The following is a 57671-nucleotide window of genomic DNA, read 5'->3' as shown; positions in this document are numbered from 1 at the left end:
AGGCGATCGGAGTGACCGGGCTCGTCGGGATCGAAAAGCGGAACGGCAATGGAACCGGCCTGAATGGCCGCGAAGAACGAAACTACATAGTCCAGGCCCTGGGGCGCCAGAATCGCCACTCGGTCGCCGCGCTTGGTGACCTGCTGCAGACGCGCAGCAACAGCGCGCAGACGTACACCGAACTGGTGCCACGTCAACTCCTGCGCTTCGCCGTCACGCTCACGTGAGTAATCGATGTAGCGGTACGCAAGCTCGTCCGCGTTGACACGCGAGTGTTGCTCGACATAATCGACCAGAGTAAAGCCTTCTTTAAGGCGAATCCGGCCCTTCTCGTCGAGAAAACCATCGAACAGCGCGTTCATTCCATCTCCTCCGAAGCGATCACACAAGCATATTTGGTCATGCTTGCGCCCCAGACTTCCTTCGCTCTCTCGGGTATATCTTCGATCAATCCAATCGCACTACGTGCGCAACTCACCTGAATCACTTCATCGATCCCAAACCATCGATATGTTACAGATCCGCATCGTCCGCATCGCCGGTGCACTCGATCCACCTCGGCGAAGCGTGAAAACCCCGATCGCGAGCCGTGATCATGACCACCTCGTAGCCGGCTGTGAACCGGGGTACGCGGCGCGCCGGGCGGCCGTCGGTGAACTCATGTATCGCTTCTCCTGTGTCGAACGGATCGCGTCTGTCGGACAGACGTGCGTGGTCGAGTGACTCCGGCGTATCGAACCTACTCGTGAGTCACCTACGTGACAGCACTTTAGAGGACAAGTCGGATCATTTCTGCATTTCACCTGCGACCAATCCAGCGGCATCAACTGTGCGGTGGAGTCGGTGCAGCATTTATCTTGTCAGCCGCCCACTGTGCCATCCATTGGGTGGCCGTCGTGCCATCCGGATCGACTTGGAATGAGTTGTACAGGGCATGCACAGGATTGTTGTAGTACTCCAACAGGCGAGGCAGGGAAGTCAGCAGGTTTCCCGGGTTCAATGCCGCCGGCGGAGCGTCACAGATTCCGTCGCTGGGCGCGCAGATCTGATAAGTCCGATCGTCGAGTTTCCCGAACCCACCTTCGCGGGCACCGGTCATCGTGAGACCCGGCAGCTTCAGCCCGTTCAAGGACAGTTCTGCACCTACTCCGGCAACGCTGGGGCCAACGGTGATTCCATGGGCCGGATCACGACGCCCGTCGGCAATCAGCCCGACTCCCAGAACCAGATCTGCCGGCACTGCGCCCGTCCCGTTGCCGATATCGGCGGCAACATCTCCGGCAATGACAGCACCCTGCGAAAAGCCGGTCAGCAGATAGCTCGTCAGCGGACATTCAGCGTGACGCTTTACCAGAAAATCGTTGGTAGCAGCAGTTCCCGCAGCCCGGCTGTTGTTGTACGACTGCTGTCCGTCCGGAGGAAACGCAACCGGATTGGAGAACTGCGCGACGTACGGAACGGTGTAGACGTCAGCGCGTGACGGATCGAACTGACCCTGCAACGGCCTGGTGACGTTGAGCATCAACGACGCCGGATTAGCCGTCGGGTTGTACGGATCATCCGTGGCGCTGGATTCCCATGTTCCCGGGATGGCAACTACCTGGACATCGGTACAGTTGGCCGGCTGCGTCGTCGGCTTTTCCGGACCCGGCGGCAACGGCACCGGGGACGGAACGCGACCGGCAAGGATGTACCAACCGCCGATCACGACGGCAGCAACCACCAGAATGATCAGCAGCGGGATCAGACAACCCCGCCGCTTTCCGCCTCGCGCCATCATCTACTTGCAGAAAGTGGCGTTGGCGACGTCGATGTAGATCTGCGCGTTCGCTGTGGCCTGCTCGGGTGTGATCGCGGTGCCGTCCGGAGCCGCGGAGCCCACAACAGCGGTGACCAGTGCCAAGACCTCGGCGTCGGAGGTGCCCTGAACGTTGGCAGCGCAGATGTAGTTGGCGGTGTTGACGGCAATGCTGCCGTCACCCTCCGGAGTAATACCCTTTGCCTTCAGACCGTCGAGGAACGCCTGCGCTTTGGGGCTGACCTCCACGTTTGTCGGACCCGGGAAACCTTCGATGCTCTGGGGCTGCTCCGGCGGTGCCGTAGCTGCCGCTCCGGGGCTGGTGGGCGGCGCTGAGACCGTCGTAGTCGTGGACGCCGAAGCTGAACTGCTCGGGGCGGCCGAAGAAGAAGACGCCACGACGGACGATGTCACCGGAGTGGATGTGACGGTCGAATCGTCACTGCCACAGGCGACCAGTAGGCCACCGGTGGCGAGCGCCAGAGATCCCACCGCGATCGCGCGCGCAAACGTGTTTCGGTTACCCGAGAAAAGCGACATCAATGTCCATCCTTGCCTTCAGTCGAAAGTCCATCATCAGGTTACGCAACGCACGACGGGCGAGCACCGATCAGTGATCGGGCCCGCCCGTCGTGCGGTACGTGTCGTACGTATCGAGCAGTTCTACTGGTGAACTTCGGTCTTGTCGCCGATCACCGTGATCCAGCCGAACTGGAAGTTCTGCTGAACTCCGCCGGGGATGTCGAACTTGTCACTGATCGGGAATCCGATCTTGCCGGCTTCGTAGCCGACGCTCTTCCAGCCGTCGAAAATCGGTCCGTTGGCGACGGTCCAGGCACCAGATGCGGGGCTCCAGTAGATGTTGCCGCCGTCGAACTCGGTGAAGCGGCCGTTGTCCTTGACCACACCTTCATTGGACTTGGGGAAGCCGAGCCATCCGCCTTCCCAGCCCTGTTCGCCGTACTTGGCCATGATCATGCCCATGACCGCGTAGGTGCCGTTGTCGCTGTTGTACATCGCTCCGATTTCGAAGCCCTGCACGTTGCCGGCCTTGCCGGGAGTCGCGATCGCGGCAGCAACCGGGTAGCCGAGCGGGCCACCTTCCCATCCCTGCCGGGACCATTCGTCCAAGATCGGTCCGCTCACTGCATGCGCGCCGGTCTGCGGGGTCCAGTAGATGGAACCCTTCTGGAAGTGGTTGTAGCGTCCACGTCCGTCGGGCGTTCCCAGTTCCGGGGTGGTCGGGAAGCCGAGCGGGCCGGCTGCTGCACCGTTGTTCATGTATTCGCCGGCAATGCGGCCGGCAACAGGATTGGCACCGGTACCCGAGGTCCAGTAGATGCGGCCGTTACGGAAGTCCTGAGCAAGGCCACCGGCGACGCTGTACTCGGACGTGACACAGTCACCGATCCAGGTGTTTGCCGCTGCTGTTGCACCGATCGCACCGGAAGCGCCGCAGAGAGGCTTCTCTACATCGGTACCGATTGCGTTGGCGAGCTGCGGCCACAGCTGATGAAGCTCGAACTGCCAGTACGGCCACGAGTGCGTGCCGGACGGACGGTAGTTGATCTGGGCGGGAATGCCGAGGGTGTTGAGCTTGGTCGCAAATGTCTGCGACGTCAGTCGAGCCAGAATTTCGAGGCCCATGCCGGCGTAATTGGTGCTGACGCCGGGAACCAGAGACGGCTGGTCGTACGGACCGGTGGTACCGCTACCACTGGAGACGTACAGGCTGACGCCCTTGAGCTTGTCTGCGATCGAGTACGGATCGTGAGCAGCCCACGCGGGGTTGGACGGCGGGCCCCACATAGCGGTGGAGTCGAATTGTCCGGCGTCGTTCATCGCGTAGCCGATTGCCTGGGGCATACCGAGCGAAGTCGTCGTCAGGATTCCGGACAGCGACGCTGCGAACTTGAAGAAGCCTGGGTTACGTGCGGTGAGGGCCATCGCAGCCGTGCCACCCATGGAGAGTCCGACGACGCCACGAGTCTGCGTGGTTCGCCAGTCGTTCTCGAGAATGGACGGCAGTTCCTTCGTCAGGAATGTTTCCCACTGGTAGAAGACGCCGTTGTCGGGCTTGAGCCAGTCGGCGTAGAAGCTGGACTGACCGCCCACGGGAAGAATCACGTTGACGTTCTTGTCCGCGTAGAACGATTCTGCGTCGGTTTCGGCGGTCCAACCGTTCTCGATGTCGGTGGCGCGAAGGCCGTCGAGCATCCAGACGGAGGGGAAGGACGCCGTCGGAGTCACATTCCAGTCACGGGCCAGGAGAACCTGAACCTGAATCGGAATGCCCATCGACGGAGAGTTGATCCACAGTGCGACGCGACGCTCGCTGAGCCACTCGACCTTGCCGACAGTCGCGCCGCCCTGGTTCTGGGTCGCGACCGGTGCGGTGAGCGCCGGGACGGGGGCAGCGGTGGCGGTGCCTGCAGTCGTCAGACCTGCCGCGATCGGCAGGACCAGCAGAGCTGCCAGCGTTCCGACGACCTTCGATCGATAAGTCCCGTGGGACCGACGACGGTCCGCCCTGGCAAGGCCTACTCGCATGAGTTCACTCTCTTTCCTTACGTCCGGTCTTGATCGTCGGGCTTGATCATCGAGGCAAATAAGCATCGGTGCGCCAGTTCAGCGGCCGGACCCCAGTCGAAACTCTTTCTACACGCAAAGGAGTCACGCGCGGGGTCGGCGCGCTGTTACTGATGGTGCAATTGTTACCGAAGTCTAGGTTTACGTCATTCCTTGAACGCACAAGTGCCGCTCCGATCTCCTTTTCAGGAGTCCGAAACGGCACTGGTGAAGTGACTAAGTCACGATTACCGAGCGTTCATGGTGTCGAGAATCTGATTGCGGGCATTGAACAGTTCCGCAGACCAGTAGGCCCACATGTGGGTTCCGTTGGACGGGAAATTGTAGGTGGCCGGAATGCCGAGCGTGTTCATCCGGACCTGGAATGCGCGGGTGTTGGCCAGTGCAATTGCCTCGAGGCCCATCGCGTTGGCGGTGTTGTAGTAGCCGATAACGCCCTTGGGCTGATCGTACTGTCCGGGCAGACCGCTGGATGCCGAGATGTACATCGACAGGCCCTTCAGGCGCGGAGCGAAGACGAACGGGTCGTTACGCAGCCAAGCCGGGCTCCACGGGGGTCCCCACATGGAGTCGACGTTGAAACGGCCCGAGTCGAGCATTGCGACGCGGATGGCTTCACGCATTCCGGGAGCCGAGATGTTCAGGTAGCCCGACAGCGAGCCTGCGAACTTGAACTGATCGCGGTGGTAAGCGGCGAGAGTCAGTGCAGCACTGCCACCCATCGACAGGCCGAGAACGGCGTTGTTGTTGGGCGAGACACCGTAGTTCGCGAGGAAGTTCGGGAGCTCTTCCGTGAGGAAGGTTTCCCACTTGTAGGTCATCTCTTGACCGTTGAAGTTCGAGGGCGCGTACCAGTCGCTGTAGAAGCTGGACTGTCCGCCGACGGGCATCACCAGGGTGATGTTGTCGCCGCGGTACTGCTCGAGCGCGTTGGTCTCGAAGCTCCACGCGTTGGCGTCGTCACGAGCACGAAGGCCGTCGAGCAAGTAGAGAGCTGCGTTTCCGCCGCGTGCGGCCCACTGGACCTGCACCTTGATGTTGCCCATGGTGGAGGGAACCCAGAGTTCCTCGAATCCACCCCACGGGGCGGAGTGCGCGGGAGCGGGAGCAGCGGTAGCAACAGCGCTACCGGCGACGCCTGCGGCGAGGGGAAGCACAAGTGCTGCGGCACCGATTGCAAGTGCTCGGTGCTTGAGGCGCTGCGATAGCCCCGTTCTGGCAAAACGCATGAATACTGCTCTCTCTCTTCGTCTGCGGCACCACTCCGGGAGGAGAGATACCGACGGATTCCGTCGGGGAACAGGCTTTTCCGTCAGCCCCGACAATCTGGGCTGACGGCGGACCTCGTTCCAAGTCACACTGCGCTCGGTGGACCTTATGTCACAGGTTCCTGTGTGACAAATGGATCTCGGCAACCGAGCCGTTCTTCCCTAGCACTCACCGGAGTATTTCGGGTAGGTGAATCGTCTTCGAATACATCGACGCCGATCAGCGCGGTGTTACAGGATCGCAACACTCGCACCGAAGTTGCACAGTGATACGCATCACTTTGCCGGCTCCGGCGGCACTAAACCACACCGCTGCAATTCATAGGCCGGCACCCGATCGAAGCGATATTTCGCGAGATCGAATGCCTGCCGGAAGTTCTGCTTGAACCTCGGCCAGGTGAGCTCACTACGATACGACGTGAGCAATTCCTGGGTTTCGGGACAGGTCAGCGCAAGTTTTGCATCCGCAACCCAATCCTCGTCGAGGAAGTACGGCAGCCACGGACGGACGTCCACCATTCCCGTATCGACTACTACCCAGTCCGCGTACAGGTTCTTGTCGTGACCGATTCGACCGTCTTCGAGTCTTTCGGTGTGTGCGGCGAGCGGGTACGCCAACCCCATCTGATCGAGGACTCGAACATCGAGTCCGACGTTCATGCTCGTCATACCGAGGTTGAGGAAGAAGACGACGTGCTCGGCAGGTTCATCGATCGGCCCGGGCGGGGGGACAACGAACCACGAGTCGTAACTCGGGCCGGAGATGAGCAGCCCACCCTCGGGCGTCGCTGCGATGGTTTCGACCATCGCTCGCATCCGCGGGTAGTCGAGGTAGTCCTCGGCCCGGATCGGATGCGCGTGGCCGGTATTGAGGGCGTAGAACGCGCGCTCGTCGACGATGCCCGAGCGTCCGACGACGGATCCTTCGGGCATGCCCGTCGTATTGGCCGCGAAGAATGCCCACACGACCGTCCCGACCCACAGCAGGGCCGAGATACCGAACACTGCACTGTCCCGGTTGCGTCCGAATGCCGCGCGAGCCGGAACCCGCAGCGGTATGACGGCCACCGGAACAAGCAGGCAGAACAGCACGGGAAGCAGAACGCGTCCGTGCATGAAGTCGCCGCCGACGCGGAGCGAGTAAAGGCCCAGGATCAGGCCGCTGCCGAGCATGAAAGCGACGACGGCGCGTGGAGTGCGCAACCACGCCTGCAACCGAAGCCAACGCGACCTCGCAGGCCCGTCAGCGGCTTCAGGTGCTTCAGGCTTGCGCCGGGTTCGGCCCGACATGAGAAAGAACAGCGCGCCGACCAACAGGAACAGCAGCGGCAGCCACAGAAGATACGGTCCGACGAGGTTCCACAGGTACGCGAAGCCCTGTGACCACTTGGCGCCGCCGGCATCTTTCGATACCGCGGTGTTGGGGTAGGGAAGCCCGTAGTAGCCCATCCGCCAGATTTGATACGCAACCGGAGTCAATCCCGCGACAACCACGATCATCGCGCGAACTTTCCACGTCAGAGACGCGGAGGCGACGATCATCATCAGCGCGAGCGCCCCGGGAATCGCCATCTCCGGGCGCACGAGGGGTCCGAGTCCGGCGACAAACGAAAGAACCAGAATCGACGACGTCGACGGAACAGATGCTGTTGCCCACCGCACCAGGAGCAGCCACAGCAGGGCGATCCAGAAAATCACCAGGCAGGTCTCGAGTCCGGACGTCGCAAAATCTCGGGCGGGCGGGACTGCGATGTAGACGAGCACTCCGGCCGGAACCAGCAGAATAGTTCCACCGGTGGTGGGTCGAATTCCGCGATAGAGGCGGCCGGTTCCGAGCATCGCCAGAACGACGGCGGCGGTCGAGAGCACCAATGCGATTGTCAGAACAACATATTCGAGGCGGATCTGCGTCAGCCAACCGAACGCGTAGACGATGTACGTCCACGCGGTACTCGTGTTCGCTTCGACTCGCTCCCCCGCATTGAAGACGGGACCGTTGCCCGCGAGCAGGTTGCGCACCGTTCGCAGGACGATGAGTCCGTCGTCGGCGATCCAGCGACGCTCCCACGCTCCCCAGAACATGAGGACAGCAGCAAGCACCACCCCGCCGAGGAATACTCCCCGACTCGAGGTGGTGCGCGGTGCCGCGTTGTCGGCGACCGGGTCGGCGTTGGTTGCCGACTCAGACGAGGTAAACAGCGACACCCACTACTCCGATCCACGCAATTGCGAGGAATTGCAGCACCCGGTCTCCGAGCGCGATTTCCTCAGGCTCACCGGCTTCGCCGCCGTCGACGTCCACCGCGTAACGAAGCACGGCGACAACAAACGGGACCATCGAGATGGCGTACCAGTTGGTGCCCTTGAACGCGTCCTGTTGGAAGGCCCACAAGCCGTAGCAGAGCACCAACGCCGTTGCGGCCATCGTCCACACGAACCGCAGGTAGGTCATGGTGTAGCTCTCGAGCGACTTGCGGATCTTGGCGCCCGTACGTTCAGCCAGTTTCAGTTCGGCGTACCGCTTTCCGGCTGCCATGAAGAGCGAACCGAATGCCATCATCAGCAGGAACCACTGTGAAAGTTCGATCCCGGCTGCCACGCCGCCGGCGATAGCCCGCAGCAGGAATCCGGACGACACGATGCAGATGTCGATGACGGCCTGATGCTTCAAGCCGAAGCAGTAGGCGAGCTGAACGGCAATGTAGATGCCCATGACCACAGCGAGCTGCCAATTGGCCACGAATGACAGCGCAATCGAACCGGTCAGCAGCACCAGTGCCATCGCGTAGGCGATGTTGACGGGCAGAACTCCGGCCGCGATGGGACGGAAACGCTTGGTCGGGTGCGCGCGATCGGCTTCGACGTCCATCGCGTCGTTCACCAGGTAGATGCCCGATGCCGCCATGCAGAACACGACGAATGCCAAGGCGACGGGCAGCAGCACGTCGGTCTCGGTGGCTGTACCGGCCGCGATGGGCGCTGCCAGTACAAGAACGTTCTTGACCCACTGACGTGGGCGGAGCGCCTTGACGATGCCGGCGGGCAGGGACTTAGGGGGTCCGCTGACCGTGGTCGCTTCCTCGCTCATTTTTCTCCAAATTTCTGTTCGACCTTGCGCACTACCGCCGCGGATGCGGCGCCCAGTGCCGCACCGGCGAGCACGTCGGTCGGGTAATGAACTCCCAGAACCAGACGCGAGAGCATCATCGGGGGCACCAGCAACGCCGGTAAGGGTAGCCCGGTGAGGCGACCGATCAGGACAGCCGCCGCCGCCGTCGAGGTTGCGTGCGAGGACGGGAAGCTCAGCTTGCTCGGCGTCGTGACGTTGACCTGCACCGACGGATCGGACGGTCGTTTGCGTCGTACGACACGCTTGATCACGACGGAAGCAGCGTGCGCGCCGAATGCGCCGACGGCTGCGCCGGCCCATTCGCGTCGACGGGGCTTGTCCACGGCAGCGCCGACGGCTGCGATCGCGATCCAACCGAGGGAGTGCTCACCGAAGTGCGACATCCCGCGCGCAACCTTGACGGCTCCCGGTATCTGTCCGACTGTCGATTGAATTCCGGCCAGGATCTTGACTTCAGGAGATACCGAAGACACGTTCCCACCTTTCCGTGCTGGTCAGAGCAGGAACGGCGTCCTGGTACTGCTTCTTGAGTTCGGGGAACCGAGCGGCGAGTTCACGGCGCAACCGGGTGGCTTCCTTCAACAGTTCGAGTGCCTGCTTCGGGTTGCGCTTGCGGTAGACGACTCCGCGGCCGTCCGCTGTGGTGACGGTAACGCCGTCGACCTGCGAGAGCAGGAACCAGCGGGCGTCGATGGTCGGCACGTTGAGCTGCGGCCGCTCGAGGTGTTCGGGCTTGGCCGGCTTCACGTTGTGGACAGCGGCCCGCAGAACTCGGGTCACCTTCGCGACGGTGGTGAGGGGCAAGCTCACATCTCCGACATCGGCACCCGACGGCAGTGGCAGCGAGGTCGACGACGGCAGTACGACGGCGTCGGAGAATTCCTTGCGCTGAGCGTGGACCTCTCCGAGTGCGGTCGGCAGCATGTTCGCGACGTGTTCCGGGCCGGCGAGGAAGTCCTCGATTGCCTTATTCTGGATCGCGACGGTGGAGTACTCGAGGCACAGCAGGTGCTTGAGAGTTGCCTTCACCGTGTTGATCACGAGACCACGACCGTTGCCGGGCATGTGCAGTGCGGCAACGACGAGACGGTTGCGGAGGTGGAAGTACGCCTGCCAGTCGATGGCGTCGTCCTTGTCGCTCCAGGCCATATGCCAGATTGCGGCGCCCGGAAGCGTGACGGTCGGGTAGCCGGCTTTCTTTGCGCGCAAACCGTATTCGCAGTCGTCCCACTTGATGAAGAGCGGGAGGGGCTGCTTGATTTCTTCGGCGACCTGGCGCGGGATCATGCACATCCACCAGCCGTTGAAGTCGACGTCGATGCGGCGGTGCAGGAGCTTCGATTCGCGCAGCGGCTTCTTCGAGAAGTCGTGGTCGTATTCGACGTTCGGCGCGGCCGTCCACATGAAGATGCCGCGGTTGACCACTTCACCCATCACGTGAAGGTGGCTACGTTCCTGCAGGTTGAGCATCTGTCCACCGACGAGCATCGGCGATTTCGCGAAGCGCGAGAAGGACAGGGCACGCAGGATCGAGTCGGGTTCGATCTCGATGTCGTCGTCCATGAACAGGATGTGCTGGCACGAAGTGTTCTTGAGCGCTTCGTACATGATGCGGCTGTATCCGCCGGATCCGCCGAGGTTGGGCTGATCATGGATGGCAAGCCGATCACCAAGCGCAGCAGCAGCTTCCGCGAAGCCGGGTTCATCACGAACCTTGCGAGTGCCTTGATCCGGCATGATGACGGCCTTGATCACACTGGATACCAGTGGATCGGACGCCAGTGCGGCAAGCGCCTTCACGGCGTCCGTCGGGCGGTTGAACGTCGGAATGCCAACGGCGACAGTCGCTTCGCCGGGAGCTTCGATAGGCGCAAACCAGCCGCCACTTTCGAGGACGACGGCCGAGTCGGTGGTGATATCGAACCAGATCCAGCCACCGTCTTCGAAGGGGGCGAGATCGACATCGAATTCCAGAGCGGAATCACCGTCGGCAAATTCCTTGCCCTCCACGTGAATTCGCGAGGAATCGGCCTTGGAGCGGTAGATGTCGACGCGTCCGTGACCGGACAGTTCGAGACGCAGGACCACCGATTTCAGGATGGACCAGCGTCGCCAATAGCTGGCGGGGAATGCGTTGAAGTAGGTGGCAAACGAAACCTCGGTCTCGGCGCCGAGGGCGACCGAGGTGCGTGAGGTGGAGTGCGCCCGGCGACTGTTGCTCCAGGACTCTTCCAAGTACAGGGTGCGGACGTCGAGAGGTTCGCCGGCTCGCGGCAGGATGATCCGCTGAAGCAGGGACTTGCCGAGGTAGCTCACCTCGTCGCCGTTGACGGCTTCTTCGCCGTCGAGTAGATGACGCGCGTTCATTCGCTCTCCCCTGCCAATTCCGCACCCGATTCCAGATGCGGACGCAGGGTGTTCTCGAACATGGTCAGCGCACTGGCGATGGCCATGTGCATGTCCAGGTACTGGTAGGTGCCCAGGCGGCCGCCGAACAGCACCTTGTTGTCGGCGGTTTCCTTCTTGGCGCGCGAGCGGTACGCGGTGACCTTGTCGCGATCCTCGGGCGTGTTGATCGGGTAGTACGGCTCGTCCGTGGACTCCGCGAAGCGGGAGAACTCGCGCATGATCACGGTCTTGTCCGCCGGGTACTCGCGTTCCGGGTGGAAGTGACGGAACTCGTGGATGCGGGTGAACGGAACGTCTGCGTCGTTGTAGTTCATGACCGGGGTGCCCTGGAAGTCGCCGACGGGCAGAACTTCGGTCTCGAAGTCGAGGGTGCGCCAGCCCAGTTCACCTTCGGAGTAGTCGAAGTAGCGATCCAACGGACCGGTGTAGATGACGGGCGCGTCGGGGTTTGCGCTGCGCAGTTCGTCACGGACGTCGAAGTAGTCGGTGTCGAGGCGGATCTCGATCTTCGGGTCGGTGACCATGTTCTCGAGCCACGCGGTGTAACCGTCGACCGGCAGACCCTCGTAGGTGTCGCTGAAGTAACGGTTGTCGAAGTTGTAGCGAACCGGCAGGCGACTGATGTTGGCTGCGGGCAGTTCGGTGGGATCCGTCTGCCACTGCTTGGCCGTGTAGTCGCGTACAAACGCCTCGTAGAGGGGGCGCCCGATCAGGGAGATCGCCTTTTCCTCGAGGTTGGATGCGTCCTTGCCGTCGATCTCGCTGGACTGCTCGGCGATGAGCGCACGCGCCTCTTCGGGCGTGAAGTAGCGGCCGAAGAACTGCGAGACCAGACCGAGGCCCATGGGGAACTGGTACGCCTGGCCCTTGTGCAGCGCGAAGACGCGGTGCTGGTAGCTCGTGAACTCCGTGAACTGGGTGACGTAGTCCCAGACCTTCTTGTTGGAGGTATGGAACAGGTGAGCACCGTACTTGTGGATCTCGATGCCCGTCTCCGGTTCCGCCTCGGAGTACGCATTACCCCCCAGGTGGTGACGGCGGTCCAGCACCAGCACGCGTTTACCCAGTTGGGTAGCGGCACGCTCGGCGATGGTCAGCCCGAAGAATCCCGAACCGACGACGATGAGGTCGTACTGGGCAGGGGTGGTCTCAGAATTAGCAGCGGTCACGATGAACCAGGGTATCGGACCTGCGAGGCGGGGGGTGTATTAGCAGTAGTGATCACACCTGTCACGGACCCAACCCGCCGGCACACACCGTCTCAGGTATGTACCGGCTCGGGTGTTTTACAGGCTCTTCGCGATGATGCCCTTCATCACTTCGTTGGCACCGGCGTAGATCTTCTGCACGCGGGAGTCCTCGTACATGCGCGCGATCGGGTATTCACGCATGTAGCCGTACCCGCCGTAGAGCTGAACGCACCGGTCGACGATGGCGCACTGCTGCTCGGTGAGCCAGTACTTGACCATCGCGGCGTCGGAGCCGTCCAGTTCGCCCTTGAGGTGATCCTCGATGCAACTGTCGAGGAAAACACGGCAGGTGCGGGTGATGGTCTGGCATTCAGCCAACTCGAAGGCGGTGTTCTGGAACTCGAAGAGGCTGTGCCCGAACGCTTGACGCGCTTTTGTGTAAGCCACGGTCTCTTCGACTGCGCGTTCCATGGTGCCGATGGCCTGCGCGCCGATGATGAGACGTTCCTGCACCAACTGCGCCATCAACTGCCCGAAGCCGAGACCCTCGGACTCGCCCAGGAGATTCGAGACGGGAACGCGTACGTCGGTGAAGGAGAGCTCCGACGTGTCGGCTCCGTGTTGTCCGACCTTGTCCAGGACTCGGCCGACCGCAAAGCCTTCGCAGTCACGCAGGTCGACGATCAGGAGTGAGACGCCCTTGGCACCGGCCTTGGGATCGGTCTTCACGGCGAGGACGATCATGTCGGCACTGCCACCGTTGGTGATGAAGGTCTTGGACCCGTTCACCACGTAGTGGTCGCCGTCCCGGATAGCCGAGGTCGTAATGGCTTTGAGGTCGGACCCGGTGCCGGGTTCGGTCATGCCGATGGCGCCCAGGATCTCGCCCGTCGCCATGCCCGGCAGCCACGCCTGCTTCTGCTCCTCGTTGCCGTATTCGAGCACGTAGTGCGCGACGATTCCGCTGTGTACGGAGTTACCAAGCGCGTAGTCGCCGCAGTATCCCTGCGCCTCGAAGATCGCCAGGTCGTGCGCGAATGTTCCACCGCCCCCGCCGTATTCCTCGGGGATGGAGCAGCACAGGAGTCCGAGCTTGCCGGCTTCGAGCCACACGGAGCGGTCGACGCGATGCTGGCTGTCCCACTGCTCGCGCTTGGCGATCAGTTCACGATCGAAGAATCCGCGGGCCAGTTCGGCTACTGCGGTGATCTCGTCGTCGTACCACGACGGCTTGCGCTTGGTAGCCATGATCAGACTCGCTTCAGCAGTGCTGCGAGTGCCTGGCCGCCGCCGATGCACATGGTGACGATGCCGTATTCGAGGTCGTTGCGAACCATGTCGCGGGCCGCGCGCAGGGTGAGGATGGCTCCGGTGGCTCCGACGGGGTGGCCGAGCGCGATGGCTCCGCCGTACGGGTTGGTCTTCTCGGGGTCGAGGCCGGCGTCACGGATGACGGCGATGGCCTGCGAGGCGAAGGCTTCGTTGACCTCGGCGATTCCGATATCGGCCGGGCTGAGTCCGGTCTGCTCGAACAGCTTCTTCAGGGCCAGGACGGGCGCGTAACCCATCAGAGCCGGGTCCATGGCTGCCGTCGTGACGGCTTCGAGGGTGACCAGTCCGGTCAGTCCGCGCTCGGCAGCGGCGGTGCCGGTGGCGAGTACCAATACGCCGGCGCCATCGTTGATTCCCGACGCGTTGCCGGCGGTGACGGATCCGCCTTCTTCGAAGGCGGGGCGCAGTTTCGCGAGGGTTTCCATCGTGGTGCCAGGCTTGGGGTGCTCGTCTTCGGTGACGGTGACGGAGCGTCGGCCACCGGTTTCGACGGGAGTGATTTCTTCGGCGAAAGCAGCCTTCGCGGCGGCAGTGGATGCGCGACGCTGGGATTCGACGGCAAATTCGTCCTGCTGCTCGCGGCTGACACCGTACTTGCGGGCGACGGCTTCGGCGGTGCGGCCCATGTGGGCGTTACTGAAGGGGTCGGTGAGCATCGCGACGGTGCCGTCGACGAGGCTGCGGTCGCCCAGCTTGTAGCCGGAGCGGGCCGCGAAATCGTAGAACGGCATGCGGGACATGCTCTCGTCGCCGCCCGCGAGGGTGATGGCGGCGCTGCCCCAGCGCATCTGCTGAGCGGCAGACCAGACGGCCTGCAGGCCACTGCCGCAGAGGCGGTTGACGGTGTAGGCGGGAACGTTCTCGGGCAGGCCGGCAGCGATACCGACGCGGCGTGCGTTGTAGGCGTCGGGGCCGACCTGGCCGATGCAGCCCATGACAACCTCGTCGATGTCCTCGGCGGCAACTCCGGCGCGGCTCAGCGCGGCTTTCGCTGCGGTGGCGCCCAGCTCGTGTGCGGGGACGTCTTTGAAGACGCCGCCGAAGCTACCTACCGGGGTACGAGCCCCGTCGACGATGACGATCGGTTCGGGAGTAGTCATGGGTTGTCCTCATCTGCTGTGCGCACGCGCGAAGATTCTTCTGTCCGAGGCCGATACTAGGACATCGAAGTATCTCGCAGATGAGGACGTTCGGTCAGGACGTGGCCGCGGACTCACCTTCGAGTTCGACAGTCTTCTTGTCGTCGTTCCGATAGCGGTAGAGGCCGATTCCCACCAGGATCGCTGCGAGAGCAAGCGAAACCACCATCTGGCTACGGGTGGATTCGAGCACCACCATGCCGACGCAGAGACCCAGAATCGCGACGATCGTGGCGTAGGTCAGGTACGGGAAGAGCCACATCTTCAGTTCCAGTTTCACGCCGGCAGCTTCGAGCTTGCGACGGGTCCGGAGCTGGGAAACAGCAATCACGAGCCAGACGAAGAGCGCGATCGCGCCGGACGAGTTGACCAGGAAGAGGAAAACCTTGTCCGGGGACAGGTAGTTCATGCCGACGGTCAGGAAGCCGACGATGGTCGAGACGAAGACTGCGCGCATGGGGACGCCGGTCTTTTCGATGCGCCTGAGCGACTTGGGAGCGTCGCCACGGCCGGCGAGCGAGAAGATCATGCGGCTCGCGGTGTACAGGCCGGAGTTGAGGCAGGACAGCACGGATGTCAGGACGACGACGTCCATGATGTTGCCGGCGCCGGGGATACCGAACGAGTCCATGACGGCGACGTACGGGCTGAGTGCGACGGAAGCGCTGTCCCAGGGAAGAAGCGTGACGACGACGGCGATGGAGCCGATGTAGAAGATGAGGATTCGCCAGACGACAGACTTGACGGCGGCGCGAACGGCGTGCACCGGGTTGGCCGATTCGCCGGCGGCGATAGTGGCGATCTCGGCTCCGAAGAAGGAGAACACCACCACAAGGACCGCGGCTAACATTGCTCCCGCGCCGTTGGGCAGGAATCCGCCGTGTCCGGTCAGGTTGCTCATTCCGGGCGCTTCGACGCCAGGCATGAGGCCGAGGATCGCAAGGATGCCCATTGCGAGGAACGCGATGATGGCGACGACCTTGATGGACGCGAACCAGAATTCGAACTCACCGAAGGCCTTGACCGAGATGATGTTGGTCAGGGTCAGCACGATCATCAGGATCAGTGCCCAGGTCCATTGCGGAACGCCTGGCACCCAACGGTTCATGATGAGCGCGCCGGCGGTTGCCTCGATGCCGAGGACGATAATCCAGAACCAGGCGTACAGCCAGCCGATGGAGAATCCTGCCCAACGGCCGATGGCCTTGTCCGCGTAGGACGAGAACGATCCGGTTTCCGGCGATGCCGACGCCATCTCGCCGAGCATGCGCATCACGAGGATGACGACCAATCCGGCGAGGGCGTACGAGATGAGGACGCCGGGGCCGGTTTCACGGATTGCGACACCGGAGCCGACGAACAGTCCGGCACCGATGACACCTGCAATGGCGATCATCGACAGATGCCGCTGCTTCAGCGTGTGCTGAAGTGCGGGCTGGTCGGTGCTGGACATCAGGGCTCCTTCTGGATCTGGATCAGTACTTCGAGGTGAATCGGTACTTTGCGGTAGCCAGTGTCGAACCTCGAGCCCCTTCCAGGAAGGCTCCACTTTGTACAAACGTGATCGCAGGCACTACAAAGCGGCGAATTTGGGTGGCAGACTGTACACATGCCGATCACCATCCGTCAGCTTTGCGACACCGAGCTGTTCAGTCTACGCGTGCTGACCGGAAACGATCAACTAAATCGCCCGCTGACCTGGGCACATGCTTCCGAATTGCAAGATCCGACGCCCTTCCTGGACGGCGGTGAACTACTGCTTCTCACGGGGGTGTCACTGCCCACGACAGCGGCAGAAACTACCCGATTCGTCCGGACTCTGGTCGCAGCCGGAATTGCCGGAATTGGATTCGGAACTGGCCTGCACTACGACGAAGTACCGCGAAATCTGATCGACGCGACCTCGCATTTCGACATCCCGTTGATCGAAGTCCCACTGCAAACTCCGTTCATCGCCATCACCAAGGCCGTGTCGCGGGCCCAATCCGACGACGACATGAAGCAACTCCGAAACAACTACCAAAGCCTGCGCCGGCTACTGCAAGCTGCGCTGACGGTCAACGGGACGCGCGCCGTGGTACGCCGCGTCGCGGAACTGATCGGCGGCTGGGCCGGGTTGCTCGACAGCGCGGGCCATATGGTCGAGGTATCGCACGGTCCGGCGATCAGCGGAGTGGAACGCACGGCGTCCGAACGCCAGGCTCGGCCGATGGAGGTCAGCTTTCTCACGAGCGACAACGAAGACGTGATTTCGCATCCACTGTTGACGTCGACCGGCAAGTTGATGGGTTATCTCGTCGCGGGATGTCCGGGTGCGGTCGGGTCCTTGAACCAGGGCATCGTCATCGCCGCGTCTTCACTGCTGACTCTGATGACGACCCGGGCACGTGACGCCCAGTTGACGATGAACCAACTGCGTTCGGTTGCGATGTATCAACTCTTCGAAGGGCAGAACACCCTGGCCCGCGATATTTCCGGGGAACTGTGGGGAGGTTTTCCGGTCGAGCCGTTCCAGGTCTTTCATGTTGCCGGGAGCAGCGGGCTGCTGGAAAGCGTGTCCGTCTCATTGCTCGACGGCCTCAGCCGCGATCTCGCTTTCGGGATTACCGACGATGCGCTGACCGTGGTCGTGTCGGCTACGGACAGTGGACGAATCCTCGCGCGCATCGAAGAGGTCGACGTAACCGTCGGCGTTTCGGACGTTCTGTGGTGGGAAGATCTGTCCCGGGCCAGACGGCAGGCGGCGCAGGCTGCGGCCGAAGCAAGTTCACGTGACCTCCGCTCGATGCGGTTCGCGGAACTTTCGGAGAGCGGCTTGTCGGCGTTCCTCGACCAAGATCGGTCGACGGCCTTCGCGGCAGCCCACTTGCGCCCCCTTCTCGAAGCGAAGGGTGGTAGCGAGCTGTATCGGACCTTGGCAATGTGGCTGGCCCACAACGGAGTCAATGACACTACGGCGACGGCCTTGAACGTCCATCGGCATACGTTGCGCAGCAGACTTTCTCGAATCGAGGTTCTTCTCGGGCTCGACCTCGGCTCGCCCACCGAGCGGGCAGAACTGTGGCTCGAGTATCGCCTTCTCGGTGATGCCCCCACTGCCTGAGCCGGGTGCTGAACGACCTGAAGGGCCCCACCGGATTGCGGTGGAACCCTTCAGAGCCGTTTCGTGCGAGGTGCTACCGACCGACCTTCCCCTAGCTTTCGCCCGTCGGTATCCACTCGCGGAGCACGTTGGCATCTACTACCTGCGCACCCAAAACCTTTGTCCAGATGATGGTCCCGTTCTCGTAAACGCGGAAGGTGCCGGCCTCGGACGGTAACTGCATCTCCGGTCCGGCCGGAGCACCGAGGGAACCGGAGGGACCCCCGAATTCGCGATACTTCGCATCGATCTGCGTCTCGCCAACCGTACCGGACGCTTGCGAAATTGACGAATTTAGTTCCGACACTGAGGATTCCGGCACCGGAGGCGCTACCACATCAACGTCATTACCGATAGTGAACCAGTCGGATTTCAGCCCCAGTTTCACCCTTGCCTGTGCTCCCGTCACACCGACGGTGGCATTCGTGCCCACAACCTCGAGCGCAGTCACGCGGCCGCCGCCATTCCCCAGCCCGTTACGGGAGACAACCTTCAACGACTGCAGTTCACCGACTCCGAATGCTTCCGCGATCTCTCCCGCAGTCAATGTCTGAGTCCAGTCATGGGTGGGAGCAATGGTGTCACCTTCGTCGGCAACTGCGGGGAACTCACCGCCGGAACTGTAACCACCTGTGGATGAAGAGAATTCGGTTGCCACAATCTGTCCGTCACGCGAAAGTACAGCTCCGCTGGTGGTGCGCACGGCTTCCGTAGTGCGAGGATCCTCCTTGCCCGCACCGCCGTACACCTGGCAATCCTGCGTGTCGCAGGTATCCGCGTAAGAGCTTCGATGTTCGACGGCAGCGTACGAACGTGCTGCTACAGCCTGCGCCCGCAATGCCTCCGCTCCGCCACTGTCAGCCCAGTCAGCCTTGGCCTCGACCGGAACAACACCAAGAAGGTAATCCTCCATGTCGACCAGATTGACGGTCCGCGCGGACCCGTCGTCGAGCACAACTCCGAGCGCACCCCGATACGGAGAGTTGTTGTCGCACAACGTCAAGAACTGATCGGCAGGCCGATCCGGAGACAAGTCGATCGGATCCACCCACGGATGATCCGTGACCGCTTCCCAGACCACTCCGCCGCCGCACCCGCTGGTGACAACCACATTTGCGCCGCCGCCCGGCAAAGCCGTCAGGTGCGCAGCTTCCCCCGGAGCAGTGCGCTGCCCGTTCACGACCATCCCGGCGGCGGAATAGACGTCGAGCGTCGCGTTGTCCTGAGCGGTGAGTCGCACACTCATCTGAGCGGGCGGCATGGTGTCGAGCAGAGTGCCGCCGTAATAGTGGCTGAGAATTCGCTCGCCGGACCATCCTTGGTTTTTGGCGTAACCGTAGGCACCCCACTGCCCCATTCCGCGGCCGTGTCCGTTGCCGTGACCGGACAGGGTGAATTGAGTGTCGGCGGAGACTGCGGGCACGATCGACGGTTCGTCGACTTGGAACGCCCCGATTCCGCCGACGGCGATTCCCAGAGCGAGGGCGGGAACCAGTCCCAGCACCGAGATACGCATCACGGAGCGTCGTCGGCCGGGCCCGCCCACCAAAAAGTAGCGCCCACCAGGCGTCTTACCTGCAGTTCCGCTTCTTCTACTCTTCGCCATCGACGCTCTCCTGATCACCGCTGGACTCACGGGGTTGCGAAGTCGGGTCTCCGCACGTGGTCCAGTCCACAACGATTGAGTAAAGTCTCACCCTAAGGTTGAGCGTTATGGACTTGTGTGACTAGTGTTGCAAGAGTGCCCGGACTTAGCAACACCAGTCACATGAGTCACACCAGCATCACGAGTTGCAGACATATGCGTCCGAAAGACGGCGTTGATCCGCGAAACACGGCCTCCGACCTGCTCGGATCCGGTTCGGGTCAATTCCACTCGAGGCCGTAACCGGCCCTGAAATTCGCTCGTAAGTAACTACAACCGAGGAGTATCCCCTTGCCACACCGTCGACCTAAGACCTCATTCGTACTTGGGGCCGTAGCCGTACTGGCTGTCGCAAGTCCGTTTGCGGTATACGGCCTCACCGAATCCACGCCCGATGTCCGTTCGGCAAACGAATCGTCATCCGTGGTGGCCCCCACCCAGATCTCGGAAATACTCCTCGCGTCGGTTCCGGACATCATCATTCCGATCAAGGAGCTGACCGGCCTCGATCTGCCCGACATCAACCTGAGCGATCTCAAGAGCCTGATCCCCAAGGATCTCCAGCTTCCGGCCGGAATCACGATTCCGACGGAACTGCTCCCGGCTCCCGCAGCCCCCGGCGCCGTCACCGAAACCCCGGTTCAGAGCGAAGAAGTACCCGGAGCCGTCGTCAAGCAACTGACCCGCGACACTCCTTTCAGCATGGTTGCATTGACCTCCGACACCGTCGACTCGGCGAAGTCCAAGATCCGCGCCCTGTCCGAAGACGGCATCTGGGGCCCGTGGTTCACACCCGACGCCATTGATTCCGCAAGCTCTGACCAGGCCACGAACAGCGGCAGCGCGACTGAACCCGTGTATGTCGGCCTTACCAAGGCCATCCAGATCCTGACGCCGCCGAGCGCACCGGCACCGGTCGCAGAACTGGCACCCGCAGCCGCACCGGTGGCTGAAGCGCCAGTTGCCGAAGCTCCTGTTGCTGAAGCTCCTGTTGCCGAGGGCGAACTCGGTTACACCCCGGCATCGGTATCCAAGCCGCTCCATCAGGTCGAGACCACCGCCGACGCCGTCACCGCTGTGCTGATCGATCCGAGCGCTCGTGGGGCTGACGCCAATCTGCAGACAGTTGCCGCGCCGATCGCCACTGGCGGGCCGGCAGTGATTACTCGCGCGCAGTGGGGTGCCGACGAGTCCAAGCGGTGCCAGAATCCGACGTACGACGACGGCCTGGGCGGCGCGACCGTGCACCACACCGCCGGTAACAACAACTACTCCAAGGCCGAATCAGCCGAGATCGTCCGCGGCATCTACGCCTACCACGCGCAGACTCTGGGCTGGTGCGACGTCGGATACAACGCCCTCGTCGACAAGTACGGTCAGATTTTCGAAGGCCGCGCAGGCGGACTCGACAGGCCGGTTCAGGGCGCTCACGCCGGCGGCTTCAACGAGAACACCACCGGCATCGCGATGATGGGTGACTACTCCACCGTGCAGCCTTCGCAGGCAATGCTGAACTCGGTTGGCCAGTTCCTCGGATGGAAGCTCAAGAAGGCCGGACTCAATCCGCTGGGCACCACCGTCATGTACTCCGAAGGCACCGAGTTCACGCAGTACCCGCAAGGAGCTGCTGTCACGCTGCCGATCATCTTCGCGCACCGCGACGTCGGATACACCGAGTGCCCGGGCAATGCGGCGTACTCCCACATGGGCGAAATTCGTCAGATCGCAGCCGCAGCCGCAAACGGGGCCGGCCCGAGCAACCCCAGCCCGAACGTACCGAACCCCAAGCCGAACCCCAAGCCTCAGACACCTGCCGACACGGTCGCGGGTGGCACCGGTTCCGTCAATGACCTGGTCAACCAGGTCATCAAGATGACCGACAGTTCACCGCTGGTTCAGAAGTGGATCGCCGAAGGTGGCGACCTGGGCCGTCTTGGTGAGGCGATCACGGGCGAACTGCAGGCGAAGTTCGGCAACCTGGGAGCGTTGTTCCAGAACGGCGCTATCTACACCTCCCCCAACGGCGGCGTGTACACCGTCCTCGGTGAGATCTTCAAGGCTTGGCAGAGCTTCGGATCCGACTCCGGTGTTCTCGGACTCCCCATTTCGGACGAGTACTTGATTCCGGACGGATTCCGTAGTGACTTCGAGAACGGTTCCCTGATCTTCAACCAGGTCACGGGCATCGTCACCCAGATCATGAAGGCTGTCGGCTAACAGTTTCAGAGCTAGATTCACCCTCGGGCGCTGGTGTGTATTACAACCACCAGCGCCCGAGGACTTTTGCTACCCCGTCACGAGAATTGGTGTCGGTGACCTCGTCGGCGGCGGCCTTGGCATCGGCGTGCGCGTTGCCCATTGCGACGCCGAGATCTGCCAGTGCAAGCATCGGGATGTCGTTGGGCATGTCACCGAACGCAACCAGCCCGGAGAGATCGAACCCGAACTGCTCGGCCGCACTCACCAGGCCCGATGCCTTCGTGACACCCGGCGCCGAGAGCTCGATCAGACCGTTTTCCGTGGAAAACGTCATGTCGGCGAGAGTCCCGACGTGCGGGGCCAAGGCGTCGTACATCGCGGTGCTGGTCATGCCGGGCCGACGGATCAGCAGTTTGACGGCCGGCGCGGCCAGCACGTCGTCCTCCGACATCTCGGTGTTGTCGGGGTTGAGCCAGGCATGTTCGTAGTCGGGTGAGCTTACGAACTGCGGTGTTGCGGCGTCGTGGGCACTGGCGCCCACTCGTTCAGCCGCCAGGCCGGCACCGGGAAGTGCGTGGAGCGCCAACTCCGAGAGTTCGACAAGCGCCTCGACCGAGAGTGTTGCGGCACTGAGCACGCGGTCCGTGTAACTGTCGTAGACAACCGCGCCGTTGGCGCAGATGGACAACGGCGCGTAGCCCAAACTTTCGACTACCGGCGAAATCCAGCGCGGTGGGCGCCCGGTCGCCAGCACGAACGGTGTTCCCGATTCCACGACGGCGTGAATGACCTCGCGAGTACGGGCACTGACCAGCTCGTCGTCGTTGATAAGGGTGCCGTCGACATCGGTCGCGACCATGGTTGGACGGTCTGGGCTGATCTGACGGTCTGGGCTCACTCCGCCATTGTGCCTGTCAGGTACGACAGCGGTGCGCTCAGCTGGCTCTCTTCGCAGGCTCAGCGGGCTCTCTTCGCGCGTTCCTGCGCATCGATCGCGGCGGCTTCCTCGGGCGTCGGCGCCCCTCCCCCGAGTCGACGCGGCACCCAATACGCACCCGGTTCGTGAACGAAACCGTCCTGGACGTGGTGCAAAATTGCGTCCATCTCGATGCGCAGAATCTCGCTGAGGGCGTCGGCCGGCTCGACGGGTTCGATCGCGGAGCCAACTTCGACGGATATCGGAAACTTGTTGCGGCCCAAGTTCTTCGGACCACCTTTGGTGACGAGCCGCTGGGCGCCCCAGACAATCACCGGAATGATCGGAACGCCCGCTTCGATGGCCATGCGGGCGGCACCGGACTTGAATTCCTTGATCTCGAAGCTCCGGCTGATCGTCGCCTCCGGGTACACACCCACCAACTCGCCACGACGTAGGGCGTCGACGCCGACCCGGAAGGCCTCGGCACCGGCGGACCGATCCACTTCGATGACGCCGCAGCCGCGCATGAGGAAACCGAGAATCTTGTTGTCGGCCAGTTCCGTTTTTGCCATCAACCGAAGCTTGCGCTTCGTTTCACCCACCGCGAGAGCTGCCTGGACAAAATCGAGGTAGCTCGTGTGATTGATCGCCAGTACCGCGCCGCCCGTAGGCGGAATGTTCTCGAGTCCCGTGCGGGTGACCGCCAAACCCTGAAGGCGGCAGAGGACACGCGCGATGCCCTCAACTGCGCTGTAGACGGGTTCGACGGTCATCAGCTCATCCTTCCGACTTACGTGCCTCGCGCGCTTTCGCTTTTGCCTCGGCTTCTTCGGCGTCCATCTTGTCGGCTTGTTCGAGGGTGGGTGCGCTGCCGCCGAATCGCGCCGGTACCCAGTATTCACCGGCCGGGTGCTGGTAGCCCTTCTGCGCTTCGAGCAGCAGTTCCTGCATCGTCGAGCGCAGCTTCGCGGTCAATTCACTGGCCGGTTCGAACGGGGCGATCGGCTCACCGACCACGATCGAGATCGGAGTGTTGGTGCGTCCCAATCGCTTCGGGAACCCCTTGGTCCAGACGCGCTGCGCACCCCAGATCGCGACGGGGATGATCGGAACACCGGCCTCGATTGCCATGCGAGCGGCACCGGACTTGAATTCCTTGATCTCGAAGCTTCGGCTGATCGTCGCCTCCGGGTACACACCCACCAGTTCGCCACTCTTCAAGAAGTCGACGGCAGCCTGGTAGGAATCGGCGCCGGCGCCGCGATCCACCGGGATGTGCTTGAGCGCGCGCATGATCGGCCCGGAAATCTTGTTGTCGAAAACTTCCTTCTTGGCCATGAACCGGATGTAGCGCTTAGGCGTGCGCGCCGGCAGACCCGCATACGTGAAGTCCATGTATCCGGTGTGGTTGATGGCGATCACCGCACCACCGGATGCTGGCATGTTTCGATCACCCTGGACCGAGAACTTCAGGCCTTCGAATGCGAAGACGGTACGGGCGATGCCGATGACTGTTCTGTATACGGGGTCCACGGGTCCCCAGCCTAGCCGCCAACCCGTGATCTGACCCACCGTGCGGGCGGGCGTTTTCAGCGGTGACGTCGGCCTATTGGCAGTGCTCCGGGGTTGCTTGATCGAGGACCATCCGCGGAGGGCCTACGCTGGTAGCGTCGCTCAGCTCTTTCAGGAGGCATACCAGTGCAGGTCACCAGCGTCGGTCACGCCGGATTTCACATCTCGACCACTGCAGGATCAATCCTGTGCGATCCGTGGGTCAACCCCGCCTATTTCGCGTCGTGGTTCCCGTTCCCCGACAACACGGAGTTGGACTGGGATGCCATCGGCAATTGCGATTACCTCTACGTGTCGCACCTCCACAAGGATCATTTCGATCCGGAGACCCTGAGCAAGCACGTCAACAAGGACGCCACCGTCCTGTTGCCGGACTATCCGGTGCCGGATCTCAAGCGTGAGCTCGAGAAACTCGGCTTCCACAAGTTCTTCGAAACCGAAGACTCCGTCAAGCACACCGTTTCAGGCCCCAAGGGTGACCTGGAGATCATGATCATCGCGTTGCGCGCCCCGGCCGACGGTCCGATCGGCGACTCCGGCATCGTGATTTCCGACGGCGAGACCACCTGCTTCAACATGAACGACGCTCGTCCCGTCGACATGGATGTGCTCGGCGAGCAGTTCGGCAAGATCGACATCCATCTTCTGCAGTACTCGGGCGCCATCTGGTACCCGATGGTTTACGACATCCCCACCGGCACCAAGCGCAACTTCGGTAAGCAGAAGCGTCAGCGTGGCATGGACCGCTGCCGTAGCTACATCGAGCAGGTCGACGCCACCTGGGTGGTTCCGTCGGCTGGCCCGCCGGTCTTCCTTGACGACGCTTTGCGCAGCCTCAACGACGATCACGGCGACGAAGGCAACATCTTCCCCGACCAGATCGTGTTCCTCGAGCAGATGCGGATCCACGGAAACAACGGCGGGCTCTTGATGATCCCCGGCTCGGCCGTGGAAATTCACGGTTCGGAAGCTGTTCTGTCCCATCCGATTCCGGATGCCGATGTAGACGCTATCTTCTCGAACAAGGCCGAGTACATCGAGAACATGGCCAAGAAGATGGCGCCTGTCCTCGCAGCCGAGAAAGCTACGTGGGCGTCAGCCGAAGGCGAGCCTCTCCTCGAGCCTCTGAAGGCGAAGTTCGAGCCGATCATGGCGCAGTCCGACGTCATCTGCGACGGCATCGGCTACCCGGTCGGCCTCGTAATGGGCGACGAGACCGTGGTTCTCGACTTCCCGAAGCGAATCGTCCGTGCACCCATCGAGGGTGAAGGCAAGTACCGCTACGGATTCCGCATCGCACCCGAGTTGGTTCGTACAGTCCTGCGCGACGACGAGCCCGACTGGGTCAACACCATCTTCCTCTCCACCCGCTTCGAGGCGTGGCGAGTGGGCGGCTACAACGAGTTCCTGTACACGTTCTTCAAGTGCCTCACCGACGAGCGCATCGCCTACGCCGACGGTTGGTTCTCCGAAGCTCACGACGACACCGCATCCATCGAGATGGGTGGCTACGAAATTCAGCGTCGTTGCCCGCACCTCAAGGCCGATCTCACCAAATTCGGTGTGGTGGAGGGCAATAACCTCACGTGCAACCTGCACGGCTGGCAGTGGGATCTCGAGACCGGGCGTTGCAAGACCTCCAAGGGTCACGAGTTGAGGACACAAAAACTCAGCTGAATGTTCTGACAAACAAAAGTAGGGGTGCCGGTCTCGCGACCGGCACCCCTACTTTTGTGTGAGAGCTTAGGAGCCGAACAGGCCTCCCAGGCCGGACAAGCTACCCGTTCCAGCGTTGCCGCCACCGTTGCCGTCGTCCACGGCGCTGATGTCGATAACCGACACCGCCGAGGTCGACGTCTTCAGTCCGGGGCCACCACTGAACACCGCGGTGATCGAATGCTTCCCCGTAGTGGTGAAGTTGTAATTGGCAACAGCCGCACCGTTCTTCACGTCAACAGCAGCACCCAAGGCAACATCACCCTCGAAGAACTGCACCGTGCCAACGCTGCCCAAAGGCGAAACATTCGCCTTCAACTGCACAGCAGTTCCCACAACACCGGACGCCGGAACCGTCAACGTCGTTGTCGTCTCCACCTCAACCGGCGTCACCTCAGTGACATTGACCGGAGCGTCGTTCGACGTTGAACCAGCCAACGTACCCAAGCCGCTGTACACAGCAGTTACAGTCGCCGAACCGGCAGTGTTGAACGTGTGCGAGTACGTCGCTGCACCGTTGACTACGGGAGCCGACCCGACCTTGGAACCGTTGACCTTGAAGTCCACCGTGCCACCGGACGGCACGGGCTCACCTGAAGGCTGACCGGCAACAGCAGCAGAAAGATCCAGTGCTACACCGACCTTCGCCTCACCGGCAACGCTGAGCACCGTCGTCGAGGTCGAATCAACAACCGGAACCGCAGTCACCGTCACCGACACCGCAGCCGAAACAGGACCGGCACCAACAGCATTAGCCGCAACCGCAGTCACAGTCAACGTACCGGCCACACTGGTCACGATGTCGCAACTGAACGCACCCGCAGCATCAGCAGTAGCAATGCAAGTCTTGTCACCAGCAGAAACAGTCACCGTCGAACCAGCCTCAGCCTTACCCGACACAGTCACAGCCCCACCGGCAACAACAGAAGCCGGAGCAGCAACCAACTCGGTCGGCGCAGCCGGCACCGTCGGAACCGCAGTAACAGTCACCGACACCGGAGACGAAACAGGACCGACACCAACAGCATTGGCAGCAACCGCAGTAACCGTCAACGTACCGGCCACACTGGTCACGATGTCGCAACTGAACGCACCCGCAGCATCAGCCGTAGCAGTGCACGTCTCCTCACCCGCAGAAACAGTCACCGTGGAGTTGGCTTCAGCCTTACCCGAAACAGTCACAGCCCCACCGGCAACAACCGAAGCCGGAGTAGCAACCACGTCGGTCGGCGCAGCCGGCACCGTCGGAACCGCGGTAACAGTCACCGACACCGGAGACGAAACAGGACCGACACCAACAGCATTGGCAGCAACCGCAGTAACAGTCAACGTACCGGCCACACTGGTCACGATGTCACAACTGAACGCACCCGCAGCATCAGCCGTAGCCGTGCACGTCACGTCACCCGCAGAAACAGTCACAGAAGAACCAGCCTCAGCCTTACCCGACACAGTCACAGCCCCACCGGCAACAACAGAAGCCGGAGCAGCAACCAACTCGGTCGGCGCAGCCGGCACCGTCGGAACCGCGGTAACAGTCACCGACACTGGAACCGAAACAGCGCTTACACCAACAGCATTGGCAGCAACCGCAGTAACCGTCAACGTACCGGCCACACTGGTGGCAATGTCGCAACTGAAAGTACCGGCAGCATCAGCCGTAGCCGTGCACGTCATGTCACCCGCAGAAACAGTCACAGAAGAACCAGCCTCAGCCTTACCCGACACAGTCACAGCCCCACCGGCAACAACAGAAGCCGGAGCAGCAACCACGTCGGTCGGCGCGGCCGGTGCAGTCGGGGCGGCGGTGACGGTTCCGGTCTGCGGTGCCGACGTCGACTCCGCATGAGTGGCGTCACCCAGGTACTTCGCGGTCAGCGAGAACGGCTGACCAGCGTCGGCGGCGGACGGGGTCCACGCGTAGGTCGCGGTGCCGTTGGCGATCGTGCCGGTGCCCAGGAGGGTGTTGTTGTTGGAGAACTCGACGGTGCCGGTAGCTCCGGCGGTGACGGTGGCCGTCAGCGTCGAGGCGGCATCGGACTGCGGGGCTGGGGAGACCGCGAGGCCGGTGGTCGAGGCGTGCTTGGTGACGTCGAAGGTGACCGGGGCGGAGGCGGGACCGGTACCAATAGCGTTGGTAGCTGCTGCGGTGACAGTCAATGGACCGGCCGCGCTGGTGACGATGTCGCAGCTGAAGGCGCCCGCATTGTCGGCAGTTGCGGTGCAGGTCTTGTCACCGGCGGTGACCTTGACCGTGGACTTAGCCTCGGCCTTGCCGGAGACAGTCACGGTGCCACCAATGGTGACAGAGGCCGGGTTGACGACCAGAGCGGTCGGCGCGGCGGGTGCGGTCGGGGCCGCGGCCACGGTGCCGGTCTGCGGAACCGAGGTCGACGTTGCATTGAGGGCATCGCTGAGGTATTTCGCCGTGATCGAGAACGGCTTGCCGGCGTCGGCGGCGACCGGGGTCCACGCGTACGCGGCGACGCCGTTGGCGATCGTGCCGGTGCCCAGGAGGGTGCCGTTGTTGGAGAACTCCACGTTGCCGGTAGCTCCGGCGGTGACGGTGGCCGTCAGTGCGGATACGGACGTGGCCTGCGGGGCGGGAGCCACGACGAGGGTGGTCACTGTCGCAATCTTGGCGGTGATAGACGGACCCGTGTCGGCGGTCTCGGTGCCCAAAAACAGGGTCGAACTGAGGCCGGCCCCTGTTGTCTGGACTGCGCCGAGGACACAGCTCGTGCCGACGGTGTAGCTGAGCGTGTAGCTGATGTCCCTCTTCCCAGTGTTGAGGCTCCACGAGCCCGTCATGTTCACGCCGGTGCCAGAATTGCTGGCAGTGACGGTGCTTCCGTTGACTTTTGCCGAACCTCCGACGTAGGTGAGGCAGGCCGGGTGGATGTCCTTGAAGGCGCTGATGATCGGAGCGTTGCCGCTGTTCATATGGACGTTGTTGGTGACTGTGATCACCTCGCCATGGGCGGGGGTTCCGTTGCTGATCGTTCGGTTGAACGTCCAACCGCCGGATGTTGTCGACTTGCTCACGGGATCAGCAGATGCAGTGGATGCAGCCATGACACCGAACGATGTGGCAAAACCCACCGCTATCGCTGCGGTACTAGCGCCGGCTAACAGCCGACGCAGGTTCTTGTTCTTCAAGTTCTTCGAGCCTCTCATTGCGGTGCAGTAGCTGAAACTTAAATCTGTATCCATCGGAGGTCCGACGGAAATCGAAACTGCTCGGGCAAGTTGTACCAAAAATGCCGTGCGCCCTCATTGCCTGATCTCAGTCAATGAAGGCGCACGGCAAGGTCGATCAGGATCCGAAGGGAAGGCCACCCAGTGAGCCGGTTCCGCCGGTGCCACCGTTATCGGTGGGCGCATCGTTCACCTGAACGATCCGAACATCTGACGTCGACGCCTTGAAGCCCTCGGCGCCACTGAACACGGCCGTCACCGAATGAACTCCGGACGACGTGAAAGTGTGGTTCAGGGTTGCGGTGCCGTTGACTACGGCAACGGCTTCACCGAGCGGAGCGTCGCCGTCCATGAACTGCACGGTGCCACCGTTGGACACTGCGGTAACCGATGCCGACAGTACGACGGACTGATTGATCGTTACCGATCCCGGAGCGCTGAGCCCGGTTGCGGTGGCGATATCGGTGGAGGCCGGAACCGTGACGTTCACCGAACGAGCCTGCGCCGAGGAATCGACGTAACCGGCGCCGCCGGTGTATTTGGCGGTGATGTTGTGCGTACCGGCAGTGCTGAACGTGTGACTACGTCCTGCCGAACCATTGGTCACAGCCTCGGGATCACCGATGGCAACACCGCCGTCGAAGAACTGAACGGTGCCGACTCCGGTAACTGCATCACCGGCGGTGGTTCGCACACTTGCCCAAAGGTCGGTTGCGACACCGGTCTTCGCTTCGCCGGGGACACTGAGCAGGGTCACTGTTCCGAAGTCGGCGACGCTCACATTGACGGACTGTGCCGTCGAGGTGGAGCCACTGATATTCGCGGCACCCGAGTACACGGCGGTGACGTTGCGCGTTCCGGCAGTGCTGAACGTGTATTTCAGTGTTGCAGAACCGTTTACCACGTTCACCGGCGCACCGATGTAGGCGTCACCGTCCTTGAACTGCACCGTTCCGCCGGTCGATGCCGGTGCGACAGCCGCAGTCAGATCCACGGCCCCACCCGTCGTAGCCGTTGCGGGCGCCGTCAGTGTGGTGTTCGAGGAAACGACGGCTGTGGACGCAGTGATGTTCTTGGGTGCCGCGATCGAGCTGCGGAATCCGGCAACTCCGGAGTACACGGCCGAAATGCTGTGTACGCCATTGGTGGTGAAGGCATGTGACAGTGTTGCCTTGCCGTTGGCTACGGCAATTTCGCCACCGATATTGGTTGCGCCGTCCTTGAACTGAACGGTGCCGCCTTCCGGAGTCGGAGCAACGGTTGCTGTCAGATCAACAGCAGTACCGGTAGCAGCCGTAGCGGGTGCCACCAAGGTCGTCGCGGTGGACACTGTCGAATCAGTAACCGCTACAGACGAAGCCGTCGATACGGAGCTCGCAAAGTCCGCATTGCCCGAGTACATCGCAGTAATGCTGTGGTCACCGTCGGCTTCGAAGGTATGGGACAACGTTGCGCCACCGCCAACCACTGCTACCGGGCCGCCGATGGGGATGCCGCCGTCCTTGAACTGCACGGTGCCGCCGGCATCTGCGGGCGTCACTGCTGCCGTCAGGTCAACTGCCTTACCGGTAGCGGCTGTTGCGGGAGCCGTCAGAGTGGTCGTGGTGTTCACCAGCGACTTGACGACCGAAACCGACTGAGCATCCGAGGTTGAGCTGGCAAAACCGCTGACTCCGGAGAAAATCGCAGTTACAGAATGCTCACCGGCTGAGGGGAAGGCATACGACAGCGTCGCAGCGCCATCCGTAACGTTGACCGGGCTGCCGATCAACGTTGTGCCGTCCTTGAACTGCACGGTTCCGCCAGTCGGAGTAGGGCTGACGTACGCAGTCAGATCTACGGCATTATCCGTCGACGCGTTGGCCGGCACGTTGAGCGTGGTGCCGGTCGTAACTGCCGGAATGTCGACGTTCACGGTCTGCGGCGCGGAAGTGGAACCGGCAAACTCGAGGACTCCGTCGTACACGGCGGTAATCGCATGTGCACCTACGGCATTGAAGGTATGTGGCAGTGTTGCAACACCGTTCGTCACCGTCACCGCGGAACCGATATTGGTTCCGCCGTCCTTGAACTGCACCGAACCACCGTTCGGAGCCGGCGCGACAGTCGCCTTCAGATCCACCGACACACCGGTCGTCGCCGCTGCCGGCGCCGCAACTGTTGTCGAAGTCTGATTCAGGGCAACAACATTGATCGTCTTCAACGCGGAAGCACCGGCACCGGCTGCGTTGCAGTTGAACCGTTCCCAATACGCGATATTGACAAAGTCCTTCTCACGCTGCAAGAACGTCAGCGGATTCTTCGCCGAATTCGAAGCTCCGCCGTCGCTGATACGTAGCGCGGGCTTGATGGTCGTACCGGCAGCACCGGCAGTCACCGTCACCTCGACCGCCGGCAAGGTGAAGCTGCCACCCGCGGTGACCTCCATGCCGCCCGCACCGTTCTTGCTCACGCTCGGACCGTTTCCGCCTCCGTTGTTGGAATCAGCGGTCTCGTTGTTGCCCGAAATCCGCAGGTGCGTACCTGTCGCGTCGGGTGAACCGTCGTTGTTGATACGGATCACCGAGGGCGCGACACCGGACAGCCCGGAAGAAGTTCCGGCCACCAGCTTGTAATCGGTCACCGTGACCCCGGCGGGCAGGTCGATGTCGTACTTCATCCTCGTCCACGACACACCGGAACGGCCTGCATGGCCGCCGGAGTTCGCCTTCATTGAGCCCGGCTGCAACGTGTAGGTGAACGACGTTTTCTCGACGACCTTGTCGGGTGCGTTCACCTTCACACTGGTCGCGAAAGTCTCGTCGCCCTGGCTGATGGCGGGGAACTCGTACACGCTGCAAGCGAAGTTGAAATTCGCGTTCGTATCCACCGAAGGTGACGTCAACGGCGCAGCCGAGACCACCCCCGCAAACACCAATCCGCTACCCACAATTGCCGACGCCAGAACGACGCCCGCGCCACGACGTATCGAGTTAGACGACATCGACACTCCTCCAACTTGATTCACGGATGCACATGGGACTCCTACTGAGACTGACGGCCGTTGGCCTGATCGAAATTTCATGTTGTTCACGAACCGAACGGCAGGAAGTCGGCGCTTCCGCCGCCGGTGCCGCCACCGGTGGTTGCAGCAGTGATCGTCAACGTCGAAGCCGAAGACGTCGACGTTGTGAATCCCTGGGCGCCGCTGTAGACGGCGGTGATGGCATGTGTACCGGCGCTCGGGAACGTATGAGTCAGTGTTGCAACACCGTTCACCAATGCAACCGACTCACCGAGAGGGGTTTCTCCGTCCATGAACTGCACGGTTCCGTTGGCGACGGCGGAGGCAACGACGTTGGCACTCACGGTGACCTGATCGCCGACGGTAGCCGAGTCGGGAGCCGTCAGAATCGTTGCGGTGGAGATGTCACTGACCAAAGTCGCGGTGACGTTGACCGTGCGTCCGTCAGCTGTGGAACCGGTACGTCCAGAGCCACCGGAGAACACTGCGGAGATCTGATGCGCGCCCACGCTCGAGAAGGTCTGGTTCAGAGTGGCAACTCCGTTGACCACTGCAATCGGTGCACCCAGCGCGGTATCGCCGTCCTTGAACTGAACAGTTCCGCCCGTGGAAACCAGCTCGCCACCCGGAAGCTCGAATACCGAGGCCCACATCGGTGTTGCGACACCGGTCTTGGCTTCTCCGGGAACGCTGAGAAGCGTCACGGTGCCCTGATCGGCGACAGAGACGTCGACGTTCACAGCCGGCGCGGTGGATCCGTCGAAGCCGACGCCCCCACTGAAGACTGCTGTGATCGAATGCGGGCCCGCATCAGCGAACACATGCGAGATGGATGCCGTGCCGTTCACTGACTTGGTCGGTGCGCCGATCAGCACGCCGCCGTCCTTGAACTGCACCGTTCCACCGGCGGGAGCCGGCGTCGTGGTTGCCGTCAGCTGCACTGCCTTTCCGGTCGACGCGGTGGCCGGGGCCGTAACGGTGGTAGCCGTGCCGATATCGGAAGAGGTCACCGAAATGGTCTGAGCAGCTGAGGTCGAACCGGCGAAGGTCGGATCCCCCGAGTAAGTTGCCGTCACGGAATGCGTTCCGGCGCTGTGGAAGCCGTAGGACAGAACGGCGTGGCCGGCATCGAGCCCAACCGGATCACCGATCGGGATACCGTCAGCCGCAAACTGCACGGTTCCGCCGGCGGGCACGGGTACAACGTCGGCGCGCAGGTCAACTGCTGCGCCCTTGGCAGCGCTACCCGGAACTGTTGCCGTCGTGACGGTTCCCTTGACGGTGTCGTCGATCGTGATGTTCTTGGCCGGCGAGGTGGAAGTTCCGAAGCCCGGGGCACCCGAGAACACGGCGGTGATCGAATGTGAACCCGGCGTAGCAAAGGACTGCGTCATGGATGCAAATCCGTTGACCAAAACGACTGGCGCACCGAGGTTGTCGTTGCTGTCCTTGAACTGCACCGTTCCGGCAGTGGGGGCCGGCGAGACCGAAGCGGACACGTTGAACGTACTACCGGTCGCGGCCGTACCCGGAAGGTTGAGCACCGTAGTGGTAGCCGAGTCCGGAACACTGACCGTCACGGTTGCAGGCGCGGAGGTTGATGTCGCAAAACCCGTGGCACCGCTGTAGACAGCGGTGACCTGATGCGCACCCGGGGTCGAGAACGCCTGCGAGAGTGCGGCATTGCCGCCGATTACGGGACGCGGTCCGCCGATGTTGTTGGCACCGTCCTTGAACTGCACGGTTCCACCGGCGGGGGCAGGCGAGACGTTTGCCTTCAGGTCGATCGAAGCACCCGTTGCGACCTCGGCCGGCGCAGTCAGCGTCGTCGTGGTCGGCGCGCTGGCGATGGCCACGTTGACTACCGTCGCGGCTGAAGTCGATCCACCGAAACCGTCGACGCCACTGAACACTGCGGTGACGCTATGGGCACCGGTAGTGGTGAAGGTGTACGGCATCGACGCCGTACCGCCGCTCACCGCGATCGGCGCGCCTAGATCGGTTTCACCGTCCTTGAACTGCACGGTTCCACCGGCAGGGCTGGGCGCTACCGAAGCGGACAGCGTGATCTCGGCGCCGACACTCGAGATGGTCGGTGCGTCCAAGGTGGTGGTGGTAGTCGCGTCAGCGGGAGTCACATCGATGGTGGCGAGCACACCGGCGCCTTTGTTCAATCCCGCACTGGAAGAATCTCGAGGCGTGCAACGGGTGGGCGCCCACTGCGTACCTCCCAGAAACGTTGCCTGCGCCAACTGAGTACTGAAGTTCTGGTCGTCGTTGTAATTGGCGGCGTTGCCACCGGTACGAACCTTCGGGGTAATTGCAGTACCGGCGACGCCGGCTTTCACCGTGACATCGACGGCCGGCATCTGGAACCAACTGTCACCGTTGCCATTGCTGCTGCCGTCCAGGTTCTTCTTCAGCTTGGGGGCGACGATTCCACCCTCACCGCCTGTGCTGTTCGAGGTGCCGTTGGCGATCACCTGATTGTTTCCGGACAATCGCAGCACCGTACCGGTTGCGTCCGGCACACCTCCGGTGTTGACCTGCAGCAGGTTGGCTGCAACACCGCCGAGGTTGATTCCGGTACCCGGTACAACAGTGGCCTTCACGAAGGTCGTGTTGTTGGGGACATCGAAGTCGAATTTGAGCCGTGAAAGGTTGGTCGTGGTGGCGCCTGAATCGCTGTTCGGATACGAGGCGGAACCGGGCTGGATCCGGAAGGTGAAGTTGTCGCCGGATTTCACCGACACCGGAGCGTCGATGATGACCGAGTCGTCCTTGGTTTTGTGGACCGTGATCGCAGCCGAAGCTTGGCACGAACTCTTGAAGCTGGTGGTGGTGACCTGCGCCGAAGCTTGAGCGCTTCCGACGAGGAGCATCCCGGCCACGAGCGCAGCACCGGTGACCGGTGCTGCGCAGCGCCGGATGAGAGAAGTTGACATTGACTCTCTTTCAGAGCAGACGGACGAGTTGGTAAAGAGTTGTTAATAACAGTTGAATAACAGAGTAGCGGGCAAAACTAGTACCTGTGCCAATTTCAGTCACTTTAATGCCCGGTAAGTGTAAAAACACGGAAAATGCATTCCATTTATGGCCATTCCGCTGTTAACGCCACGGATACCGGCAGTTCGGTTTACGAATCTGCACATAGTTCCTGGTAAGAGCGGTGGCACGCACATGAAAGAGTGAAGCCCTTCCGCAAGAGAATTGCGTGGAACCTCGCCGGTTAATGCAAAATTACCGAGATTTACCCGCTACGAACCGGACGGTTCGGATCAAATCATAAAAGTGAAACCTGTTTCACTACTATTCTCGATTGGCGCACTTCACGTCTACTGCGGACACAGTTAAGGCCGCAGCGAAAACGCTGCGGCCTCAACCTTTTTCAGTTCTCAGTGCGTCAGCGCAAGACATCCGTGCCGACGAAGGGCACCAACGCCGCAGGCACTCGAACGGTGCCGTCAGCCTGCTGGTGATTTTCGAGGATCGACACGATCCAACGCGTCGTAGCCAAAGTGCCGTTGAGAGTTGCGGCCGTCTGAGGCTTGCCGTTCTCGTCGCGGTACCGAACTCCGAGCCGCCGGGCCTGGAAAGTGGTGCAGTTGGACGTCGAAGTCAGCTCACGGTAAGCCTGCTGCGTCGGAACCCACGCTTCGCAGTCGAACTTACGGGCAGCCGAGGAACCGAGATCTCCGCCGGCGACGTCGATGACGCGGTACGGAATTTCCATGGCGTCCAACATGTCCCGCTCCCAACCGAGGAGACGCTGATGCTCGGCGTCGGCATCCTCCGGTCGGCAGTAGGTGAACATTTCGACCTTGTCGAACTGGTGGACGCGAATGATGCCACGCGTGTCCTTGCCGTAGCTTCCGGCTTCGCGGCGGAAGCACGAGGACCAACCGGCGTAACGCTTCGGGCCTTCGTTCAGTTCGAGAATCTCACCCGAGTGGTAGCCGGCCATCGGCACCTCAGAGGTGCCGACGAGGTAGAGGTCGTCTTCCTCCAGGTGGTAAATCTCGTCCGCGTGAGCGCCGAGGAAGCCGGTACCGGCCATGATCTCGGGGCGCACGAGCACCGGCGGAATCATCATCGTGAAACCGTTGGCGACGGCCTTCTGCGCAGCGAGCTGCAGCAATCCGAGTTGGAGGAGAGCTCCGTAGCCGGTCATGAAGTAGAAACGCGAACCGGAAACCTTCGCGCCTCGCTCCATGTCGATGAGCTTCAGCGATTCACCGAGTTCGAGATGATCTTTCGGTTCGAAGTCGAACGTCGGGATCTCACCGACATGTTCGAGAACTATGTAATCGTCTTCTCCACCGGCCGGGGCACCGTCCTGGACGATGTTCGAGATCGCGCGATGCGCGGCGTCGAGTGCAGCCTGCGCGGCATGTTGCGAGGCTTCGGCTTCCTTGACCTTGGCGGCGAGCTCTTTGGAACCCTCGAGCAGCGCCGGACGCTCCTCCGGAGTTGCCTGCCCGACCTTCTTGCCGAAGGCCTTCTGCTCGGCGCGGAGATTGTCTCCGGTCAACACAGCGGCGCGTCGGGACGCGTCGGCTTCCAGGAGGGCATCGACCAGTCCGGGATCTTCTCCACGGGTGCGCTGCGACTCGCGGACGATTTCGGGATTCTCGCGGAGGAACTTGAGGTCAATCACGACTCGGAACTTTACCCACTCTCCCCAGGTCGCCGACGGTCACGTCCACGCCGGCGCCGGGGAAAGTCAGGATTCCAGCAGGCTCAGATAGTCCTCACGGCCGAACATGCGCGCTGCATCGATCGCCGTCGGATGTCCACCGCGTGGGTCCGCTCCCCCGCTCACCAGCGCTTTCACCACGGCGTCCTCGCCTTTGAAGACGGCCCCGGCGAGTGGTGTCTGGTTCTTGTCGTTGGCGCGATTCACGTCGGCGCCGCGCTCGATGAGAGCGACGACGGCGTCGGCGTGTCCGTGATATGCGGCCAACATCACCAGCGTGTCGCCACTCTCGTTGGTCAAATCGACCGGAATTCCGGCATCGACGTACGACGCCAAGGTGGCTGCGTCGCCGGTGCGGGCCATGTCGAAAACTCGTCCGGCGAGTTCGATTGCGTCGGGATCCAGCGGGGTGTTGTCGTCCATGACTACGAAAGTACAGATCACCGACACGAGCGTTTTGCGATGAAGGTTCGGAATCGCCGTGGAAGCAGGCATGATGGAATCGATGTCTGAAGACAAGATCGAGATGCCGTCCGATCCCGCAGGCCCTTCGGGCTTGCCGGAGAAGAAAACTGTCTCCGCCAACCGAACCAGGCGCGTTCTGGCTGCGGTCGCTGTGGGTGCGGTTGTTGCTGCCATTGCGACAATCGCCATTTCCGGCGGGATGAGCCAGAACGACAAGCCTGCCGTCACCATCGGCGGGGGTGGCACTCCGGCGACGGGTTCGGCCAACGAAAACGCCTTCACCTCGGCGGGAGCAGGCGATTGCCTGAATTGGACTCCCGCGACGGAGTCAGGCGGCGACCGCACCGACATGGCCAAGGTCGCCTGCGACAGTGTGCACCGTTTCGAAGTTGCCGGCCCCCTCGATCTGTCGGTCTTCCCGGGTGCCGAGTTCGGTCCCGGATCGCGTTACCCCGGAGCATTGCGGTTCGCGGAACTACGAGACGAGCACTGCACACCGATCGTCAACTCGTACCTCGGCTCGCGGTTCGACCCCAAGGGCAAGTTCAGCGTCGGCCTGATGTTCCCGAGCGAATCCGCATGGTCATCGGGTGACCGTTCACTACGTTGTGGTCTGCAGTTCTCGACGACGACGGGTGAGCTGCTGCCGTTCGCGGGCCGTGTTGCCGACCAGGACCAGTCGAATGTCTGGGACGTCGGCACCTGCATCGGAATCAATCAGAATCTGCCGACTGATCCCGTCGACTGCGCGAGCCCGCACGCCTACGAGGTCATCTCGGTCATCGACCTCGGCACGCAGTTTCCCGGCGCCATGCCGTCAGTCGAGGATCAAGACCGGTACCTCGAAGGTGTCTGCACTCAGGCCGCCAACGAGTACTTGGGCTCGGCCGAAGCGTTGCGCAACAAGACACTGACCTTGTTCTGGGACAACATCGCGTTGGAAAGCTGGCTTGCCGGCAGCCGACGCGTCAACTGCTCCATCGGCAAGGAAGTCGAAACCGGTGGGTTCGCTGCCATCACCGGTAGCGCCAAGGGCGAGATTCTCATCAACGGCGTGGCTCCGGTCCCGCCTCCCGCAGCACCGGAAGGTCGGTCCTTGCCGACGCCGTTGCCCGGCGCAGCTCCTCCGTCGTAAACCATGACGGTAACCATGACAGCCGACCGGTTCGAGGACTTGGTCGGCGAAGCTCTCGATCTCATTCCGCCGGAATTGACGAAGGCCATCGACAACGTCGTTGTGCTGGTCGAACCGCGTGACGAAGAGGAACCGGGACTCCTCGGGCTGTACCAGGGCATTGCTCTCACCGAGCGCGATTCTCAGTACGGCGGCTACCTGCCCGACACGGTCACCATCTATCGCGACGCGATTCTCGACATGTGTGAGTCCGAAGAAGAAGTCGTGCACGAGGTGGCGGTGACGGTCATTCACGAGATCGCCCACTATTTCGGAATCGAAGAGGACCGTCTGCACGAACTCGGCTGGGGCTAGAAAAACTCGTCCGTTTTCCGGGGAACCAATGCGCGCCCGTACGCATCTAATCTGATGCGGGGTCTTGTCTCGCACATTATTGGCCCCGTCAACTAGGAGTTCGGCACTATGCACGTCGATCCTCATGCCCTCTTGGCAGCTGCCGCAGAACTCGAAGCGGCATCCGAACGCTTGCGCGGAGTCGTTTCTTCGACGCGTCCTGCCCGTCAAGTTCTGCCTGCCGGCTCTGAAGAGGTGTCCACCAACGCCGCCGACTACTTCAATTCGACGTCCGACAGCCTCACGTCGTCCGCGAACCGTGCTGTCATCGAACTCGAGAATGCGGCCGCAACTCTTCGTAGACATGCCGCCGCCTACCAGCTCGAGGACCAGCGGGCACAAGCGGATCTGGCTTCGGCACCAGTCTGAGCGCACAGCACTTCGGCACTAATTTTGCACTTGCAGTCAACTTCCTGGGGGGAAGAAAAATGGTCGGCATCACCGGTGTCATCTGGTATCCACGCGGCGCAGCGCCCAATTCGGCTGCCCTGATCGCCGGTGCTGGTCCGGTACCACTGACAGTTGCCGGCGACGCCTGGTCTGCGGTGGCAGCTGGACTCGGAGACACGGCGTCGACGGTCACGCGGGTGATGGCGAATCTACGAACCGGCTGGTCCGGTGATGCCGCTGACGCCGCGTTGACCAAGTTCGGGCCTTTCCAGGAGTGGGCCGCACAATCTGCAGCGCTCGCCCTGACAACTGGCGGTAAAGCGCAGGTTCAGGCGACGGCGTACACCGTCGCGGCCGTCATGATGCCGCCATTGCCGGAAATTGTTGCAGTAGACACGGCCAAAATAGCCGCGTATTCCCTGGGTGGCGCGTTGACCGGTGCAGCTGCGGCTGCGGAGACTGCCGCGGAACTACTCAAGATACAAGCTGCGACGGCGATGGAAATCTACGATTCCGCGTCAGCGCATCTTGCGGTTCGGCAAGAATTCAACCCGCCGCCGTCCATCGCCACCTCCGATATCGCCGCGCAAGACACCCGGCAGGTTGCCATGGTGGGTCCGCCACCGATCAGTGCCTTCATCGAGCCGGTTCGCACCGCTGCGGCGGCAATCGCGTCAGTTGTGTCCAACCCGGTATTCGGCGCTGCCGTTTCTCAGGTCGGTACTGCTCTCGGTGGCACTGCTCTCGGTGGCGCAGCAGCTGCCACCAACGCTGCCGCAGCCGCTGGGACTGCCGCCGTTACCGCCGCCGGCGCCGTATCAGCCGGCGCAGGGCTCGGAGGCGGGCTGGGCACCGCCGCGGCCGCTCCGCTGAGTTCACCACTGACTGCCCTCACCGGACTAGCCGGCGGCACCACCGGCCGGCATGCAGCCGCTACTACCGCCGCCGCCGCAACCAGCCCCTTCGGTACAAGCTCCGCTGCCAACAGCGGAGTCGGCGCCGGCAGCTCCCTACGAGTCGACAGCAGCGCGAGCCAGATCACGCCGCGTGCCGCGTCAGCAGCTCCTTCAGGCGCAGTCATGAACGCGGGCTCTGCCGAGGCTCTCCGTACCGATACCGTCCGCGCTGATCCCGCACGTGCCCTGCCGGGATCCGGGTCCGCCCCGATGGGCGGCGGCCGTCATGCTGCAAAAACAGACGACGATGCCGAAGATCACGACACCCCTGATTACCTCAAACACTTCGAACATTTTGCCGACGGCCGGACGGTCATTCCGTCGGTGATCGGCGCTGTCGATGACGACGTTCAGCCATGATCGACCTCGGGATATCAACCAGCACTGACGCTTTACCGCCTATCAGTGTGACGGGAGCCGAGATCGAATACACCCGCGAACGACTCGGACTCGATGTGCTTCCGATCGCGCTCGGCGGGACCGCCCGCGCGCGCTCCACGGCCGAGCGTGATGCATCAATGCGCAGGGCTGCTATGTCATTGAGCGAACGCGGTCTGCTTCCCGACGGAGAGATCCATCATGACCTCGGCTCCAGGCTGCAGGTCTTGACGCGACCGTCGTGGGAACTCGCAGTACGCAGTCAGGGCCCCGGAGCAATCACCCGAGCATGCATCGCAGCAGATGAATCATTGTGCGTAGAAGTAACTTACAACGCAGTAGAAGGAATGTTTACGCTCGGCAGCATCGACTCCGGCCCCGTCGATTCGATCGCGCGGACGGTGGGCCCGTCGAATGCCATGCCAATCGCCGTCATCAACGCACCGACACAGGCCCTGGCCGGCGCATTCGATGCCGCTCCCGACACAGAATCAGTCGTTTCAGCACTTCTTCAGGGCGGTGTTCCGGCGACCGAGGCCGGTCAGCTCGGCCGCGCCATCACCACCTGCACGGCATTTTACGAGATTGCCGGCATTCCACATGTACTCGATTCCGCGCACAGCCCGGTAGGAATTGTGACGGTCTACGACACCGCCTTTGGCCGCCTGGTCTCGTCATTGAGCACTTCGGCCGACGGCACGGACTGGAGTTCGATCAGTTCCGGAACGCCAACTCGACTTCGCCAGGCAGTAAACATGCTGGTAGCCAATCTGGAAAGCTGCTTAGCGACCTCCCCCAGGTAACCTCGGGCGGTCCCCTCAACGCCCGGAGTTCTACCGCAGCATGCTTTCACCCAACCTCACCAGCAGTACCGTCGAGCCCCCGCACAACGCACGAACAACCCAATACCGTCAGGACCTGAACGGCCTGCGGGGCCTCGCCATCGCTTTGGTGGTCATCTTCCACGTGTGGTTCGGCAAGGTGTCCGGCGGAGTCGACGTCTTCTTGGTGCTGTCCGGCTACTTCTTTGTCAGTTCGCTGGTACGCCGGGCAGAGCGCAGTTCCCAACCGCCCAATCCCCTGCCAGCACTGCGCCGAGTCTTCGTGAGACTGTTCCCGCCGATCGCGGCCGTTGCGCTACTGACGGCAATTGCCGGCCTGTTGCTTTTGCCGCGCACTCGATGGGCAGATCTCGCTGACCAACTGACAGCGGTACTGGGCTTCTTCCAGAACTGGCAGCTTGCACTCACCGCAAGTGACTATCTTGCCGCCGACGGTTCGGTATCGCCTCTCCAGCATTTGTGGTCGATGGCCGTTCAAGGTCAGTTCTATCTGCTTGCCATCGCCGTAGTTCTCACTACCGCTTCAGTTGTTTCGCGCACCAGGCCGGAACTTCTACGCGCCACTCTCACGCTTGTCTTCGCCACATTTGCAGTCGGTTCGTTTTTCTACGCCATGGCGATGTCGTCACACGATCAAGCCTGGAACTACTACGATTCCGCGGCCCGCCTGTGGGAACCATCGGTGGGCGCTCTCGCCGCATTGATGCTTACGCGCTGGAACGTCACAAGGGTCGGGGCGTGGCCTCCGGTTCTGCGAACAATTCTCGGCGCTGCCGGCCTCTTCTCCATCCTTCTGAGCGGATTCTTCCTCGATGGCGCACAACAATTCCCCGGCCCGTGGGCGCTCGTTCCCACGTTTGCGGCCATCGCACTGATCGTCAGCGGGGCTGGCGAGGGTGACAAGCCTTGGACCGCAGAGGCTCTCGCACACCCCGTCTTGGCCTGGCTGGGCTCGTTCGCCTTTGCGCTGTATCTGGTCCATTGGCCGATCCTGATCTTCACCCTGGCCGTTACCGGGCGCCCCGAGGCAGGCTTCTTCCGCGGGGCATTGATCATCGCGGCATCGATTGCCGCAGCTTATGCACTGCGCCAGGCGGTCGAGGTGCCTATTGAACGCAATTATCGGGCGCGTCGACCAATTCTCCTCACTTCGGTGATCAGCGGACTCGTCATCGTCGTCGGAATGTTCGTGTGGCAGGGGTACGTGGGCAGTCACAGCACCGGACAACGAGCAGCCGATACCCTCGACATCCCCACTCACCCGGGCGCATTGGCTCTGACCGACGGCGCCGCGTTTCCGCAGGCGCCCATGGTTCCGTCCATTTTTGATGCACCCCTGGATCTTCCGGCTACCACACTCGACGGATGCATCGCAGATTTTCAGCAGAACAACATCGTTCATTGCACGTACGGCGACAACACTGCAGCCCGCACTATCGCCTTGGCGGGCGGATCCCATTCCGAGCATTGGATCACCGCACTCGACGAACTGGGACAGAGCCACGGATTTCGTGTCGACACCTACTTGAAGATGGGGTGTCCCTTAACCTCCGGCGATGGACCGAGCGACTATCCGGATTGTGTCGACTGGTCGAACAGCGTCATCGACGAACTGGCAGCAGCAACACCGGACTTCGTATTCACCACAGCCACCAGGCCCAGTCCGGACGGCCCGGGCGATGTGACGCCCGAAAACTACGTCAACGTGTGGCGGAAACTGGAGCAGAACGGAACCCAGGTTCTTGCGATTCGTGACACGCCCTGGCTGCACCACGACGGAGTTCCGTACCGGGCGGTGGACTGCCTAGCCACAGCTACGTCGTCGGATCATTGCGCACTTGTGCGGCCGGACATGCTCAGCGCCGTCAATCCCGCGTCGGCGGCAATTTCAGACCTCTCGAACGTGCGCCTACTCGACGTCAGTGATGGTGTCTGCGGCCCGGAACTATGCCGCGTGCTCGAGGGAAATGTGTTGGTGTACCACGATTCCCATCACCTCACGGCGAGTTACGTCCGAACCTTGGTGCCGGAACTGGAACGGCAGTTGGGGTCGGCTACCGACTGGTGGTGAACCGGTTCAGCCCATCACGTCGTCGGCGCCCGGTATCAGCCGGTGCTCGAAGGGCGGGTTCACCGTTCCCCACCGCAAGCAATCCCAGCCGCCGTCGGCGCGCGGAATCAGTTCGACGCTTTCAGTGTTCGCCAGGTGATTGTTGGCCGCAAACAGTCCGGGGATGCCCGAAAGCTGTGCAGCAACCAGCCGGATGGCGGCGCCGTGGCTGACTACGACGATGTCGCCGTTGCCGGATGGATCTTCCAGGAACTCCTCGCGCAGCGAGTTGATCACGGGGACATACCGTTCCAGCACGTCGTAGGCGGTCTCGCCGCCGGGGATACGTTCCCCGAGGTTGCCGGTATGCCAATGATGAAAGGTCTCGACAAACAGACGGTGCGCCTCTTCGTCGGTGCGATCTTCGAGGTCCCCGGCTTGCACTTCATGCAGACCGTCACGCACGTCCAGCGAAACACCGGCTGCTTGTTCCACGAATCCTGCTGTCTGCCTTGCCCGCAACGCCAACGATGACACCAAAGCCAGCGGCGGCGTAGCAGCCAGGCCGACGCCCAGGGCCTCGGCCTGAGCCAACCCCTCCGGAGTCAGTTTGGCACCGGGCAATGCAGTATCGAGACGCTTGGCGACGTTGGCTTCCGTCTGGCCGTGCCGAACGAGGATGAGCCTGCCGGTCATCGCTCCCCCTCTCCGCGCTTGAGGTCTTCGATCCACGAAATAGCTTCTTCGTCCGAGGGAGGTTGCGGGCCTGTCGAATCCGCGGTTGCCCAGGACCCGAGGAAACGGACGCCGGATTTTCGGTGCAAGGCGCGCATCGCCTCGGCGACCAGCGAGTCCTCGACGTGCCCGACGCAGTCGACGAAGAATCGGTAGGTCCCCAGCTCTGTACGCATCGGCCGGGATTCAATTCGTGTCAGATCGATTCCGCGGGCGGCAAATTCGGAAAGTGCCGTAACCAGCGATCCGGGAGCGTTGTCGAGATGCAAGACCAGCGCTGTGCGGTCCGCCCCGGTCCGGGCGGGCACGGGGGCAGCCTTGGTGACCAGAACGAAGCGCGTCACGGCGCCGCCCACGTCGGCGACGTTGTCGGCCAGACTTGCCAGATCAAGCATCCGGCCGGCCAGCGCGGTGGAGACCCCGGCGTCGACGGTTCCGGCCTGTACATCCAGGGCTGCACCGGCATTGGAAGACGCGAGCACTACCTCCGCGTTCGGGAGATTAGCTGCGATCCAACCACGGACCTGGGCGCTCGCATGAGGGTAGGCGCCGATGGTGCGCACCTGATCTGCGGTAACACCGGGCCGAGTCAGGATCGAGAAGCTCACCTCGATCTCGGTCTCCGCGACAATCTGCAGGGGCGAACCCAGCGCGAGGGAATCGAGCGTCGGCGCGACTCCGCCTTCCACCGAATTCTCGAACGGAACGACGGCGCCGTCGACAACACCGTCGCGAACCAGATCAAGCGTTGCCGGTGGACTGCCGGCGGGTACTCGTTCGACGGGTCCGTCGAACGTGCCCTCGGCCTCGAACTGGGCGAGCGCTATCTCCGTGAAGGTTCCCGACGGACCGAAATACGCGATTTTTGGCACGTCTCAAAGATTACGCACCCGGGTGCCTCTGCTCAGCTCAAACCCGCCGCCCGAAGTTCATTTTCGACGGACTCCGGATCGACAACTTCGATCGTGAGCAGAACCTCACGCAGTGCCGTTGCTGCTTCCGGGATCAATCCGGCCAATTTTTCCGGCTTCGGATCGAGGATCGCGGCGCGGGCGTCGTCGCCGCGCAGGGCTGCCATGGTTCCGCACAGCAGAGCGATGACCTCGGCCGTATCCGCTGCTCGGGATACAAATCCCACTGATTCGTGGGCCACTACCGCAAGGAAATCGGCGATCTCGGCCGGCGAGCGTCCCGACGCGAGACCCGGAATCCGTCCGCCGACGCACAGGACCGCCGCTGATTCGGCTGGGGACAATATCTCGTCTCCGCCGTCGACATATACCGCGAGCGGCGCGGGCAGGTTCAGGGCGATGGCGTCGTCGATCTGATCGGCGGTGCATTCCAGATCGAACCGAACAGCTTCAGGCTCGGCCGGCAGTTGCGCGGGATCGATGTCGAGAAGCACGACGACGCGTCCGACGGATTCGGCCTCGAGAAGCGTCGACGCCGGTACGACGCGTGACGCGCCGAGCAGGAGTCCGTCGAGGAGTCCGCGGGATTGTTTCGGGGGCAACCCGAGAGTGAGAGGTATGGCCACCCCCCAACCGTAGTTCAGGCGAATTTTGCCGAAGTCTTGCGATTCACCTCACCGCAGCTTAGGTTAGGTTTACCTCATCAACTGATGGGTTCCGGAGATTCACCCGCCGAGGGGGCAGCATGGATACACGAACCAAAACCGGTCCGTCCACCGCCGAACGTGTGCGTAGTGCCTGCGTACGAGCACAGGACGCGGTTCTTGCGATCGAAGGCAGCGAGCCGACAGTCACGTCGGTGCACCACCTCCGGTCCAACGGCGACATCGTTGTTGCAGTGCCCGCGACGTCCACCGCCACCGCTCTGGCGTGGAGCGCCGGCAACGGCGGCCTTCCCGCGGTACTCGAACTCACCGACCACGCACCATTAGCTCTGCGGGAACCCGTCCGCTCACTCGTCTGGTTGCGCGGCACGTTGCACGCCGTGCCCGACTACGAATCGCGAGTTCTCGCCGACGACGTCGCCTCCGAGCATCCGCACCCCGCGCTCCTCGACCTCGGCCACACGTCGGTTCTCCTTCGCCTCACCCTCGAGTCGGCAGTCGTCGCGGATTCCGCGGGCGCCGAGCCTGTCGCCGTGGACGATCTTCTCGGCGCCCAGCCGGATCCGTTCTGCGAGATGGAAACAGCCTGGCTGCAGCACCTTGATGACGATCACAGTGACCTTGTAGACCTGCTCACACGAAAACTGCCCGCGTACCTGCGCACCGGACGGGTCCGTCCGCTGAGCGTCGATCGCTACGGACTGCGACTGCGCGTCGAAGACCACACGGGTGATCGTGATTTCGCGATGCCTTTCGCCCAACCCGTCGACGATGAAATCTCGTTGAGTCGCGCGATCCGCATCCTCGTCGGCTGCCCGTTTCTGAACGGTCTGCGCAACGGCTAGCGTTGCGCGGGTGAATGCCCGCGAAACTGTCCGCTCGTGGTTGGCTCCGCCCGCTCCCGCCGGGCCGACGCTCGATGCGTCGGCGCGCCGCGGTGTCTGGATCGAAATCACGATCGTCCTGCTGGTCACGTTCGGTCTCAGCGGCCTGTCCGGCATCTTGTCGCTACTCGAATCCTTGGCGACGCCGGTGGCAATGTCCGATCAGACGGTGGCTCTCAATCCGTCGCGGGCGGCCATCGACTGGATCGACCTGGCACGCCAATTACTGAGCGTTGCACGACTTTTCGCCTGGGCGGCCCTTGGCCTCTACTTACTGTGGCGCGCGGGAATCGGCCCCACCGCAGCGGGCCTCACGCCCAAACCGAAACTACGACGCGACATCGCTCCCGGCTTCGGGCTGGCCGCGCTGATCGGGCTCCCCGGCCTCGTCTTCTACCTCGTCGCACAAGCGCTGAACATCAATCTCACCGTTCAAGCGAGTGCACTCGACGACCACTGGTGGCGCGTCCCGATCCTGATTCTGTCGGCGATCGCGAATTCCAGCGCCGAGGAAGTTCTTGTGGTCGCGTATCTGATCAGCCGGTTGCGCGTTCTCGGCTGGAGCGAGAATTCCTCACTCCTCGCGTCGTCACTTCTGCGGGGCAGCTATCACCTCTACCAAGGTTTCGGTGGGGGTGTCGGCAACGTGATCATGGGCCTCGTTTTCGGCCGATACTGGCAGCGAACTGGCCGGTTGTGGCCGTTGATCATCGCGCACGCTCTCATCGACATGGTCGCGTTCATCGGTTACGCCCTACTGCGCGATCACGTGGGCTGGCTGCCGTGACCGGTACCGTGAACAGGTGACCGGCGACTCCGAACATCCTCAGCGCCCGCCGCGGCCCGTCCCCCCGAACCAGGGCAGACCGCGTCAGGGCCCGCCTCCTCATGGGCAGATGCCGCCCCGCGGTCAGGTGCCGCCGCGTCGGCCTGAGCCAACGCAGGTCATCCGGCGTGACGGCCGCCCACAGCAAAACCGTCCGCCTCAAAACACGCCACCTCAGAACCAAGCGTGGTCACAAGCTCCGGCGCAGCCGAACCGCAACGAGTGGGCTCCCACGCAGCAGCCGCAGCAGTTTCGAGGGACACCTCCCCCGCAACAACGTCGGCAGGCGCCCCCGCCGCCGCCGCGGAGAACCCCACCCAACCAGCCTCCACCTCGTCCGCAACAAGCCCGGCCGCAGCCACCCAAACCGCGTCGACGACGCAATTGGGGTCGACGCATCGGCATCACCGCGTTGGTGTTGCTGCTCGCGTTTGTCGGAGCGATCTTCTACGTCGACAATTCCCTGAATCGGATCGACGCCCTGCCCGACTACGCGGGCCGAGTGGCGGATACTCCGGGAACCAACTGGTTGATCGTCGGTTCCGACAGTCGCGACGGCCTCACTCCGGAGCAGGAGCAAGAGCTCGCGACCGGCGGCGATACCGGACCCAAGCGCACGGACACGATCATGCTGGTTCACGTCCCCAAGAGCGGAAAGACCACGATGGTCAGTATTCCGCGCGATTCCTACGTGCCGATTCCGGGTGAGGGTTCCAACAAGATCAATGCTGCATTTGCCTGGGGCGGTGCACCTTTGCTGGTGCAAACCGTCGAGCAGGCGACGGGTTTGCGGATCGACCATTACGCCGAGATCGGATTCAGCGGCTTCGCAGGCATTGTCGACGCTGTCGGTGGAGTCAACGTCTGTCTGCAATCTCCGATCGACGATCCGTTGGCCGGCATCAATTTGCCGGCCGGCTGTCAGGACCTGGCGGGCAAGGATGCGCTCGGATTCGTGCGTACCCGCGCGACTGCCATGGCCGATCTGGACCGGATGAACAATCAGCGCCAGTTCATGTCGGCGTTGTTGTCGAAGGCCACCAGTCCGACGACCTTCCTCAATCCGTTCCGGCTCTGGTCCCTCGTGACCGATGCGGCAAAATCGTTGCAGGTCGACAAGAGCGATCACATCTGGAATCTGGCTTCCCTGGCGTGGGCATTGCGCGGCGGAATGACAACAACGACGGTTCCCGTCGGAGGCTTCGATTACGTCGACGGTGCGGGCGATGTTCTGTTGTGGGACAAGGCTCGTGCGTCCGCGTTCTTCGATGCCCTTGCCAACGACCAGCAGATCCCGGCCGATCTGATCACAGTCGGCTGAGCCACGTAACTCCCTCGATCGGGGCTCCAACCAGTAGCCTGATGGGATGACACAGGCGAAGAACTCGAGCGAATTCACCATCCTTCTGCGTGAGCAGATCCGCAATGAGTTCACTGCGTCGCAGCAGTACATCGCGGTTGCGGTGTACTTCGACTCGCATGATCTTCCGCAGATGGCGACGCGTTTCTACAGTCAGGCCGACGAAGAACGCGGCCACGCCATGATGATGATCCAGTATTTGCTCGACAATGACCTCGACGTCGATGTCCCCGGCATCGACGGGGTTGTCACCAAGTTCGAAAACGTCCGTGAGCCCGTCGAATTGGCGTTGAAGCAGGAGAAGACGGTGACGTCGCAGGTGACTCGTCTCGCTCGCACTGCCCGAGACACCGGAGACTACTTGGGCGAGCAGTTCATGCAGTGGTTCCTCAAGGAACAGGTCGAGGAAGTTGCCAGCATGACAACCCTGTTGTCCATCGTGGATCGGGCCGGCGAGAATCTGTTCCATCTCGAAAACTTTGTTGCACGTGAGATGAACAATCCCGCTGTCGCGGATGCCACGGCCCCGAAAATCGCGGGCGCCGGAGCCTGAATAATTAGGGGCGCTTTAGTTTGGAAACGCTTACCACAATAAGGCTGGACTTGGATGACATAGCCTCTGACCTGCACTATTTTGGTATTCATGACTTCTGGCGATTCTCACATGACCAAATTCCATGCCCTCCTGCGAGACCAGATTCGTAACGAGTTCAACGCCTCGCACCAGTACATCGCGACGGCAGTTTATTTCGACAATGCCGACCTTCCCCAGCTTGCCAAGCACTTCTACAAGCAGGCTGTGGAAGAGCGCAATCACGCAATGATGATCGTGCAGTACTTCCTCGATCGCGACATCAATGTCGAACTCACCGGCGTCGACGCTGCCAAGTCCGACTTCAAGGATGTGCGCGAGCCGATTGCGCTTGCTGTCGTCCAAGAGAAGACGGTCACCGAGCAGATCGTTCAGCTTGCCAGCACCGCCCGTGAAGAGGGCGACTACCTGGGCGAGCAGTTCATGCAGTGGTTCCTCAAGGAGCAGGTCGAGGAAGTTGCCAGCATGTCGACGCTTCTCACCATCGCGGATCGTGCGGGTGCCAACCTGTTCGATCTCGAAGATTTTGTTTCCCGCGAGATGAGCACGGTCAGTGACAGCACGGGCGCACCCGCTGTCGCCGGCGGATCCGTCTAGCCCAGCGGTTCGCTTCCCGCCAGCAGGATCGAGCTGATCAGTTCGGGGGCGTCTGTCATCGGAACATGCCCCAGCCCGGGCAAGATCATGAGTTTCGCTTGCGGGAAGGGCTTTTTCACGCGCTTCGCCTGGTAGACGGGCAAGATCAGATCGCGTCGACCCCACGCAACCGTCACTGGCACAGTGGGATCCACGATCGGGGGCAGCGTGAAATTCAGGTCGACACCGAGGTCCACCAGTTCGTTGGACACAAGCGAGCGGCAGTCGGCCAACGCCGCCGCATAGTCGACGTGACTCGGGTGGGCAAAGAATGCACCGAGAGCGGGATAACGAATCATCTTGTACCGCATTGCCTGTGGCATTCCGTCGCCCATGAGGCGGGCGGTTGCCCGGAGGCCGCGAAACATGTTGATGGCACGCACCTGATCCAGGTGATTGACAAAAAATCCGGCCGGCGAGAGCGCCGTTGCGGAAGCTACGTCACCACGTGCCGCGAGGGAGAGTGCGATCCATCCGCCGAGAGAGTTTCCGGCGACATGGGCGCGCTCTCCTTGCGGCGTGACCTCGGAAATAAACTCGCTGACGTCGTCGATCAACTGTCCCATGACGTCCGAACCAAGTTCGGGAAGCGGAGATTCACCGTGCCCGGGAAGGTCGACGGTGACGACGCGCCGATACGGCGTCAGCAGATCCAAAAGCGAATCCCACGCCTGGCGCCGATGGACTATGCCATGGACAAGAACAAGCGTGGGACCGCTACCGGAGATGTCGTGCGACAAGGTCATTCGAAAACTTTATACGTGACCTTGCGTAACGTCTAGAGGTGGAGAATCAGCGCAACGTGACCTGACGGCCACGCAGTCCGTCACGCGAACGTAGTTCGGCGGCCGTCAACGGCGCGTCGACAGCCAGTGCCTGAGCCAAGCGGTCGCCGAATTCGACGGTTGCCGCTACCCACTCGTTGGCGTGCTTCTCACGGTCCAGGTCGAAGACCGGAACCAACAGGCCGTGGGTGCGGAAGGAGCCTGCGAAACGCGACCCTTCACCCAGGTTCAGTCCGCCGGCAGCGTGTATGCGGGCCAGTGCCAGCATCAGGTCGTCTTCACTCTCGGGACGCACCCAGCGCAGGTGAGCCTTTTCTCCGGCGTCAACCCACCAGGCAGCAACAAGGCCGTCGCCTTCGAGGCGTGCCGACGGCATGATCGCAGCGTTTGCCTGCTCGACAGTCGCCTTGACCTGGGCGTCGGTTTCGGTTCCTTCGGGGATCCACCAGTTGAAGTCCTGGTAGACGGTGATGTCCAGCAGCGCCGCGGGATCAACGACGGCGGTGACGGCCGGGGTGTCCGTGCCGGGATCGGCAGCGGGAAGGGCGTCACCGGGAGCGGCATCCTTGACCCAGGTTGCCGCAGCGGCGAGGTCTGCACCCAGATCATCGGAGTAGGCCTGCACCTGCACGCCGACAAAGCCGGTCGCGGTGTCGCCTTCGTCGCGAACGAGAGCGGCAACTGCGCCCGGAAGGACTGTTGCGATGGTGATGGGACGGTCGGTTCCGATGACGGGCAGCGGAGCCGTAGCCGAAGGCACGAACTCACGCATTGCGACCAGGTCGCACTCGGCTGCGAGGCCTGCGAACGGGCGGCTCACCGTGCTGGTTGCTGCCTCACGCTCTGCCTGGCGGGCGGCGAGCTTCTCGGCGCGCCCACTGTCTACCTTCGGTCCACTGTTTCTTTTGCTCTTCTTAGCCACGAGGGCAAAATCTACACGCTACCTAGCCATTCTTTTGTCCGACCGGGGTGATTGGTGGCCACCCAGCTGACTCCGAGTTCGCGGCACAGGTCCACATCAGCTTTGCCGTCGACGGTCCAGCAGTACGTGGCGCGTCCGGCGGCCGCAGCGCGGTCCACCAGATCGGGATGCTCGCGCAAGGATTTGATGGACGGTCCGATCGCGGTAGCGCCGACGGCCGTCGACGCTCCGCCGCCCAGATACCGCGACGCGTCGCCGAGGAGAACCGTCGGCAGCAGCGGTGCGGCCCGGCGCACTCGCCACACCGCGCTGGCCGAAAACGACATCACGACGGCCCGGGAGTGATCGGCCGACGGCGGCGACGCAATTCCGAAACGGTGCAGCTCAGCGAGAAGTTTTGCTTCGACCAGTCCGCCGAATCGCACGGGGTGCTTGGTCTCGATGAACAGCTTGACCGGACGCGAGAAGTCCAGGGCCAAAGTGATGAGGTCTGCCAGCGTCAGAAGTTCAGCTGGTTCGCCGGTGGAACCGAAGTCCAGCTCGTTCAGGGAATCGAGAGTCATTTCGCTGACGATTCCGGTACCACTGGACGTGCGGTCCACCTTGCGGTCGTGAACGCAGACGAGGTGACCGTCGCGGGTGAGCCGGACGTCGCATTCGAGCCCGTCAGCACCTTCTTCGAGGGCGAGTTCGTACGCGGCGAGTGTGTGTTCCGGCCGCGCCGCCGACGCCCCGCGGTGGGCAACAACGAGTGGACCTCGACGATCAGGGCTCACAGCGCAGCAGTCTCTTTCTCTTTCGACTGTTCCAACACCGAACGCGGCACCGGCACCCACCGAGTCGCAGATTCCGGTTCACCGCGCCAATCCTTGTGCTCGATACGCCTGACCACCAGAAGTGTCAGAGCGGCAGTGAGCGCAGCGATCAACGCAATGAAGGCTGACAGGAGTACACCGTCGGCCATTGCCTGCAGTCCCGGCCGCGAGCGCCAGTACGCATTAACGACCAGCAGGAGGCCACTGAACGCCCAGAACGCCCACCAGATCTTGACCAGCCGGACCCCGCGAGGATCACGGCGAACGAGTTCCAGCAGATACATCGCCGGCATCACGAGGTTGAGTACGGGCAGTGCGCAGCCGAGGATGATCTCGCCGCGCGAGCGTGGGTCGGTCCGCTTTTCGCGGGCGTACTGCTCTCGGCGTTGACGCAGCAACCAGCACACTGCCGCGACGGCACCAAGAACAGCGCACAGCAGTCCGCCGAGCTGTGTGAAGTACACAGCCGCATCGGACGCCGTTAACAGCATTTGGGGGATCAGACGGGTCTGGTTGCGCACCAGGATCGCGTATCGGCCGATCTCCGCAAATACGGCCAGACCGTACAGAACTGTGGCAAGCGCGAGCAGTGAGCCGACGCGATCAGCCATTCGTTCGGCCCGCGACTCCGCGACCGGCGTGGTGTCGACGATATCTGTGAGACCCCATTGCGGGACGGCGTCGTAGTGGGGCGTCGACAAGTTCTGACGCGGCGGTCGTGGATCACCGACACCGCGCGGTGCGTTGGGCGTGCGCGCAATCCATCGGAAGCCTCGACGGTTGGGCGGCAGATAGGCGTCGGAGCGAACCGGGACGAGCAGGACGCCGCTGCAGCGCGGGCACCATTGCGCGGGCGGTCCGATGACGGGCCATCGTGCGGCGCACCGTGCGCAGACCTGGATCTGGTTCACGAGTTCGATTCTGTCACGCCGTATCGGTAACGGCAGCAAATGGTTTCGTGATGTTCTGTGACCGAATTTCCGTTATCGACGCCCAGATTGTTCCAATAATGTGACCTGCGCCACCGTAAAACTCGAGTTATCCACACTATCCACAGGTTCATCCACAGCTTGGGATGAATCTCGAGACCTTTATCCACAGGTCAGAGCTAGGCGAACGGGAGGTTACTGACAGGTGTTAGCGAACCATGCACAGGCTCGAGGATGAATTTGACAAACGTTCAAATTCCGTGTGGATTTGCGCCCGATGAGACCCGCACAGATCACGTCTGAAGCCACTTCACGGTTCGTTCTACCGTCGGCGCTCATGCTGATCGTTGTTGCGCTCGGAGTGCGGGCGTGGGTCGCGTCGCAGAACTACTTCTACTGGGACGATCTCATTCTGATCGGCCGGGGAGCACGATTTCCACTCTTCTCGAGTGAGCTACTGCTCTACGACCATGACGGACATTTCATGCCCGCCGCGTTTTTTGTCACCGGACTCGTCACGCGTATCGCCCCCTATCAATGGGCACTGCCCGCCGCGCTGCTGATTCTCGGACAGGCGCTGGCATCACTCGCGTTGTTGCGCACGCTCCGATTGGTACTCGGATGGCGCCTCGCACTGTTGATTCCACTCGTCTTGTACCTGTTCATTCCGCTCACCCTGCCGGCCTTCGCGTGGTGGTCCGCTGCGCTCAATGCGCTTCCGCTGCAGATCGCTCTCGCATGGGTGTGCGGTGACGCCATCCAACTCGTACGGACGGGCCGTCGACGCTATGCCGTCTCGGGTACGGCCGTTTTTGTCGTGTCGTTGCTGTTCTTCGAGAAATCGGTGCTCGTACCGTTTGTCGCTCTGGCATTCGTGATTCTGTACTTGCGCACCCAAGCCGAGGAAGCCCCGATTCGCAGCGCCGTGAACAAGGCCAAGGCCCTGTGGATACCGAGCGCCGTCGTTCTTGCCGTGTGGATTCCGGTGTACCTGATCACCGTCGAATCTCCGGTCACCGGTAACGGCCGCAGCATGTCCGCCGCGCTTCTCCACCATGGCACCTCACTCGGGACGCTCCCGACGTTGCTGGGCGGGCCGTGGCAGTGGGAGCGGTGGATTCCGGGGCCGGCGTGGGCTGATCCCCCTACTTTTCTGGTGATTCTGGCGTGGGCCGCAGTGCTCGCGGCCGTCGTTCTCACTGTGCGCTCCCGCCAGGGCGCTGGGTGGATCTGGGCCTGCGCCGCAGCATATTTCCTGGCTTCGGTTGTGGCGATGACAGCTACTCGCACCGCCGAAGGCACCACATACGAATTGGCGCAGACGTTGCGGTACTTCACGGATTCGGCGACGGTATTCGCGCTCGCAATTGCCCTGTACTTCGCGTCGCCGCAGCGTAAACCGCGGGTTGCGACGGTTCCGATTCGCTCTGTAGCCATTGCGTTTTCAGTTCTGTTTATTGCCAGTTCCCTGTTCTCGACCGCAACCTTCGTCAATATCTGGCGTGAAAGCCCGACGCGTGACTACCTCGACAATGCGCGGGTTTCGTTGGCTACGATCACCGATGCGCCGCTACTGGATCAACCGGTCTCGATCTGGGTTCTGCTTCCCATCGCGTATCCCAACAACATGGCAAGCAATCTCCTTGCGCCACTGCCTGATCGACCCGAATTTGCGTCCAGCACACCAACTCTCCGGGTGATCGACGACACCGGACGCGTCGTCGACGCCGAGGTGACCTTCACCCGAAGGATCCCGGAAGGCACGGATCCGCAGTGCGGAACGCGCGTCGAGCAGCCCACCGAATTGCCACTCGACGGACCGTTGACCGGCTGGGGATGGACTGTCCGGCTCAATTATCTTGCGAGCGCCGACGGAACGATCGACGTGTCTTTGACCACCGGCGATGCCGTCTCCGTTCCTGTGAAGCAGGGCTTGCATTCGACATTCGTGCAGGTTGTCGGCAGCGGAACGACGGTCAAGGTCGTCCCGAGGACGCCCGGGTTGTCACTCTGCTTTGCCGCTGGACAGGTCGGCGCCGTCGTTCCCGTGACAAAATAGGGCGCATGGACCTGCGCATATTCACCGAACCCCAACAAGGTGCAACCTACGAACAACTTCTTACAGTCGCCCAGAGCGCCGAACGACTCGGGTACGGAGCGTTCTTCCGTTCCGACCACTACCTGGCAATGAATTCCGACGGCCTCCCCGGGCCGACCGACGCGTGGATCACTCTCGCCGGCATCGCCCGCGAGACGTCGACGATCAGGCTCGGCACGTTGGTCACGTCGGCCACGTTCCGTCATGCCGGCCCGCTCGCCATCTCCGTTGCTCAGGTAGACGAGATGAGCGGTGGCCGCGTCGACCTCGGCATCGGCGCGGGCTGGTACGAGGAAGAGCATCAGGCGTACGGCATCCCGTTCCCTTCGCTGCGCGATCGTTTCGAACTCCTCGAGGAAACCCTCGACGTGGTGACCGGATTGTGGCGCACGCCCATCGGTGACACATTCGATTACGACGGTAAGCACGTACAGATCAAGAACTCTCCGGCACTACCGAAGCCCCGCCAGGCGGGTGGCCCGCCCATTCTGATCGGCGGCACCGGCAAGAAGAAGACGCCGGCTTTGGCGGCTCGATTCGCGAATGAGTTCAATATTCCGTTCATGTCTGTCGACGGGACAAAAGAGGTGTTTGCACGCGTCCGCCAGGCGTGTGTCGATATCGAACGCGATCCGAACGAACTGGTGTATTCCAACGCTCTTGTTCTGTGCTGTGGCCGCAACGAGGCAGAAATTGCCAAGCGCGCCGCTGCTATCGGACGGGACGTCGGCGAGTTGCGTGAAAACGGTTTGGCGGGAACGCCGTCCGAGTTGGTAGACAAGCTCGGCACTTTTGCCGAAGCCGGTTCAGAGCGCGTGTACCTGCAGACTCTGGATCTCGGCGATCTTGATCATCTCGAACTGGTAGCCGCCGAGGTCATGCCGCACGTCGCCTGACCGAGGCGATCGGGGCCGGTGTCTACAGTGCGTTCTCGTCGAGGAACGTACGAAGATCCCGGTCCCACTGCGCCACCCGGATGCGGTCCAGCCACACTCGTACAAGCATGAAACCGATGGTCAGCAGTGCCATCGCACTGAGCCAGGTGAATATCCCCGTCACAACAGCAGCGACGTCGGCCGCCGTCTGCGTCAGTGGAGCAATGGTTTTGTCGCCGTTGTCATCGACGTAGATGTCAACGAGTGAACCGGCTGGAGTGGACGAGTCGACGGTAACGTCGCCGCGGTGGACACTGCCGTTCCAGTTCCACTGCGCCGGCGCATTCTCTACAGCCGACGGTACGTAATCAGTAGTGACCACGTCTGATGCCGCCGAGTCGCCCGTCGTCGTGGCAGTAACGGCATGGATGTGGACTGCTTGCTCGGCGAGCAGCGCATTCTGGCTGGCCCCCGTTGCGCTACCCGCCCAGATAGCGAGTGGGAGCAGCAAGATTGCAAAGATGATCAGACCGAAGGACATGAATCCTTCGATGCGGTCACTTCGCCTGACCATCGGATCGTGACCCACATGAATGGTGCGTCGGAGCAGCGACGCCGTTGCTCGCGTACTACCGGACATGATTGCTCAGTTCTCTCGACGACACACTCTGGTATCGAGATTCCCTTTATTTCAACCTAGTTGCAAGTATTAACGATCTAAATCACATGTGTCCTCCGGCACCGGCTATTTCTGAGGTGGAAGAATATCGGTCTGCGCCGGCACCTGGTCCTGTCGCAGAAGTCCGACGGGGCAACTGACGCCGGTGGCATGTACGGGGCAATATCCGCCGGGGTTTTTTGCAAGATATTGCTGGTGATAGTCCTCGGCGTAGAAGAATTTACCGAGCGGGCCTATTTCGGTCGTAATCGCGCCATATCCGGCGTCCTTCAAGCGTTCACCGAAAGCGACGGCCGACGCGTGCGCAATCTTTTCCTGCTGCTCCGACGTCGTGAAGATCGCGGATCGGTATTGCGAGCCCTGGTCGTTGCCCTGACGCATTCCCTGCGTCGGATCGTGGTTCT

47 protein-coding genes (2 of these 47 cut by a window edge) are annotated in these 57671 nt (G+C 62.2%); 16 read left to right on the top strand and 31 right to left on the bottom strand.

The genetic code is table 11. The features are described 5' to 3' along the window. The 13 genes from fadD32 to BDB13_RS05315 form a co-directional block, all read right to left on the bottom strand. Nucleotides 1-362, bottom strand: partial view of a long-chain-fatty-acid--AMP ligase FadD32 gene (gene fadD32 / locus BDB13_RS05380; RefSeq protein WP_094270735.1) — the 5' portion only. 1528 nt of this gene lie to the left of the window's left edge; the window shows 362 of its 1890 coding nt (coding positions 1-362); it begins with the start codon at nucleotides 360-362; its stop codon lies off the left edge, out of view. Between the two features lie 461 nt (nucleotides 363-823). Next, on the bottom strand, nucleotides 824-1777 hold the full coding sequence (locus tag BDB13_RS05370) for a cutinase family protein (protein WP_094274694.1): 954 nt from the start codon (nucleotides 1775-1777) through the stop codon (nucleotides 824-826). A 3-nt stretch (nucleotides 1778-1780) separates the two neighbouring features. Then, complete coding sequence (locus BDB13_RS05365) at nucleotides 1781-2338, bottom strand: DUF732 domain-containing protein (protein WP_094270733.1); 558 nt, start codon at nucleotides 2336-2338, stop codon at nucleotides 1781-1783. Nucleotides 2339-2461: 123 nt separating this feature from the next. Further along, nucleotides 2462-4348, bottom strand: coding sequence for an alpha/beta hydrolase-fold protein (locus tag BDB13_RS05360; protein ID WP_094270732.1), 1887 nt, complete (start codon nucleotides 4346-4348; stop codon nucleotides 2462-2464). 266 nt (nucleotides 4349-4614) lie between these two features. Beyond that, entirely contained in the window at nucleotides 4615-5616 is a 1002-nt protein-coding gene (locus BDB13_RS05355) for an alpha/beta hydrolase (protein ID WP_094270731.1), read from the bottom strand. A 315-nt stretch (nucleotides 5617-5931) separates the two neighbouring features. Continuing rightward, nucleotides 5932-7860 (bottom strand): flagellar motor control protein ZomB, encoded by a 1929-nt coding sequence (gene zomB, locus BDB13_RS05350; protein WP_094270730.1) that lies wholly within the window; start codon nucleotides 7858-7860, stop codon nucleotides 5932-5934. Beyond that, nucleotides 7838-8743: a decaprenyl-phosphate phosphoribosyltransferase gene (locus tag BDB13_RS05345; RefSeq protein ID WP_094270729.1), complete on the bottom strand. Its 906-nt coding sequence runs from the start codon at nucleotides 8741-8743 to the stop codon at nucleotides 7838-7840. Before BDB13_RS05345 ends, zomB begins: the two co-directional genes overlap by 23 nt. Then, a complete protein-coding gene (locus BDB13_RS05340; RefSeq protein WP_094270728.1) occupies nucleotides 8740-9258 on the bottom strand; it encodes a phosphatase PAP2 family protein in 519 nt (172 codons plus the stop codon). The genes BDB13_RS05345 and BDB13_RS05340 overlap by 4 nt, the downstream gene beginning before the upstream one ends. Then, nucleotides 9239-11152 carry a glycosyltransferase gene (locus BDB13_RS05335; RefSeq protein ID WP_094270727.1) on the bottom strand — a complete coding sequence of 638 codons (1914 nt, stop codon included), beginning with the start codon at nucleotides 11150-11152 and terminating at the stop codon, nucleotides 9239-9241. The genes BDB13_RS05340 and BDB13_RS05335 overlap by 20 nt, the downstream gene beginning before the upstream one ends. Beyond that, the gene (glf, locus tag BDB13_RS05330; protein WP_094270726.1) at nucleotides 11149-12363 is read right to left on the bottom strand and encodes a UDP-galactopyranose mutase; all 1215 of its coding nucleotides are present in this window, start codon (nucleotides 12361-12363) and stop codon (nucleotides 11149-11151) included. The genes BDB13_RS05335 and glf overlap by 4 nt, the downstream gene beginning before the upstream one ends. A gap of 117 nt (nucleotides 12364-12480) precedes the next feature. Then, on the bottom strand, nucleotides 12481-13632 hold the full coding sequence (locus BDB13_RS05325; RefSeq protein WP_094270725.1) for an acyl-CoA dehydrogenase family protein: 1152 nt from the start codon (nucleotides 13630-13632) through the stop codon (nucleotides 12481-12483). 2 nt (nucleotides 13633-13634) lie between these two features. Then, nucleotides 13635-14816 carry a thiolase family protein gene (locus tag BDB13_RS05320; RefSeq protein ID WP_094270724.1) on the bottom strand — a complete coding sequence of 394 codons (1182 nt, stop codon included), beginning with the start codon at nucleotides 14814-14816 and terminating at the stop codon, nucleotides 13635-13637. 94 nt (nucleotides 14817-14910) lie between these two features. Next, nucleotides 14911-16308, bottom strand: a complete 1398-nt coding sequence (locus BDB13_RS05315; RefSeq protein WP_094270723.1) for an amino acid permease — start codon at nucleotides 16306-16308, stop codon at nucleotides 14911-14913. Nucleotides 16309-16464: 156 nt separating this feature from the next. On the opposite strand from BDB13_RS05315, the gene BDB13_RS05310 reads away from it, so the two are divergent. Then, nucleotides 16465-17958, top strand: a complete 1494-nt coding sequence (locus tag BDB13_RS05310; protein WP_094270722.1) for a PucR family transcriptional regulator — start codon at nucleotides 16465-16467, stop codon at nucleotides 17956-17958. A 91-nt stretch (nucleotides 17959-18049) separates the two neighbouring features. Here BDB13_RS05310 and BDB13_RS05305 read toward each other — a convergent pair whose 3' ends face one another. Beyond that, nucleotides 18050-19603, bottom strand: coding sequence for a SpoIID/LytB domain-containing protein (locus BDB13_RS05305; protein WP_094274693.1), 1554 nt, complete (start codon nucleotides 19601-19603; stop codon nucleotides 18050-18052). Nucleotides 19604-19933: 330 nt separating this feature from the next. Here BDB13_RS05305 and BDB13_RS05300 point away from each other — a divergent pair, with 330 nt between their 5' ends. Next, entirely contained in the window at nucleotides 19934-21859 is a 1926-nt protein-coding gene (locus tag BDB13_RS05300) for an N-acetylmuramoyl-L-alanine amidase (RefSeq protein WP_094270721.1), read from the top strand. Nucleotides 21860-21899: 40 nt separating this feature from the next. Here the strand turns inward: BDB13_RS05300 and BDB13_RS05295 are convergent, their stop codons facing one another. The 3 genes from BDB13_RS05295 to BDB13_RS05285 form a co-directional block, all read right to left on the bottom strand. Then, complete coding sequence (locus tag BDB13_RS05295; RefSeq protein WP_169632560.1) at nucleotides 21900-22721, bottom strand: HAD family hydrolase; 822 nt, start codon at nucleotides 22719-22721, stop codon at nucleotides 21900-21902. A gap of 77 nt (nucleotides 22722-22798) precedes the next feature. Further along, nucleotides 22799-23533, bottom strand: a complete 735-nt coding sequence (locus tag BDB13_RS05290) for a lysophospholipid acyltransferase family protein (protein WP_094270719.1) — start codon at nucleotides 23531-23533, stop codon at nucleotides 22799-22801. A gap of 4 nt (nucleotides 23534-23537) precedes the next feature. Next, nucleotides 23538-24293, bottom strand: a complete 756-nt coding sequence (locus tag BDB13_RS05285; protein ID WP_094270718.1) for a lysophospholipid acyltransferase family protein — start codon at nucleotides 24291-24293, stop codon at nucleotides 23538-23540. 165 nt (nucleotides 24294-24458) lie between these two features. Between BDB13_RS05285 and BDB13_RS05280 the strand changes: the two genes are divergently transcribed. Next, complete coding sequence (locus tag BDB13_RS05280; RefSeq protein ID WP_094270717.1) at nucleotides 24459-26009, top strand: Rieske 2Fe-2S domain-containing protein; 1551 nt, start codon at nucleotides 24459-24461, stop codon at nucleotides 26007-26009. Nucleotides 26010-26075: 66 nt separating this feature from the next. Here BDB13_RS05280 and BDB13_RS05275 read toward each other — a convergent pair whose 3' ends face one another. From BDB13_RS05275 to BDB13_RS05255, 5 genes are all read right to left on the bottom strand, one after another. Beyond that, nucleotides 26076-29225, bottom strand: a complete 3150-nt coding sequence (locus BDB13_RS05275; protein ID WP_176459532.1) for a beta strand repeat-containing protein — start codon at nucleotides 29223-29225, stop codon at nucleotides 26076-26078. A gap of 139 nt (nucleotides 29226-29364) precedes the next feature. Further along, nucleotides 29365-32229, bottom strand: a complete 2865-nt coding sequence (locus tag BDB13_RS05270; RefSeq protein WP_176459531.1) for an Ig-like domain-containing protein — start codon at nucleotides 32227-32229, stop codon at nucleotides 29365-29367. 86 nt (nucleotides 32230-32315) lie between these two features. Further along, nucleotides 32316-35195, bottom strand: a complete 2880-nt coding sequence (locus BDB13_RS05265; RefSeq protein WP_094270714.1) for a beta strand repeat-containing protein — start codon at nucleotides 35193-35195, stop codon at nucleotides 32316-32318. Nucleotides 35196-35653: 458 nt separating this feature from the next. Next, nucleotides 35654-36907, bottom strand: coding sequence for a serine--tRNA ligase (gene serS, locus BDB13_RS05260; protein ID WP_094270713.1), 1254 nt, complete (start codon nucleotides 36905-36907; stop codon nucleotides 35654-35656). 66 nt (nucleotides 36908-36973) lie between these two features. Next, nucleotides 36974-37369, bottom strand: a complete 396-nt coding sequence (locus tag BDB13_RS05255) for an ankyrin repeat domain-containing protein (protein WP_094274692.1) — start codon at nucleotides 37367-37369, stop codon at nucleotides 36974-36976. A gap of 82 nt (nucleotides 37370-37451) precedes the next feature. On the opposite strand from BDB13_RS05255, the gene BDB13_RS05250 reads away from it, so the two are divergent. The 6 genes from BDB13_RS05250 to BDB13_RS05225 all read left to right on the top strand — a co-directional run bounded on the left by BDB13_RS05250 (nucleotide 37452) and on the right by BDB13_RS05225 (nucleotide 43576). Next, entirely contained in the window at nucleotides 37452-38546 is a 1095-nt protein-coding gene (locus tag BDB13_RS05250; protein WP_254922721.1) for a septum formation family protein, read from the top strand. Between the two features lie 3 nt (nucleotides 38547-38549). Further along, entirely contained in the window at nucleotides 38550-38900 is a 351-nt protein-coding gene (locus tag BDB13_RS05245) for a metallopeptidase family protein (RefSeq protein WP_094270711.1), read from the top strand. A gap of 108 nt (nucleotides 38901-39008) precedes the next feature. Next, on the top strand, nucleotides 39009-39308 hold the full coding sequence (locus BDB13_RS05240) for a PE domain-containing protein (protein ID WP_094270710.1): 300 nt from the start codon (nucleotides 39009-39011) through the stop codon (nucleotides 39306-39308). A 59-nt stretch (nucleotides 39309-39367) separates the two neighbouring features. After that, nucleotides 39368-40645 carry a PPE domain-containing protein gene (locus BDB13_RS05235; RefSeq protein WP_094270709.1) on the top strand — a complete coding sequence of 426 codons (1278 nt, stop codon included), beginning with the start codon at nucleotides 39368-39370 and terminating at the stop codon, nucleotides 40643-40645. Between the two features lie 47 nt (nucleotides 40646-40692). Next, nucleotides 40693-41466 (top strand): ESX secretion-associated protein EspG, encoded by a 774-nt coding sequence (locus BDB13_RS05230; RefSeq protein ID WP_254922720.1) that lies wholly within the window; start codon nucleotides 40693-40695, stop codon nucleotides 41464-41466. A 40-nt stretch (nucleotides 41467-41506) separates the two neighbouring features. Continuing rightward, nucleotides 41507-43576: an acyltransferase family protein gene (locus BDB13_RS05225; protein ID WP_094270707.1), complete on the top strand. Its 2070-nt coding sequence runs from the start codon at nucleotides 41507-41509 to the stop codon at nucleotides 43574-43576. Between the two features lie 6 nt (nucleotides 43577-43582). Here BDB13_RS05225 and BDB13_RS05220 read toward each other — a convergent pair whose 3' ends face one another. From BDB13_RS05220 to BDB13_RS05210, 3 genes are read right to left on the bottom strand one after another with little or no spacing between them, the layout of a single operon-like run. After that, nucleotides 43583-44251: a histidine phosphatase family protein gene (locus BDB13_RS05220; RefSeq protein ID WP_094270706.1), complete on the bottom strand. Its 669-nt coding sequence runs from the start codon at nucleotides 44249-44251 to the stop codon at nucleotides 43583-43585. Then, the gene (pheA, locus tag BDB13_RS05215) at nucleotides 44248-45162 is read right to left on the bottom strand and encodes a prephenate dehydratase (protein WP_094270705.1); all 915 of its coding nucleotides are present in this window, start codon (nucleotides 45160-45162) and stop codon (nucleotides 44248-44250) included. Before pheA ends, BDB13_RS05220 begins: the two co-directional genes overlap by 4 nt. 32 nt (nucleotides 45163-45194) lie before the next feature. Then, nucleotides 45195-45827 carry a hypothetical protein gene (locus BDB13_RS05210; protein WP_094270704.1) on the bottom strand — a complete coding sequence of 211 codons (633 nt, stop codon included), beginning with the start codon at nucleotides 45825-45827 and terminating at the stop codon, nucleotides 45195-45197. Between the two features lie 119 nt (nucleotides 45828-45946). On the opposite strand from BDB13_RS05210, the gene BDB13_RS05205 reads away from it, so the two are divergent. The 5 genes from BDB13_RS05205 (at nucleotide 45947) to BDB13_RS05185 (ending at nucleotide 50125) form a co-directional block, all read left to right on the top strand. After that, the gene (locus BDB13_RS05205) at nucleotides 45947-46711 is read left to right on the top strand and encodes a DUF2470 domain-containing protein (RefSeq protein WP_094270703.1); all 765 of its coding nucleotides are present in this window, start codon (nucleotides 45947-45949) and stop codon (nucleotides 46709-46711) included. A gap of 10 nt (nucleotides 46712-46721) precedes the next feature. Beyond that, nucleotides 46722-47537, top strand: coding sequence for a CPBP family intramembrane glutamic endopeptidase (locus BDB13_RS05200; protein ID WP_094270702.1), 816 nt, complete (start codon nucleotides 46722-46724; stop codon nucleotides 47535-47537). 109 nt (nucleotides 47538-47646) lie between these two features. Continuing rightward, nucleotides 47647-48897, top strand: a complete 1251-nt coding sequence (locus BDB13_RS05195; RefSeq protein WP_094270701.1) for an LCP family protein — start codon at nucleotides 47647-47649, stop codon at nucleotides 48895-48897. A gap of 46 nt (nucleotides 48898-48943) precedes the next feature. After that, nucleotides 48944-49489 (top strand): ferritin, encoded by a 546-nt coding sequence (locus BDB13_RS05190; RefSeq protein WP_094270700.1) that lies wholly within the window; start codon nucleotides 48944-48946, stop codon nucleotides 49487-49489. Nucleotides 49490-49579: 90 nt separating this feature from the next. Continuing rightward, nucleotides 49580-50125: a ferritin gene (locus BDB13_RS05185; protein WP_094270699.1), complete on the top strand. Its 546-nt coding sequence runs from the start codon at nucleotides 49580-49582 to the stop codon at nucleotides 50123-50125. Here BDB13_RS05185 and BDB13_RS05180 read toward each other — a convergent pair. From BDB13_RS05180 to BDB13_RS05165, 4 genes are read right to left on the bottom strand one after another with little or no spacing between them, the layout of a single operon-like run. After that, entirely contained in the window at nucleotides 50122-50910 is a 789-nt protein-coding gene (locus BDB13_RS05180) for an alpha/beta fold hydrolase (protein ID WP_094270698.1), read from the bottom strand. The genes BDB13_RS05185 and BDB13_RS05180 overlap by 4 nt on opposite strands. Nucleotides 50911-50956: 46 nt before the next feature. Further along, entirely contained in the window at nucleotides 50957-51871 is a 915-nt protein-coding gene (locus BDB13_RS05175; protein WP_094270697.1) for a DUF5926 family protein, read from the bottom strand. An 11-nt stretch (nucleotides 51872-51882) separates the two neighbouring features. After that, nucleotides 51883-52647: a glycerophosphodiester phosphodiesterase gene (locus BDB13_RS05170; protein WP_094270696.1), complete on the bottom strand. Its 765-nt coding sequence runs from the start codon at nucleotides 52645-52647 to the stop codon at nucleotides 51883-51885. Continuing rightward, the gene (locus BDB13_RS05165; protein ID WP_094270695.1) at nucleotides 52644-53597 is read right to left on the bottom strand and encodes a DUF4328 domain-containing protein; all 954 of its coding nucleotides are present in this window, start codon (nucleotides 53595-53597) and stop codon (nucleotides 52644-52646) included. Before BDB13_RS05165 ends, BDB13_RS05170 begins: the two co-directional genes overlap by 4 nt. Nucleotides 53598-53952: 355 nt before the next feature. Here BDB13_RS05165 and BDB13_RS05160 point away from each other — a divergent pair, with 355 nt between their 5' ends. Further along, entirely contained in the window at nucleotides 53953-55674 is a 1722-nt protein-coding gene (locus BDB13_RS05160; protein WP_441347226.1) for a hypothetical protein, read from the top strand. Nucleotides 55675-55679: 5 nt separating this feature from the next. Then, entirely contained in the window at nucleotides 55680-56609 is a 930-nt protein-coding gene (locus BDB13_RS05155; protein ID WP_094270693.1) for an LLM class F420-dependent oxidoreductase, read from the top strand. A gap of 22 nt (nucleotides 56610-56631) precedes the next feature. Here the strand turns inward: BDB13_RS05155 and BDB13_RS05150 are convergent, their stop codons facing one another. Then, nucleotides 56632-57228 (bottom strand): Rv1733c family protein, encoded by a 597-nt coding sequence (locus tag BDB13_RS05150; protein WP_254922719.1) that lies wholly within the window; start codon nucleotides 57226-57228, stop codon nucleotides 56632-56634. Between the two features lie 105 nt (nucleotides 57229-57333). Continuing rightward, nucleotides 57334-57671, bottom strand: the final stretch of a protein-coding gene (gene msrA / locus BDB13_RS05145) for a peptide-methionine (S)-S-oxide reductase MsrA (RefSeq protein WP_094270692.1). The gene runs 376 nt beyond the window's last position; 338 of the gene's 714 nt are visible here — the last part of the coding sequence; the start codon falls outside the window, past its right edge; the stop codon is at nucleotides 57334-57336.

Origin of the sequence: Rhodococcus sp. OK302 (assembly GCF_002245895.1) — a bacterium.
Taxonomy (GTDB): Bacteria; Actinomycetota; Actinomycetes; order Mycobacteriales; family Mycobacteriaceae; genus Rhodococcus_F.
Note: the sequence above shows the minus strand (reverse complement) of the source record. Positions and strands in the feature narration are given on the sequence as shown.

Bases quoted from the DNA above. Each gene is read 5' to 3' on its own strand.
- BDB13_RS05370 (WP_094274694.1), bottom strand. From the start codon at position 1,777: ATGGCGCGAGGCGGAAAGCGGCGGGGTTGTCTGATCCCGCTGCTGATC.
- BDB13_RS05365 (WP_094270733.1), bottom strand. From the start codon at position 2,338: ATGTCGCTTTTCTCGGGTAACCGAAACACGTTTGCGCGCGCGATCGCG.
- BDB13_RS05360 (WP_094270732.1), bottom strand. From the start codon at position 4,348: ATGCGAGTAGGCCTTGCCAGGGCGGACCGTCGTCGGTCCCACGGGACT.
- BDB13_RS05355 (WP_094270731.1), bottom strand. From the start codon at position 5,616: ATGCGTTTTGCCAGAACGGGGCTATCGCAGCGCCTCAAGCACCGAGCA.
- BDB13_RS05345 (WP_094270729.1), bottom strand. From the start codon at position 8,743: ATGAGCGAGGAAGCGACCACGGTCAGCGGACCCCCTAAGTCCCTGCCC.
- BDB13_RS05335 (WP_094270727.1), bottom strand. From the start codon at position 11,152: ATGAACGCGCGTCATCTACTCGACGGCGAAGAAGCCGTCAACGGCGAC.
- BDB13_RS05325 (WP_094270725.1), bottom strand. From the start codon at position 13,632: ATGGCTACCAAGCGCAAGCCGTCGTGGTACGACGACGAGATCACCGCA.
- BDB13_RS05320 (WP_094270724.1), bottom strand. From the start codon at position 14,816: ATGACTACTCCCGAACCGATCGTCATCGTCGACGGGGCTCGTACCCCG.
- BDB13_RS05315 (WP_094270723.1), bottom strand. From the start codon at position 16,308: ATGTCCAGCACCGACCAGCCCGCACTTCAGCACACGCTGAAGCAGCGG.
- BDB13_RS05310 (WP_094270722.1), top strand. From the start codon at position 16,465: ATGCCGATCACCATCCGTCAGCTTTGCGACACCGAGCTGTTCAGTCTA.
- BDB13_RS05305 (WP_094274693.1), bottom strand. From the start codon at position 19,603: ATGGCGAAGAGTAGAAGAAGCGGAACTGCAGGTAAGACGCCTGGTGGG.
- BDB13_RS05290 (WP_094270719.1), bottom strand. From the start codon at position 23,533: ATGACCGTCGAACCCGTCTACAGCGCAGTTGAGGGCATCGCGCGTGTC.
- BDB13_RS05275 (WP_176459532.1), bottom strand. From the start codon at position 29,225: ATGAGAGGCTCGAAGAACTTGAAGAACAAGAACCTGCGTCGGCTGTTA.
- BDB13_RS05270 (WP_176459531.1), bottom strand. From the start codon at position 32,229: ATGTCGTCTAACTCGATACGTCGTGGCGCGGGCGTCGTTCTGGCGTCG.
- BDB13_RS05265 (WP_094270714.1), bottom strand. From the start codon at position 35,195: ATGTCAACTTCTCTCATCCGGCGCTGCGCAGCACCGGTCACCGGTGCT.
- BDB13_RS05255 (WP_094274692.1), bottom strand. From the start codon at position 37,369: ATGGACGACAACACCCCGCTGGATCCCGACGCAATCGAACTCGCCGGA.
- BDB13_RS05250 (WP_254922721.1), top strand. From the start codon at position 37,452: ATGTCTGAAGACAAGATCGAGATGCCGTCCGATCCCGCAGGCCCTTCG.
- BDB13_RS05245 (WP_094270711.1), top strand. From the start codon at position 38,550: ATGACGGTAACCATGACAGCCGACCGGTTCGAGGACTTGGTCGGCGAA.
- BDB13_RS05240 (WP_094270710.1), top strand. From the start codon at position 39,009: ATGCACGTCGATCCTCATGCCCTCTTGGCAGCTGCCGCAGAACTCGAA.
- BDB13_RS05235 (WP_094270709.1), top strand. From the start codon at position 39,368: ATGGTCGGCATCACCGGTGTCATCTGGTATCCACGCGGCGCAGCGCCC.
- BDB13_RS05225 (WP_094270707.1), top strand. From the start codon at position 41,507: ATGCTTTCACCCAACCTCACCAGCAGTACCGTCGAGCCCCCGCACAAC.
- BDB13_RS05220 (WP_094270706.1), bottom strand. From the start codon at position 44,251: ATGACCGGCAGGCTCATCCTCGTTCGGCACGGCCAGACGGAAGCCAAC.
- BDB13_RS05205 (WP_094270703.1), top strand. From the start codon at position 45,947: ATGGATACACGAACCAAAACCGGTCCGTCCACCGCCGAACGTGTGCGT.
- BDB13_RS05195 (WP_094270701.1), top strand. From the start codon at position 47,647: ATGCCGCCCCGCGGTCAGGTGCCGCCGCGTCGGCCTGAGCCAACGCAG.
- BDB13_RS05190 (WP_094270700.1), top strand. From the start codon at position 48,944: ATGACACAGGCGAAGAACTCGAGCGAATTCACCATCCTTCTGCGTGAG.
- BDB13_RS05185 (WP_094270699.1), top strand. From the start codon at position 49,580: ATGACTTCTGGCGATTCTCACATGACCAAATTCCATGCCCTCCTGCGA.
- BDB13_RS05180 (WP_094270698.1), bottom strand. From the start codon at position 50,910: ATGACCTTGTCGCACGACATCTCCGGTAGCGGTCCCACGCTTGTTCTT.
- BDB13_RS05160 (WP_441347226.1), top strand. From the start codon at position 53,953: ATGCTGATCGTTGTTGCGCTCGGAGTGCGGGCGTGGGTCGCGTCGCAG.
- BDB13_RS05155 (WP_094270693.1), top strand. From the start codon at position 55,680: ATGGACCTGCGCATATTCACCGAACCCCAACAAGGTGCAACCTACGAA.
- BDB13_RS05150 (WP_254922719.1), bottom strand. From the start codon at position 57,228: ATGTCCGGTAGTACGCGAGCAACGGCGTCGCTGCTCCGACGCACCATT.